The following is a 57671-nucleotide window of genomic DNA, read 5'->3' as shown; positions in this document are numbered from 1 at the left end:
GGTTAAACGGCGCAATCAAGAGAGATTTTAGCGCAATAGCTCCTTAAAAGTACCAAAACGCGCCATGCCAGCCATAAAATGCGCCACTTTTCTTGAAAATTGCGCCGCTTTTTTTAAAATCTTTTTGGTTTAGCAGGAATTTCAACAAAAAAGTGTAATGTCTGTTTATAGAAAGGAGTGAGCAAAATGAAAAAATCTTTATGGCATCGAAAGTTGGAAGTGCTGGAAAGCAGGCTGAACCCGGCAGCTCCTCAATACCCTTCAGTGAAAGAAGAGCTAAGAAAGTGTATGGCAGGCATGGAAGGGGAAAAGCGGTTGTATTATTTTTTATCTGAGCTAAATGAATCGTTTCGTCTTCTTCATGATATCCGCCTTCCATCCCCCAATGGCGTGACTCATTTTCAAATGGACACCGTTGTCGTTTCCCCATCCGTTATTTTTATTTTTGAAGTAAAACATCTAACAGGCCACTTGATTTTCAACCGATACACCAATCAGCTGATTCGGGGAAATCAAACCTTTAGTGACCCTATTACGCAGGTGCACCGGCAAAAAAGAGCGCTCGAACAATGGCTGGTTAAACCTGTCCCCATTTTGCCAGCGGTTGTGGTAAGCCATCCGAATGCAAGAGTAGACATCATTCCACCCGACTCAGCAGACCGGGAATTTATTGTGTATCCAATGGAAATAACCAGCCTGGTCGATGCGAAAATAAATGGCAGATCTCCGCTGCTGACCGCAAAAGAAGTCCACGAAATCAGTGGCGCTCTCCTAAAACATCACCGCCCTTATGACCCCGGTATTTTGAAAACATTCAACATCCATCCCGATCAAATCCAAACTGGCATTCGCTGCACCGCCTGTAAAACATTCACTGTTACAAAAATAAACAAAAAATGGACTTGTGCGTCCTGTGGTTCTTATTTTAAAACCGCCCACCTTGCTGCTTTGCAGGAATATGTGCTGCTTTTCGGACCAAAAATAACAAACAGTGACCTGAGGGCTTTTTTAAAAATAGAATCAAGATCCATTACAGAGAAGCTTCTCAAAAAGTGGAGAGTTGATTTTGAGGGCACGACAAGAAACTACGTACACATTTTGCCAGATGCGGACAAGCAGTAACGTTTAGAAATCATTTTGACTGTGGCCGGCGCAATAAGAAGGAGAACTGGCGCAATACATCCTTAAAAAGTTCAAAACACGCCAATTTAGTTGAAAGTTGCGCCGTTTTCCAGGTGAATTGCGCCAGGCTCCCTCTAAATCGACACACAAAAAAAGCCTCCCTTAAAGGGAAGCTTTATAAATTGACTCATATTTCTCGGCAGCAGCCGTATGCGAATATTCGTCCTCGATTTTTTTCCGGGCAGCCGCGGCGTACTGGGCACCTTTTTCCGGATGATCGAGCAATTCGATCATGGCTTCAGACAATTCTTCAACATTTTTCTCTTCAACTAAAAGTCCATCTACACCGTGATCCACGATTTCTTTTAAGCCGCCGACTGCGCAGGCAATAAGTGGTGAGCCGGAGCCCATCGCTTCAAGAGCGGAAATGGAAGTGGCTTCTTCAACACCGGCGGAGAATACGCTCGGTACAAGCACCACATCAGCCAGCGCGTAGTACTCTTTAATGACACTATGATCAACAGCACCTAATAAATGTACATTATTCCCAATGCCGCGCTCAGCGATCAAACGCTTCATTTCATCCATCGCTTCGCCTGTTCCGGCAAAAATAAGCTGGGCATTTGGATATTTCTCCAGTACCGGCGGGAACGAAAGAATCGGATAAATAACCCCGTTTTTCTTCGTTAAGCGGCGCGGTACAAAGAAAACAGGTGCCGTAGCATCCACACCGTGCTTGGAACGGTAAGCGGCTTTGTTTTCTGAATCCGGCTTGAAGTCGTCGACATTGATAAAGTTGCGGATCGCCGTTCCATCAATGCCGGCTTCTTTTTTCACGTAATTTTTAATGCGGGTATCGACGGTAATGACCGCGCGGGTTTTCCGGTAGCCTTCACGCTCGACTTCCATCAGCTTGTCCGCGTGCTTCGAGCTCTCTGCCACCGAGCCTTTTGAAATGCCTTCATACGTTAAATAGCCGTGAACCGTTGTCACGGTCGGGAAGCCTGCATTCAGGGAAGCGCGTGTTGCGAATACATCCTGCGCATTCACAATGTCATACTTCGGGCAATTCGGGCTTTTCAGCATTTCCTCTAAAAAAGCCTGGCGGCGCTGCAATGTCCATACGTAGCCAGCGCCAAGGGATGTTTTATTTAAAAGGAATGATGGGCCGCGTGCGATAAAGTCCCGTTTCCATTTCGGCACATCGCTGAAAGAAAGCGTATCGACTTCATGACCGCGTGCTTCCAGGCCAATTTTCAATGTCGCCATATGCGTCGACAATCCGCCAAGATGCGGGTAATCATACGAAGTAGCAAGTAAAATTTTCACGTTTATGATCTCCTTTTAGAGCCGAACTTTTCTTTTAATAAATCCAAATTCCGTAGCGCTTCGCGGCGAAGCTCGGCTACGTTTGGTTCGATCACTGCCTGTGCCTCTTTCTTATGGTCAAGCAGATACAGCGCGTTTTCAAGCATTTTTTCCTGATCAATTTCACCGAGGCGGAACGAATAGTCCCACATGCCGGAACGCTTCAGGAAGCTTTCCACTTTTTTATCATAGCTAAGGCCAAGGTGCGGCACGTTTGACAGGGCAGCGAAAATGAGCGCGTGCAAACGCAGGCCGAACGTTAAATCCGAACGGCGGATAAAGTTTAAAAATTCCTCCGGTGAAAAATCGGAGCCAAGCATCATCGTTTTGTCCGCATGCTTCATTTTAGACATGACATCCTCAGAAGCCGGCACATCGTATTTTCCTTCCATCGGCACAAATACCGGTGTCACGCCGCGGCGTTCAATCAATTCATCGAGCACATACGCCATTTTTTCAATGTAGTCCGGATGGTTAAACCAGGGACGCACGGTTACGGCTACAATTTTCTCATCGCCTTTTAATGGAAGCGTATTGTAGGCAATGTCTTCCTGCTTCGATTGAAACGCAAACACGATATCGGCTGTTACAACAGATTCCGGGCGATTAACACCTAATGAATGAAGGTAATCCTTTGAATACTGGTCGCGAACAGTGACAAAGTCGGCCATGTTGGCAAATACCTTCATTAAAATTTTGCCCCATGTTGAGGTAACCGGTCCAATCCCCTGGGAGAAAAACATCACTTTTGCCCCGCAAAGTTTAGCCAAAAAGACAATAAGTAAATAATAAGGAAGCGGGCCGAATAAAAACTTCGTCGGATACGAATCCTGAAGCAGACCGCCGCCGCCTGAAATCAGCAGGTCAGCTTTTCGGAGCGCTTTTACTTTTTCTTTATTGTCATGGCGCCAGCCGCGGTAAAACGACTTAACGTTATGTTCTTTCGACGTTTTGTCTGGTGATAGGGAAAACACCGTAATATCAGGATTGTCGAGCTCTGTGCGCAGGTTATCGACAATCGACTTTAAAATCGCTTCATCGCCGGTGTTGCCAAGGCCGTAGAAGCCGGAAATCACAATTTTCAAAGGTTCTTCCTCCTCGAGAATATATCTTGTAAAATTCTATCACTTGTGGCGGGCAGAGTAAAATGTTTCTTGGAGCGGCGCAGGATTAATCGGAAATCAACCGAAAAGTCCTATACCGCTGGCCCAAAAGAAAGCGATACCCTTTATCCGACAAAAAACCAGTCCATTCCACAGGATGCACCCTTTCCGAAAATCTGCTATACTAAGGAAATTGAAAGCATACGAATAGAGGCTGGTAAGAGAATGAAGGAAACGTACCTTGGCGTAGATGTCTCGCCTTTAACATATGACCAAATTATCACATCACTTCAGGAGCGGATGGCCGAAGAACAGCAATCTACCATCATCGCTGTGAACCCGGAAAAAGTTATTACTGCAAACCAGAACAATCAAGTAAAGCAGCTGATCAATTCGTCCACCTTCCAGATTGCAGACGGTGTCGGCATTCTTCTGGCGTCTAAAATAAAAGGAGGGCGCATCACGTCACGTGTCACAGGCGTGGACATGATGGCCCGTCTGCTCCGATTTGCCGCAGAGGAAGGGCATCCGGTTTACTTTTACGGGGCAAAAGAAGAAGTGGTCACAAAAGCGATTAGCAATATAAAAGAAACAAACCCGGGACTGATCGTCGCGGGGTATACGGACGGCTATGAAAAGGATGAGCAGGCTCTGGTGCGCCGCATTCACGAAAGCGGTGCGCGCCTGCTGTTTGTTGCGCTCGGTAGTCCAAAGCAGGAGCTGTGGATTCAGCGCAATATGCCGAATCTGCCGAATGTCCTTGTGTTTCAGGGCGTCGGCGGCAGCTTTGATGTATTTTCCGGCATGGTCAAGCGGGCACCTGCTGCATTCCGCAAAGCCGGGCTTGAATGGCTGTACCGTCTCGGATCAGATCCGAAACGAATCAAACGCCAAATGAATTTACCGCGCTTTTTAGTGCGCGTGTTATTAACTAAAGGGAGATAAGTCATGAAAAAATCAATCTGTGTTGTCGGCCTTGGCTACATCGGGCTTCCGACAGCGGTTATGTTTGCGAACCACGGCCATACCGTTTATGGCGTAGATGTGAATGAAAAAGCAGTCAATATGATCAACGAAAAGCAATTGCATATTGAAGAAAACGGCTTGCAGGAACGCCTGGAAAAAGCCATTGATGCAGGCCTGTTCTCGGCTTCCACAAAGCCGCAGAAAGCAGACGTCTTTATCATTGCCGTTCCATCTCCAATTATGCCGGACAAAACAGCGAACCTGGAGTACGTACGCCAGGCGACCGCTTCTGTTGTACCGTACCTTGAAAAAGGTAATTTGGTCATCTTGGAATCAACGGTTCCGCCGCGTACCGTACAGGATATCATGCTGCCGGAGCTTGTGAAGTCAGGCCTTGAGATTGGCACAGAATTGTTTGTTTCTCACTCTCCGGAGCGTGTTATTCCAGGCCGTGTATTTGAAGAGCTTGTATCGAATGACCGGATTATCGGCGGCTACACGCCGGAATCGGCTCATCAGACAAAAGAGCTGTACAAATCATTTGTAAAAGGGCAAATGCATGAAACCGATGCGACAACAGCGGAGCTTGTGAAAGTAATGGAAAACACATACCGCGATATTAACATCGCGTTTGCGAACGAGCTGGCAAAGCTGGCAGAGACGCTTGGCGTTAACATCTGGGAAGCCATTAAGCTTGCCAACTACCACCCGCGTGTAAATGTACATGAGCCGGGTCCTGGTGTTGGCGGCCACTGCATCGCGGTTGATCCGTGGTTTTTAGTCGAGCTTGCGCCGGAAACCGCTCAAATGATTCACCTTGCGCGCAAGACAAATGATGGTATGCCAGGCTACACGGCTCAAATGACAGCCAGCATTTTGGATGCAAAAGGCATTAAAGATCCGAAAGTCGCTGTGTTTGGCCTTGCGTTCAAAGGCAATATTGACGACATGCGTGAAAGTCCGTCTATGGACGTCATCGAAGCACTGCGTGAACGTGAGATTCACTTAAGCGCCTATGACCCGCATATTAAAGAAAACAATATTGACGAGCAGGTGCAGTCACAGGAAGAAGCGCTGGAGGATGCTTCGGCGATCCTCATCCTGACGAACCATAATAAATTCAAAGAGATTTACCCGACTACCCTTAAGAATATGAAAAACAAAATCGTCATCGATACGAAAAACTGCATTGACCGTGCAACGTGGGAAGCAGCTGGCTTTGACGTGTACGTGCTCGGCGATTCAAAAAACTAAGGGGGAGGGTGCATGATGAAAAAAGTACGTAAAGCCATTATTCCGGCAGCGGGTCTCGGCACCCGCTTTCTGCCGGCCACAAAAGCGATGCCAAAAGAAATGCTGCCGATCGTGGACAAGCCGACGATTCAGTATATCGTGGATGAAGCAGTCGCATCCGGCATCGAAGATATTATTATCGTAACGGGCAAAGACAAGCGTGCCATCGAGGATCATTTTGATTCTGCACCGCTTTTGGAACACACGCTTGAGGAAAAGCAAAAGTTTGAGCTGCTGCAGGAAGTGAAAAACTCCGGGAAAGTCGATATTCACTACATTCGCCAAAAAGCGCCGCTCGGTCTTGGCCATGCGGTCTGGACAGCGCGCAAATTTATCGGTGACGAGCCGTTTGCTGTGCTTCTGGGCGATGATATCGTGCAGGCGGACAAACCATGTCTCGGACAAATGATCGAGCAGTACGAAGAAACCGGCTCATCCGTGATCGGTGTGATGGAAGTACCATCGTCTGAAACACATCGCTACGGCATTATCGACCCGTCAGAGCAGGCCGGTCGCCGCTACAAAGTAAACAAATTTGTGGAAAAACCGAAGCAGGGCACAGCGCCATCGAATATGGCGATCATCGGCCGCTACGTGTTTACGCCGGAAATCTTCAATTACTTGAGCGAGCTTGAAATCGGTGCGGGCGGAGAGATCCAGCTGACGGACGCCATTGAAAAGCTGAATACGATTCAGTCTGTATACGGCTACGAAATTGACGGGAACCGCTATGATGTCGGTGAAAAGCAGGGCTTTGTGGAAACGACGATTGAATTTGCTCTTCAGCGTCCCGATCTTCGTGAAGGGCTGCTTGATTATATGGAAGAAAAACTGCGGGAGTACCGAAAATGAAGCGGATTTTACTGGCTGCCAACATGTATCCGAACGCTCAGTTTCCAAGCTACGGCGTATTTGTGCAAAACACCGAGCGTATCCTGAAAAACGGCGGCTTTGACGTCGACCGTGTCGTAATGGAAAAAAAGACCTCCAGGGCCGCAAAAGCGATTGGCTACGCTTCTTACTATGCGAATCTGGTGCGCAAGGGAATGTCCGGCCGCTACGATGCCATTTATGTTCACTACGCGTCTCATAATGCGATGCCGCTCCTTTTGTTAAAGCGGTTAAAGCCATCGGTCCGTATTGTGACGAACGTGCACGGAAGCGACGTTGTACCGGAAGTGCCGTCCCAGGAAAAGTACCAGCCGTATGTGAAGCAGCTGCTCGAGCAGTCCTCGCTCATTATTACGCCGTCGCATTATTACGAGTCACTCGTACAGGAAAAATATAACGTGCAGACACCCATCGCCGTTTTTCCGTCCGGTGGTGTCAACAAAGATGTCTTTCATCCGAAGGAGCGGGCACAGGCGCTGGCCGAGCTCGATTTAGATCCGTCTTACCGCTACATCGGCTACGTCGGCCGCCTGGACGTCGGCAAAGGCTGGGATCATTACCTGCACGCGATCAAACGGTACATAGATGAAAAGCCGGACCACGGCACGAAATTTATTGCCGTCGGCTCCGGTAAAGACGAAGCGGCTTTTAAAGAGCTGATCGCCGAGCTTGGTATTGGAGACGTCGTCATTCATTATCCATTAATGAAGCAATCCGGCCTGGCAAATGTGTACAATGTCGTAGAAGCCTTTGTTTTCCCAACAACGCGTAAAGGCGAAAGCCTCGGTTTAGTTGGTCTGGAAGCGATGGCCTGCCGTACGCCCATTATTGCAAGCGCCATTGGCGGTATTTTAGATTACGTGAAACCAGGTGAAAACAGCTGGCTGTTTGAGCCAGGCAATCCGGAAGAGCTGAAAGAAGCCCTTCTTGCGTTTGACGACCTGCAGCAGGCGGAGCGCGACCGCGTGGCCCAGGCTGCGTATGAAACGGCACTCCAATACGAAGAATCAGCTGTACAACCAAAGTTAATTTCTATATTTAACCAATTGTAAAAACCTTCATCCGGTGCGTCCGGATGAAGGTTTTTTTTATATTACAAAAATGGCAGAAAAATAACGTGTGAAAAAAATAACAAAATCAATAAAAATAGGAAAAAGGAAGCGTATTCATTATTCGTTCGATGGACCAAACAAAGTGTTTTATATATTGGATTTATGGAGATAAAAACCATAAACCTGGATAAATAAGGAATGTATAAATGTCGAAAAAACAGGTAGAAATGGATTATTTTGTATATAAGAGGTTATTTTTCTTGTAACAAAAGGAAATATATTGTTAGATAATTGTCATTTTTCTGTCGCAATTATGTGATTCCCTACTCAAAATCTTTTACAAAAATGGAGGAACAAGATGAAAAAAAACCAGCATTCTTACAAAAAAGCAGCAATTACAACAGTGGCGAGCGGCCTCGTAGTCAGCCTCGCTGCTCCTTATGCCCAGGCGGCACCCACCTTCACTGATGTTCCCTCACGCTACACGGACGCAGTTAACTATTTAATCAGAGAAAATATTACAATTGGAACGACTGAGGAAAAGTTTGGCACACAGCTTCCGATCAAACGGGTGGATGCTGCCATTATGCTGGCAAAAGCATTGAAGCTAGGGACAAATAACGTACCGGCATCGGGATTTAGTGATGTGCCGGGCCGCGCCGAGCCATTTGTAGCAGCGCTTAAAGAAGCGGGAATTGTGCAGGGGAAATCCAACAACCAGTTCGGCTCCCAGCAAAACATTACGCGCGGGGAAGCAGCCCTCATGCTGGCACAGGCTTACCGCATCGGTTCTTCTAACCAGGATAACGTGAAATTCACCGACGTACCGGATCGATACTGGGAAGCGGTCGATGCCCTGCTGGCTAACGGCATTACAACCGGAAAAACAGCCACCACATTCGGAACTTCCGACGACATTACACGGGGCGAGTTTGCTATTTTCCTTTATAGAATTTCAGAATTCCCGGTCAATGACGATGGAAGCGGCAGTGGCGGCGTAGATGATGGTGATGGAAGCGACTCCGGCGGCGGAACAGGCGGGGATAACGGCGGCGGAACAGGCGGGGATAACGGCGGTGGAACAGGCGGAGATAACGGCGGTGGAACAGGCGGAGATAACGGCGGTGGAACAGGCGGAGATAACGGCGGTGGAACAGGCGGAGATAACGGCGGCGAAAGCGGCGGAGATAACGGCGGCGGAAGCGGCGGAGATAACGGCGGCGGAAGTGGCGGAGATAACGGCGGCGGAACAGGCGGAGATAGCGGCGGCGGAAGTGGCGGAGACAACGGAGATGGAACAGGTGGAGGCCCAATCACCGTATCTGACCTGCAGGACTTGATCGATCGTGTAGGCAACTATGATGAAAGCTACTATACAGAGGAAACATGGCAGAACCTCGAAGAAGCACTCGAAGCAGCCGAAGGTGTGGCAGGTAACACGGAAGCTGTTCAGTCAGAGATTGACCAGGCGGCAGAAGACTTGACTACTGCGATCGACGATTTGGTTCTAGAGCCGATTTCGTACACAACCGGTCCGGATGAAACATCTAACGGCGTTGTGCTGACCTTTACAGATTCTGTCGGTGAAGACGGCGCAGTTGATCCGGTAGAAGGGACGATTGCAGATGCCGAGGTAACATTGGGCACCGACGGAACAACGTTAACACTTGAAACAGAAGAAGGAGCCGAGCCGGGTGAAACGGCTGAATTTGACTTGAATGTTGGCGGCACAGAAGTTGAAGTAGATCTTACATGGGACGGCACAGAGTGGGACGTTGAAACCATTCCAGCCGATGTATTTGAAGAAATAACGGCCGGGGAGAGCGAGATTGACGGCGTTGTTGACCTGGACTTGTTGAACGATGGCCTGTTAGACGGGTCGATTTCCCTTGACGACCTGCTTAGTAATTCAGATTTATTGCGCTTAAACCTTCTGCCTGGCAGCGCTGTTGCAGCTGGAGATGTTATTTCCATCCGCAACGGTGACTTTGATGTGCTGACAGTCGAGCTTACAGAAGACCACATTGAAGACGGTTTTGTTAATCTCGGCCTGAGTACAGACGTAATTCGTGCGCTTGCAGGCGAGGGTGGAGTAATTGACTTAACGGCTATCGTAGACCGCGGAGAAGGTGATACAGTAACGGGCACAATCGGCAGCATCCAGCTTCCGGACCTGCCAATTGTAGAACCTGTTATTGATCTGGCTGAAGGCGCAGTAGAAGATTTACTGTACATTCTGTCTGGCGAGCGTCCGCTGCGCATTAACATAGAAGGAAATGAGTTCCAGGATATTGAAGCAGGCAGCACGCTGGAACTAACGATCAATGGGGCAGAAGAGGACACAGTTACACACATTATTACCGAGGCAGAAATTGAACAGGGCTTCATTAACTATACATTTGACGATGAAGACTTACTTACACGCTTGTTAACAGGACTAACAGTAGGAACCGACATTACAATTACGCCAGAAATCACATCGGGTGAAGAAGTCTTTACAGGCGATACAGCGACGGTAGAAGTAACAGAAGGCCTGCTTGAACAGGTTGGCAACCTTCTGGACGACCTTCTTAGAGATGTAATTAATCTAGAATTGCTAAACGATGGCCTGCAGGATGGATCTGTTCCGGTTGATGAGCTCGTCGATAATCCGGACTTACTGCGCGTAACACTGTTAGAAGAGGGCGGCCTGGAAGCAGGAGATGTGATCTCAATCAGCGCGGGCGACCTCAATGTTTTGAGTGTTACACTAACAGAGTCAGACATAACGAATGGATTTGTAGACCTGGGCTTGAGCACAGATGTGATCAGTGCCCTTGCCGGTGATGGCCCGGTTGACTTAACTGCTGTTGTAGACCGTGGTGAAGATGGCACCCTGACAGGTACAATTGGCAGCATCCAGCTTCCGGAACTGCCGCTTGTAGAACCGGTTGTAGATTTAGTGGACAGCACCGTACAGGATGTTTTATACATTTTGTCCGGAGAGCAGCCGCTGCGCGTTAATTTAGATGCAAATGCACTTCAGGAAGATGCGGTGGCAGGCAGCACGCTGGAAGTAACAATTGATGGAGCAGAAGAGGAAACTCTTGTCCACACGATTACAGAAGCGGATATTGAACAGGGCTTTGTTGAATACACAATTGATGATGAAGGTCTTGTCGCACGGTTATTGAATGGTTTAACAGTGGGTAGTGACATCACGATCACACCAGAAATCACATCAGGTGATCAAGTGTCTACAGGCGATCCGGCGACAATTGAAGTAACAACAGGCTTGCTCGAAGGTCTTCTTGACGGCGGTTTGCTTGGGGAAGGGTCATTGGTTGACGGTGTACTTGACGGTATTATAGGCGATGGCGGTCTGATCAATATCAGACTGTAAAAATGCTTGAAAAAAGCTGTTTTGACAAGACATCTGTCTGGTGAAACAGCTTTTTTCTAGTTTATAAAAATATAACTAAATAATAATCAATAGGTGCCGATAATAAGGGAGAATCATATGCAGAAGTTTGTGAAAATTGCAATCTGCCTGTAACGGCAGAAGCTATATCCCCGCTGGTTTAGAAGGAACTCTGCAACAAAAATGACAAATATTATCGGGGAAAAAACTTTAATTTCACCTAGCATATGGTATATAATGAATAAGCTATAAAACAATCTGGGTTTATTCAACAATTTATTTTCATTGTTTTTACAAGTGTTTTTCAAATATTACTTTTTGAATAAATTCTGGAAATAATGAAAAACGGGTTGAAAAAACTTTCTTGTTTGATAGAATGTTACTTGAGTTACAAACCTGTTAAATTCTCCTTGCACTACATAACGTTTCATTAAAAGAGAAAAACAGCCAAAAACTCAACATTATGTTATACGGAACAATCAGCTTATCCGCTGTTTGATTTCATAAAAAAACCACAACCACACAAAACGGGAGGAAATTATTACATGGCTTACCAACCAAAGTCTTATCGTAAATTCGTTGCTACAGCAGCAACAGCTACTCTAGTAGCAACTGCAGTTACACCTGCATTCGCAGCAGAAACTGGTGCAGCAGCATCTTTCACAGATGTACCACCTCGTTATAAAGAAGCAGTTGACTACCTAGTAGATAACAAAATCACGCTTGGTATTTCTGAGGATAAATTCGGTACAACTCAATCAATCAAACGCGTTGATGCGGCAGTGATGATCGCGAAAGCACTTGAAATTGATATCGCTGACCGTCCAGATTCTGGCTTCACAGATGTTCCTACTCGTGCAGTAGCTTATATTGATGCACTTAAAGCAGAAGGCATTATCAATGGTAAAAGTGAAACTGCTTTTGGTTCAGAGCAAAGTATTACTCGTGGCGAGATCGCTTTGATTATTGCTAATGCATATGATTTAGATGGAACTTCTGACAAGCAGTTCTCTGACGTTTCTTCACGTTATGCAGATGCAGTACAGGCATTAGTAGCAGCTGGTATTACTGAGGGTAAAACAGAAACTACTTTTGGTACAACTGATGCAATCACACGTGGTGAGTTCGCAATTTTCTTACACCGTGCAGAATTACTTCCTATCGAAAAAGTTCCAACAGTAACGAGTGTAAGTGCTGTTGCTGGACAAGAAGCCGTAACAATCTCTGGTAAAGTTGCAAACGCATCAACAGCTTCTCTCGTTATCGTAGACAGCAATAATCAAGAAGTTTACGATCAAGATGTAACAGTATCTGCAGATGGTTCTTTCTCTCGTACTGTCAATCTTCCTGCGGGCAACTACGCATATGAAGTGCATGCTATTGAAGGCGAAAAAGTATCTGCAGTAAAAGCAGGTAACTTCTCTGTAGCAGCAGTGAATTCTGCAGTGGTAAGTGCAAGTGCGGCTAATGCTAAAGAAGTAAAAGTAGTCTATAGCACACAAGTTGATAAAACAACAGCCGAAAATGAAGCTAACTACACAGTAAATGTAAGTGGTACTGCTTTAACAACTGCAAACATTGAGGCAGATCTTCAAGCAGATGGAAAAACAGTTCTTATAAGTAATAAAAATGGTTCAGATATCTTCACAAATGGTAACTACTATACTGTTGAAGTGAAAGATGTTTTATCAAAAGATCTTTCTAAAGTAGCAAACTACAAAACTGGAACACTGAACTATTTTGATAATACAATCCCAACTGTATTGTCATCTGAACTTGACGGTAATAAGGTACGCGTCTACTTTAACGAGCCTGTGTCACCAGCTCCAGCAACTTCTGGTGCTACGCCAGCTGCGGGTGTTCAAGTGAAAATCGATGGTGGGGCAATCCAAACTGGAACTTCTGTTAACCAAGATGGAAAGTACTATGTTGAAGTACCAACAACATCAGATGATAGAAAAGCTGGAGTTCATAACGTTACTGTCTACAATGCACAAGATGGCGACGGAAATATCCTAGCAGTTTCAGCAACTCAGTACACAGTACTAGCTGATACAGTAGCTCCTTCAGTAGTAAGTGTAACACCTGAATCTTCAAATACATTTGATGTGAAAGTAAGCGAAAAGCTTGCTACTGGATCACCAACGTTTGAAGTTAAAAAAGGCGGAGTTATCTTCCCGATTAATCCAGCAACTGATGTTGTTGTAGACCCGGATGATCCAACAGGCTTAACTTACGAAGTAACTGTTCCAGCAACTGGTACAGGTGGCTATAATCTATATGGAACTAATGAAAATACAGCAACATTGTCTGTAAAAGTTACAAATATTAAAGACAATTCAAATCTAACAGGTGCTGAATTCAACGGCACTGTAACTTTAACTAAAGATGCAACAGGACCAAAAGTATTAAGTGCTAATACTAATACAGTAACTGTTACTGGCACCGGTGCATCTGCAACTGGAACAATTAACGTTAAGTTTGACGAAAACATCAGAGTGCTAGCTCCTTCTAAAGTTAAAGTTTACAACAAAGATGGGGTATTGTTGACAACAGTTGGAACAGCAACAGCTGCAACGGGTACTGATACATTATCTATCCCACTTACTGTAGTACCAACAGCTGGTACGACTTATACGGTACAATTAGAGGCAGGCGCTGTCGAAGATTTATCTGGTAATGACAATGTTGCTTTATCAACAACAGCAGCTTACAGTGTATCGTCAAATATTCTTGCAACAATTTCAAACTCTGGAGTTAACCAATTCCTAGTTGACTACAGTGCTTCAACAACAGACATGACTACAAGTGCAACAACAGTAGCTAACTATACATTGGATGGTAAGCCGCTACCAACTGGTGCGACTGTGGAATTTGTTGGAAATAAGAAAACAGTTCTTGTTACATTACCAAGTGAATCAGTAACTAAGACAACACAAGGCTCTTTACAAATTTCTAAAAATGTTGTAAATACCGCTGGTCAAAGCGTAGCGAATGCTAATGATACAGCCGTGACTAATCTAGTAGCGCTTACTGACAACGTTAAACCAGTATTAACTTCTGGTCAGTATGTCAATGCTGCTGGTAACGATGACTTGGCTGAATCTGCAGAATTGACATTCAGCGAGAATGTATCAGCAACAGACCTTAACGATTTCGAATTTACTGTTAATGGTGCGAAAATTACACCTAACAGCATTAGCGTTGTTGGTGGAAAAGCAGTAGTACAATTTGCTCCATCAAATTCAACAGCTGGTCAAGTAAACGTAGCTCAAGCATTGGTAGTTAAAGTACTTCCAACTAATGAGCAAACAGGCGGAACTGGTCAAGTAATGGATACTAAAGATGCTGCAGGTAATACACTTACTGCAGGTACTACAATTACTGTTAATACAGTAAAATAAGTTTAACCCGATAGAGTAGCGGTAAAGAATCCCGTTTATACTGAGGTGTTAAATTTCGAAAATAAGAAGCCCTTAAAGGGCTTCTTATTTTTTTATGAAAAGAGATAATGAGGTTTTTATATACTATTTAAAAGAAAACTACTAGTAAAGTTGATAAAGATAGATTTTTAAGCAGAGGTAACCTGTTGAATAAGCAATTAAATTATATTCGGGGAAGTCGATTTATAATACATGTGGATTATAGTTTCACTAAAAAAAGAGTACTAAGGTCATTGGTGACAGGAGAAATAAAATTTTAAAAAAGTATAATATTTTCGATACCTTAATCAATGTATTGATTATATCTTAGGTGGAATACAATTCATTAGTTATCGATGACGAAGTGTAACATTGAGTGCAACACCTAGAAGGAAAAATTGTTTAGAGAAATATTGATAAATGGGATTGATTTGAAGAATACAGTTGAATTAAACAGGCAGGGAAAAAGGCGACATGAAACTTCTCTAAAATACCGGCTCATTTTCCTGAGAAAAGTAAGAAAAAAAGAAGGGAATAGAAGGAAGATGCCGAATAGCACAATTTAGGATGTTTATCCTATACATATGCATTAAAAGGAGAGAAACAAGTGAAAAAGTTTTTATTGACGCTAACGATTTGTTTTTGTATCGTTGGCGGGTTCCAAGTAAACGTGAAAGCAGCGGCCTTCAATGATTTAAGTGAAAGCCAGCGTTTTTACAAAGAAATGATGTATTTAGAAGGCAAAGCAATTATTTCCGGCTACCCGGATGGAACGTTTCAACCTGATGGACAGGTGACAAGAGCAGCCGCGGCCATTATGATTGGACGGGCGTTAGGGCTTGACGGCACGCAAAAAGCGACGAAGTTTTCAGATGTAGGGGCTGATCAAAAAGCGAGCGGCTATATTGCTTCGGCGGCAGCCCGCGGAATTATTAGCGGTTATCCAGATGGGCGCTACCATCCGAATGAAGCGGTCACACGCGGACAGATGGCGATCTTTTTATCAAGAGCGTTCGGCCTTACAAAAGAAGCAGCGGCTCCTTTTACGGACGTTTCGTCTTCCATGGCCAGCTATCCGCATATTAAAAGAATCATTGCGGAAAACCTGACATCGGGCTATGAAGACAATACATTTCGTCCGAATGTGAAAGTGACACGTTCTCAATTTTCTGCTTTTCTGGCAAGAGCGTTAAATGATGACTTTAAAGTAGAGTTACCGCCAGCCCGGGTGAGCTATGTAAAGGATAAAAACAAAACCTACTATTATGATTCGGATGATATGGGCAGCTACTCGTATAAATTTTCAGGCAAAAAGTATTTTGAATGGAATCTGTGGAATGTATATGAAGGAACAAAAAACACATATTCCATTGTAGAAAAGGAAGACAGCAAAGGGTATTACTTCGGCTACCCTGAGTCAGAGTCATGGATGATGTTGAAATATCCGGTAAAAGTAGGCCAGAGGTGGAGTATCGGTTACCAGGGGTTTGTACATACGTATGAAATTACGTCTACGAAAAAAACAATCACAACAAAGGCTGGCACATTCCGTAACGTCATCGAAGTAACCGCAGATGATGGAGGCGTGGATTACTACGCGCCAAACGTCGGTCTCATTAAAGTTATCTTTGAAGGTATCACGAAGGTCGAACTGACGAAAATTCAATAATGCATAGTAATAAAAAAGCAGCTTTAGTGTGGCGAGTCCAGATGGCAACACTAAAATTTCCGTAAAATCAGGTCTTGCTTCATACGATGAATCTGTTCTGATTGGTGGAAATACCAAAGAATTTTCGGGAAACGCAAAATAATCAAGTGAACAAAAGCAGGGAGCGCTATGCGTTCTCTGCTTTTTATTTTCGTATTTATATGAAAGAACTATTCTCTTCCTACTAACGAAGAGAAAGGTTTTCCTATTTGTGAACACCTTCTTACAATTTGAAACTATTATCATAAAAACATATAAAATTCTCCAATTTTCCCTTCATTTATCGTATGATAGAAAAGGTTAAATGGAGGAAATAAGTTGAAAAATATACTAAATACAGGGGTGCAAACGAAGAAGTGAGAAAAAATAGTTTTAAAGTAATACTATCCATTTTGATGATGGCAGTCTTGTGCATTTCCATGCTTCCGCAGAAAAGCGAGGCAGCATCAGCACCGCTTCCCAAAAGAGAAATGCGGGCAGCATGGATTGCGACGGTTCAGAATAGCGATATGAAGGCAGGAATGACGGCGGCGCAATATACAGCATGGGCACGCCAGACACTTGATCAGTTAAAAGCAAGCCGTTTTAATACGGTCATTTTTCAGGTAAAGCCGACGAGCGATGCACTGTATTCATCAAGCCTCGCGCCATGGTCTGCTTATATAACGGGGAAAAAGCAGGGAACAAATCCCGGCTATGATCCGCTGAAGATTATGGTGGAGGAAGCCCACAAGCGCGGCATGGAGCTGCATGCCTGGATGAATCCGTACCGTGTGACGATGCCGAGTCAGGATCTAGCAAGCCTGTCACCGAATAATGTGGCACGGAAAAATCCGGGCTGGGTCGTGAAGTATGGAAAGCAATATTATTTAAACCCGGGTATTCCGGCTGTGCAGAACTACCTGGTGGACTCTGTGAAAGAACTGGTGTCAAAGTATGATATCGATGCAGTTCATATGGATGATTATTTTTATCCGTACAAAATCAAAGGTGAAGAGTTTCCGGATCAGGCTGCGTTTAAACAGTATGGCGGTTCATTCAAAAATGTCGCTGACTGGCGCCGGAATAATGTGAATCAGCTTGTGAAAAATTTGTATTCGGCGATTAAAACAACAAAGCCGCATGTACAGTTCGGTATTTCTCCATTTGGCGTCTGGCGCAATCAGTCTCTTGACCCGACCGGCAGTGCGACAACAGCCGGTGTAAATAACTATGATGATTTATATGCAGATACAAGAACCTGGATCAAAAACGGGACAATCGATTATATTACGCCTCAGGTTTACTGGTCGAAAAACATGGCGGCTGCCCGGTACAACACGCTGTTGAACTGGTGGAGCAAGGAAGTAAACACGTACGCGAAGACGCATCCGGTGAACCTTTACATTGGTATAGCGGATTACAAAGTCGGTGTAGACACGGCAGATGCGACATGGAAGGATAAAATGGAGCTTCCAAATCAGATTTCATCCAACCGCGCAAACGGCACAGCGGATGGACAGATGCACTTTTCACTAAAGAGCATCCAGAAGAATACACTTGGTTACGCAACAATTGTAAAGCAGAATCTTTATAACTATACGGCAGTAACACCGGCTGTACCATGGAAGGATGGGTCTGTGCCGGCAAAGCCGACAGCCGTTAGGGTGAAAAAAGAAGCGGCAGGCAGAACCATTTCGATCCAGGATCAAAATGCAAAGCAGCCGCGCAAATATGTGATTTACCGTTTTACTGGAAACACGGAAGGCTCTTATGAAGATCCACGTAATATTGTAGATGTTGTTTATAATACAAAAGGCAATACGGTATTTACGGATAAAACAGCTTCTGCCGGCAGCACCTATACGTATGGAGTGAAGGCAGTTTCGGCGACGGGTGTGGAAAGCAGCTCGGCGTTTGTCGTGAGAGAAGGCAGTAACGGCTCTTTTGCCGATGTGCCAGCTTCCCACCGAGCGTACAAAGAAGTGTCTCTTTTAGCCAAACGGGGCATTACACAGGGTGATGAAAACGGCTATTTTCAGCCAGGCCAGACAGTGACACGGGCAGAAGCAGCGGCGATGATTGGACGAGCGCTGAATCTCGATGGAACAAAGCGGGCAAGTATGTTCACAGATGTTGGTTCAGGCATGTTTGCGTCGGGATACATTCAGTCAGCCGTGGACCGGAAGATTTTTTCTGGCTATAAGGATGGCTCGTTTAAGCCGTACGGTCAGGTAACACGTGGAGAAATGGCGCTGATGATCAGCCGGGCGTTCGGGTATGAGTATGGAAATGCTGCTTCCCAGGCACAGCGGGCGCTTATAACAAGAGGCATTGCACAGGGGATGGAGAATGGCCAGTTTGGCTCACAGCTTAGTATCATTCGTGCTGACTTTGCGGTCTTTTTAGCGCGGGCACTTGATCCAACGCTGCGCATCGGATACGAAGCGGCTTCAGTTGAAGAAGAGTATTCAGAAAAATAATCAAACAAAGGGCTGTCGGGGGTTTCCTCGGCAGCCCTTTAGCTTGCTTCATTATGATCATGCTTTTTTATATGGGGAAGTCAGCGCGGTTTTGAAAACAAAGCAGCTTTGATAATAATGAAGCAGGATTTAATCCATTTTTTAACAAAATGGATTAAATTACCTCAACGGGTTTTGTAAAAGAAAACAAGAAAATAGCAGGGGATAAAGGAGAAATGACGAATTTATATTAAGGATATTTATCCCGCATACATAAGTTTAAGGAGAGAAAAAAGTGAAAAAGTTTTTATTGATGCTAACGATCTGTTTCTGTGTCGTTGGCGGGTTCCATGTAAGCGTGAAAGCGGCATCCTTCCATGATTTAAGTGAAAGCCAGCGTTTTTACAAAGAAATGATGTATTTAGAGAGCAAATCAATTATTTCTGGCTACCCGGATGGAACATTTCAGCCGGACGGACAGGTAACAAGAGCAGCAGCGGCCATTATGATTGGACGGGTATTGGGACTTGATGGCACGCAAAAAGCGACGAAGTTTCCGGATGTAGGAGCTGATCAAAAAGCGAGCGGCTATATTGCTTCGGCGGCAGCCCGCGGAATTATTAGTGGTTATCCGGATGGACGCTATCATCCGAATGAAGCGGTCACGCGCGGGCAAATGGCGATCTTTTTATCAAGAGCATTCGGTCTTACAAAAGAAGCAGCGGCTCCTTTTACGGACGTTTCGTCTTCCATGGCCAGCTATCCGCATATTAAAAGAATCATCGCGGAAAACCTGACGTCGGGTTACGAAGACAATACGTTCCGACCGAATGTGAAAGTGACACGGTCTCAATTTTCCGCTTTTCTAGCAAGAGCGTTAAATGACGACTTCAAAGTAGAATTACCGCCAGCCCGCGTGAGCTATGTAAAGGATAAAAACAAAACCTACTATTATGATTCCGATGATATGGGCAGCTACTCGTATAAATTTTCAGGCAAAAAATACTTTGAGTGGAACCTGTGGAATGTATATGAAGGAACAAAAAATGCGTATTCGATTGTAGAAAAAGAAGACAGTAAAGGATATTACTTCGGCTACCCCGAGTCAGAATCATGGATGATGTTAAAATATCCGGTAAAAGTAGGACAGAAGTGGAGCATCGGTTATCAAGGGTTTGTACACACGTATGAAATTACGTCCACAACAAAAACGATCACAACAAAGGCCGGAACATTCCGTAACGTTATTGAAGTGACTGCAGATGATGGCGGTGTGGATTACTATGCACCAAACGTTGGTTTGATAAAAGTCATCTTTGAAGGCATTACGAAGGTAGAGCTCGTTAAAATTCAGTAATCGACGGCTGTAAAAAAGCAGAAGGGACACCCCCCTTCTGCTTTTTGCTTTGTTTTATGCACAGGTGAAAAAAAGGCAGGTAAAGGGTTTTCCAGGAGAGGGTTCCCTGAAAAATTGTATCCAGATTGTGCTATAATGAAAGGATGGAAGAACAAGCTTTTATATGTAATGAAGCAGGTGAACCAATGATTCAAACAAGCTTGAAAACATACAGATGTCCATTGACGCTGACGAATAGAGCAAAGGATAAAATGCGGGAGCTCGGGCTGGAGGAGCGCTCGTTTTTTTCGTTGGAGGCGTCGTTTACGGTTTATATAGAAAAATATCCGCCGTCTGCGGACCGGCTTCTTTCTGTTGCCCTATTTTTTGATAATCAGGCAAACAAACGGCTGGCGGCAGCGAGCGGCAATGCGGTCATTGTGCTGCACTGCGTGGCGGAAAAAGACCGGTTTATTGCGACAAATGTGACCGCACGTGCAGCACACACACCGGTGCGAACAAACTGGCGACGTCCAGCTACGATCACGTTTCAGGAAACACGAAGAGAAATGCCGCTTGATCTGCTTCGAGCGATTCATGACATGCCGGTTGCGAAAGAAAGCTCGGACTATGTGAAAAAGCGGATTGCCAGCTGGGAAGGGTATTTGACGATCCAGGAGCGGGATGCGGATATTCCGGATATCACCGCAGCTTATGCGGGCATGACCTTTAACGGAGACTTTAGCCGGGTCACGCTGACAGGCTGCCGGCTGAAGGAACCGGAATGGAAGCTGCTCAAAGACCTGAGTGTAAAGTTCAGGGGAATGGATCAGGATGCAGGGAAGGTATTAAAAGCAAGCCGCGGTGCGGGAACGGTTGAAATTGAACTGAGCGGCCCGATGGCGGATCGCGCGCGAAAACAGCAGTTTCACACATCGCAAAAAGAAGTGATTTTCAGCAACTTTGCGACGCTGAGCCAGGTGAAGCGTCTGCGCCAGGGGTTTAAGCATTTAGAAGACGGGCTGGCGGCCAATCCGGATTTGGAGCGGATTTTATTTGAGAAAAAGCCGCCGCTTCGTCCGCCTAAAAAGCTCGGTGCCCTGCAGTTTCATAACCGGCTGAACGAATTTCAACAGCGCGCGGTGACAGGGGCGATGGAAGCAGAGGATCTCTATGTGATTCAGGGACCGCCGGGCACCGGGAAAACAACAGTTATTTCGGAAATCTGCCTGCAAAACGCACGGGCGGGACTGCGGACGCTCGTCGCCTCCCAGTCGAACCTGGCAGTCGATAATGCGCTCGGACGGCTGCTGGCCAATAAAGATATCCGTATTCTCCGGGTTGGCCGCACCGAAAGCATCGAGGAAGAAGGCAAAAAGTTTATTGAAGAAAATGTCGGACAGTACTGGAAGGACCATACGCTCCAGGAAGTGTCCACGCAATTTAAAGCGCGTAAAGCAAGAGAAGCAGCACTTGAAGCAGAATGGGCGGAAAATGAACGGGAGCAGGAACGGCTGAAACCGATTTTGGTCGAGACAGAAGCCGCGGTAGCAGCAAAAGCAGAAGCGGCTGGTAAATATGAGGAAGGCCAGGCCGCTCTCCAAACTCAGAAGCAGCAGCTCCGAAAAGTGGAGGAGGAGGAGCAATCGCTCCAAAAGCACGAGGAAGAAATCGATCGAGCTTTGCAGCCGTTAGCAGCAGCGATCGAACAGGACGAAGCTTTTCTCGAAAATGAGCCAGGCATTGAAGATATTGAACGGCAATGGCATGATCTTCAAAAAGAAAGGGAAGCACTCCAGCATTCTGTTGCCTGCGAGGAGCTTGAGGAAAATATCGGGCGAAAACAGCAGGCGATTCAGGAAGCGAAAGCAAAAGCAGAACAATTGTCACAAGTATTAGAGAGGGCAGAGGCTGTATACGAGAAAGCATCGGCGGTAAAACGCATTGACGCGCTGAAATGGATGATGCTGGAGCAAAATTTGGAAAGATCCGCCCGTGTGCTGCAGCTGTTAGAGGAGCTGGATGATCTTCGCGGGGAAATGGACCAGATCACAAAGCTAAAAGCTTACAATGACCAGTTAAACAAAGCGATTTCGTATATGGAAGGGCTGCTGGCGCGATACAATGTGCCATTTGCCGAACTGCAGCAGCGCGCCGGCCGTGCTTCTTCCTCGCACTCCGCGGATGAGATTGACCAATTTTTAAACGGATTAAGATCGGCACTAAAAAGTCAGCCAAACCTGGAGCCAGGGCGGGGAGCGAAGTTTTTAGAAGGGCTGTACGTACGGCGGCAGTCGATCTGGCGAAGAGCCAAACGCTTCCGGCCTTATGAAGAGTACAAGCAAAGGGCACAGGACGCGTTTTTATTTTTAAAAAGAAACGTGATCGAGCAGCTGCGCCAAAAGCATGCGGATGAGCGGACTGCTTATGAAACGATGCGAGGGACCATCGAGCAGCAGGCTGAACTTGATGCCCTTCAGCAAAAATATAATCAAATGGTATCGCTCGCTGCACCGGTTCCGAACGCAAAAGAAGCGCTCGATCAGCAGGAAACAAAGGCACTTCTTTTGGAAAAGAAAAAGCGTCAGCTCGAAGAAACACAGCAACGCCTGGAAGAAAGCCGGCTCGAGCAGGCGCAAAAAGCCGCGGAAATGGAAGAAACAGCCCAAAAGCGTGCACAGATCGAAGCGCAAATAAAAGAGCTGCAAAACACGATTCATGAAAAAGAAAAAGAGCTGGCGCCACTTGAGGAAATTCTCGATACAAATCCGGAAGCGGAGCATGAAGAAGTGCTCAAGCAAATGGCGAGCCTGTCTTTTACGCACGAATCACTCAAGCAGGAACGGCAGCGTCTGCCATTGTTTCAATCGATTCAAGGAGAATGGCTGTCGCTTTTGCAGGAAGCGAGCGAGCACGATTTAGATGAAATTCGCAAGCTGTATGTGAAGCATGCGAACGTGATTGGCACAACCTGTGTGGCATCCGCACGCAAGGATTTTATCGACAACTACCCGGTTTTTGATGTGGTGATTATCGATGAAGTTTCCAAAGCGACACCGCCGGAGCTTTTACTGCCTATGCTTAAAGGGAAAAAAGTCATTTTGGTCGGTGACCACCATCAGCTGCCACCACTACTCGGAAATGATACATTGGAAGAAACGCTTCAGGAGCTGGCAGAAGCGAACAAGGAGTTTGCCGGGAAAACGGAACTAAAGGGACTGCTTGAGGAATCGCTGTTTGAACGCTTGTTTAAAAGCGTGCCGGAAACCAACAAAACGATGCTTGCCATTCAGTATCGGATGCACGAAAGCATTATGGAAACGATCACGCCGTTTTATGAAAGAGAAAAGGACCGTCTTCAATGCGGCTTGCCAGATTCAGATGCAGCGCGGGATCATAGGCTGGAGTCACCGCTCGTCCGGCGAGAAAATCATTTGTTATGGATCGATATGCCAAATGAGCCAGCGTTCTTTGAGGAACGGATGAAGGGTGGTAAAAGCTTATACAATCCGGCCGAGCTGCGGGAAATCGGCTCTCTTTTAAAAGAACTCGATGAAGCAACGGCACAGGCGAAGGAAGCCGGCCGAATGAATGCGGATGAAAAGAAAAGCATCGGCGTCATCAGCTTTTATGGCGAACAGGTGAAAAAGCTGAACCGCTTAATTGAGCAGGAGCTCGGCCTTCACCACCTGACCATCCGCACAGGTACGGTTGACCGCTTTCAGGGCATGGAGATGGACGTAATTATTTTAAGTATGGTGCGCAACCATCAAAACAAGCATGACGATATCGGCTTTGCTCGTGATTACCGCCGGCTGAACGTGGCGCTCTCAAGAGCAAGAGAACTGCTTGTATTAGTCGGCAGCACAACCATGTTTACCGAGCGGACGAAGCAGGCCTCAACAAAAGGGATGTACAAGCACGTACTCGATACAGCCAAACGACAAAACGGCGTACGTATGCTTGAAGAAAGCAGGGGATAAGCAGAATGGAAAAAACAATCGAAAAGCTGCGTGCGAACCTGCTCGAAAACCCGGCAGTCGAATTGAAAGAGTCAGCCGTCTGGCAGCTTCCAGTCGTAACCTATACTGTTACATTCAAGCGGGTAAAGCGGCTGAAGATGGATATTTTAATGAAAATGCTGCTGCTCGCGTTTAATCAAACCGACATCCGCCGGGCCGCAAACCTGGCAGAAATGCTTCTCGTCGAAGAGCTGTTTATTGAAGACTTAATTCAAAAAATGCTGCGAACAGGATTAATCCAAATTGAGAAGGAAGGCTATAAGCTGACTGGAAAGGGCAAGTCGCAGCTCGCTGAAGGCATCGTGGAAGAAGAAATGGACGAGGAGGAAACGTCCCTCACGTATAGTCCGGTTCATGATGCATTTTGGCCGGAGATAGAAGAGCGGGAAGAAAGAGAGCCGCTTTACCGCTATCCGAGCGAGCGAAGGACTACAGGAGAACAAATTCTGCAGGCACTCACCGAAATGGATGCGGACCGCACGGATGAAGAATTCCAGACACCGGTATCAGAAGTAACCAATTTTGAAGAACAGTCGACTTCATATGTTCCGTGTCTGGAATTTCGGCTTTATAACAAGGAGCAGGATGTGTTTTACGCACGTGTCTGGAACACGCACCTTGAGCACTGGGACGAAGTGCTGGAAAAACAAATTGAAGAAAATGAACGGCTGGAGTGGCGTGAAAAGTGGCTGCCAGCCGATAAAAAAAGAGGGCGTCTCTAAGACAGCCCTCTTTTTTATTATGGCCGGAAACTAGCATGTAGGGCCGGATTCTCAACGTACATGGCCGGAAAATTTAAACTAGGGCCGGATTATGTTCCATCATGGCCGGAAAAATGAAAATCCGGCCATCCAGCGAGATATTCCGACCTGAATTCTTCTTTTCCGGCCCAAACAAAGAGGTGCCATCCTTACCTTGTAATAAATATCTACGTATAATATCTGAAAAGAGAGTGTCTCTATAAGAGACAGCTCTCCTTTTTTATGGCCGGAAAATAGCATACAACGGCCGGATTTCTATCATGGATGGCCGGAAAAAGCTGATCATGGCCGGATTATGATCTGTAATGGCCGGAAAAATGAGAATCCGGCCATCCCACAAGCTTTTCCGGCCCAACCAAAGAGGCTGCCATGCCTTACCTTGTCACAAACATCTGTGTATAGTATCGGTTATACACACCAACACCGATTTCTTTAAACTGTGGATTCAGGATATTGCGCCGGTGTCCGGGACTGTTCATCCAGCCTTCCATCACAGCTTCTGCATCCACATAACCTGAGGCAATGTTTTCACCAGCGGTTGAGTAGCGAAGTCCAAAGTCCGTCAGCATATCAAACGGGCTGCCGTAAGTCGGAGACGTGTGGTCAAAATAGCCGCGGTCGTGCATGTCCTTTGATTTTGTCCGCGCCACAAAGCTTACGTCATTGGCCAGTGTAACAGGAGCCAGACCCTGATTTGCCCGCTCTTCGTTCACAAGCTGTCCAATCTCTCTTTCAATGGCACTTGGAACAAAGGAAGGATCAATGGTATAGCCGGGGTTCTCATCTGTACCAAGAAAGTCATCAATATTCAGCATGAAAATAGCCATTTGTCCGCGGGTAACAATACCGTTTGGATCATATCGGTTGTTGCCAACGCCGTTTGTCAGGCCATTGGCTGCCAGTGCATTGATATAGGAAGCATAAGGATGAGAGGCAGGCACATCTGTAAACGGCACATCAGGCGTTCCGCTTAAACGAAGAGCTCTTACAACTGTGCGTGCCAGCTCAGCACGTGTCACGATCGTGTCCGGATAAAAACGATTACCAAGCTCAAATACGTTTTGGGAGGCATAGTAGGCGATATACGGAAAAGCAGCCTGGCCCGGGGCGACATCAGAATAAGGAAGCCGGGCATTTGGATAGCCGTCAATACCTTGAACACGTCCGAGAAAAATCGTATTCTGGGCGCGTGTTACCGGGTCGTTTTGGCGAAATGTTCCATCAGGAAAGCCAGCAATAAGTCCGCGGGAGGCCATTTCTTCTACAGCTTCATATGCTTTTTCATTAGGGTGCACATCCGGGAAGGCAGCAGCATCTGCCGATGGGTTCCAAAGGGTGGTGGTCAAAAGGAGTCCGGTCAACAAAGCGGCTAATCGTTTCACTTTATTCCCCCATTTCATTAATAGTTACCATTTTATAGGTCTATACCCATATTGATGAAAGATAAAAGCCGTCCAGTTTACAAAATGAAAAAATTCTCTTTTTGGATTTAATACCTCTTAAAGAACGAAAAAAGAGCTGTCCTCCACATTCAGGACAGCTCCGTTCTGTTTATTTTGTTGTTACCTTAATCAATTCAGAAATTGTTTTTCCATTGTACGTTTGCTTAATAATTCCGGTATTGGGTGCGTAGTAGGCGATAAAGCCTTCACTTGATTTAACGGTGACAACACCTCTGAATCTGCCGGCTGCCGTTGTAAGAATGCCGTCAGTGCCAGTGATTTTATAAGTAACCCCGCTGCCCTCGAAGCCATCACTCCACGTTTTTCCTACTTTAATTGGATAGGCGATTTCCGCGTAGTACTCAGACTCCCGCCAGCCAATGTAAAGCCCTTTGTTGTTCTCGTATAAAAGATAGGTGCTGCCGGGAGATGTTGACTGCCACTCGTCCCAGCCACTGTACTTGCCTACGTACATGCTTTTAAATGTCTCGCCGTTTGCTTTGTACGTATACACCTTCTTTTTGTCCATCAAGTAGCTGTACATGCGCAGGTACTTGGACGAAACGTAAGCTCGCTTGCCTTTAAAGCCAATCTGGCTCCAGCCTGACTTCGATTGTGAATACACAGAGACAGACACATTATTCTTCAAAGAGCCAATCACTTTATAGTTCGTTCCTGGACCGCTGCGAACATTCAGGACACCGCTGTCAATGCTGACATAGCCGACCTTTGCACTCGTGGCGGCTTCCGACTGGGCGGGATGAAACCCGAACAGGGCAGAAATGGCTAAAACAAAAGCAAAAGCGAAGTAAACTAATTTTTTCTTTTCCATCCTTTATTCTCCTTTACGATTGATAGGTACATTATACGTCAGAAGAAGCAAAAGGAGTTCAGGAAAATAAAAGAAATACAAGGCATTGGAAGCAGTGGAAAGCAATAAAATATCCAATAATATCTCTTTATGGGTAAAAAATCATGAATTCGAGAATTTGTATTTGCAGACTTTTTATCTACATATATAGTAAAAAATGAAAGATCATTATTTGGTAAAAAGTGGTCTTATTTTTAATTCTAGGAGCTGAGCCATGTTGAAGAAAAGTCACATCTTTTTAGCTTCTGCGGCCGCTGTTACCGTTACTGCCGCAGCGTTGCCCGCAGAAGCAGCAAGTGCACCGTTTTTTACGGATGTAAAAGAAGGGAATACTCTTTATCCGGAAATTAAAGACCTGCATTCACAGGGGAAAATTAATGGGTTTAAGGACGGGACATTTCGTCCGCAGGAATCGGTGACGCGTGGCCAGGCAGCGAAAATGATCGCGGACATCCTCGAGCTTGATACGGCTTCTCCAAAAGCGCCGGGCTTAAAAGATGTAAAAAAAGAAAAATGGTATTACGGTGCGGTCGCGGCGCTTGTGGAAGCAAAAATCATGGGTGGATTTAAAGATGGAACCTTCCGTCCTGACCAGACGCTAACGCGGGCTGAAGCTTCCCGGTTAATTGGTGAAGCATTCAACCTATCAAACGGCGGAAAAACGGTATCGTTTACCGATGTAAAAAAAGAAAAATGGTATTACACATACATCCAGGCTCTTGTACATAACAACGTAACAGCAGGAAAAACCGCTACAACCTTTGCACCAGATGCGAATGTCACACGTGGTGAACTTGTAGCATTCGCCAGCCGTGCGAAAAAAGCAATAGCTCCAGCCGAACAAGTAAAAACGATTGAATCGGTTCAAAATGGAAAAATCATGATAGATGGAAAAACCTATACAGCTTCCGAAAGTGTAAAAGGCTTGCTACAAAGTAACAACAGCAAAGCGCTAAAAGGAGCAGAAATCGAATTTGAACAAGCGAACGGCGTAATCAATACCGTTTCCAGCTTAGTTCTGAAAGAAGCAGGAACAGAATCTGCACCGCTGGTTTTAGATGGAAGCGGAGCGGAAATCAAAGGCAATGTCACAGTTGCCGGTGACAACGTTGAATTGAAAAACATGACGATCAATGGAAACCTAACTGTTACAGCTGCAGTGAAAACAAGCTTTTCAACGAACAAGCTTACAGTAAAAGGTACGACATCTATACAGGAAGAAGCCGTCACAAAAGCAGCTTCTGTAACAAAGGCAGCAGCTGAAGATCCAAAAACGCGCATTAAAATTACTTTTAAGGATTCTTCAGTTGCTGTCATTGAAATTGCCAAAAAAGACGTATACTTCTCAGCAAGTGGCAGCACAACAGTAACGGCCCTGTCTTTGTATGCCAATGCTGATATCTTTGCAGACGAAGATGTGATTATCCCAAAAGTAGACATTAAACAAGGTGTTACGCAGATCGAGCTGAATGCGACAATTCAGGACGTAGTCATTGACTCGAACGATGACATTCAAGTATCCGGTAAAGGCAACTTCTCCAATGTAGTCGTAAATACGGACAAAAAAGTCACATTGGCCACAACAGGCGCGATTAAAAACCTGGATATGAAAAATGAAAATGCCACGCTGAATGTCGGCAGCAATGCCAGGATTACAAATATCTCGGTGCCAGCCGGGCAGGATGTATCCAAAATTGTTGATAACTATAATGAAGTAAAAGACAAAATTGAAACGGTTGGCGGCGAAAAAAATCCAGATTATACACCGCCGGCACCAGTTAATCCGCCAGGCTCAGGCGGCGGCACGGAACCCGTGATTACACCTCCATCAGATGGTGGCAATACAGGAACGCCGGGTTCAGGGAACGAAACGGGAGATTACTTTGCAGCCGGTATACTGAAGGCCGGAAATGACTATGGATATGTAAAATTAAATCTCCATAACGAAGGAACGGGGAAAGTCTTCTACCAGCAGGTTTCAAATACAGACACTCAATTTGTCCTGCCAGAAGAGGGAGATACAGTCCCGTCAGACGCAATTGAATATAAAAAAGACGAAAAATTTATAAATTGGTTCAACCATAATCTTGTTGTATATCGAATTGATGCTTCTAATAAAATCACAGACGTCGTTGATGTGGCGGAGCAATGGTATTGGAGTCCGTATAATTTAATTTTCAATGACAACGAGACAGTTACGGTTCAAATGGCACTTAAAGCAGACGGTCGTTCTGTTGAGGAGTTTATGGATTATGTATATGTATATCAAGAAGATGCCCAGCAGAAGACAACAGAGTTTACCGGGCTATCCTGGGAAACAAAAGACGGTCTTCCAGCTATTACTTTAAGTTTGAAAGACCTAAAAGCAGATGCTCCGTCAATGCTTCTTATCGCGTCAAAGGGCATGCTTTCCTCAAGCTTTATGAACGATGGCTATGACAACGATGCGATAAAAATAAGAGCTCTTTACGACCTTATCCAGGATCAAAATACAAAACTTGACGGACATGAATTCTCACATATTCTTGGCTATATTGCCTATGAAAGAGTAACAGAAGAAATTCCGGGTGGGGGAACATCTACAAGCAATGAATCCTTACTAGAACAAGACTCGCTTAGCATGAAAACATACAAGGAGCGCTTGATTGCCGAAAAAGCGAATTTGCAGACAGCCGAGGCGATTAAAGCTATGGTTGTAGCTGTCAATGAAGAATTAAAAGCAAAAGTCGATACGTTTAAAACAGCAAATGAAAAAGTAAGCGCGTTGTACAAGGAAGATCGTTACTCGTATTCTTATGAGGAACAGCTTCGTGAAGGGGTAACCCTTGCACAAATGGAGGAAGCTTTAGCAGCTGTTGAAGCATTAAGTGATGAATTCCAGGAGAAAAGTCGCTTAAAAGAAGATGTTGTGCACGCTCAAGATATATTTTCAATCAAACAAGTAAACGACTACATCAGCGCGTTAAACATCACAGTACCCGCTAATCTTGAAGCTGGATCAGACTTAACAGCATACCTGTCAGCTGAAGGAAAACCAGCAGATCTGACATTATTTCCAATAAAAACGGGTCAAACGTTCACCGAAGATGATAATTTTCTCGACGTACAAGAGGATTCCAGTTATCTGAGAGCAGACAACAATGAGCTTACATTAATTCGACCAAACAAAACAGGTGAGACTATTACAGAATATGTATTGGTAAATGTAAAACTTGGCAGCGGCTATTTGGACAGCAAAGTCATTCCAGTTACGATTCAATCTTCTGACCGGGACGAAGCGGCATTAAGCAGCAACACAGGAATAGACATTTCCTCAGGTGAACGCAGAATTGACCACATTCACGATGACTATAAATTTGTCACGGTTTACCGCGGCACATCTGTTGAACAATTAAAGAAAAATGTAAGGTCAACCGATCTTTCTGCCCAAACGTATACCGTGAAGGATGCAGAAGGCCAGGTGAAGGCGTCAGGCCGGATCGAAGAAGGCGATACACTAACGGTTACCGCTGAAAATGGGAAGGATTTCGTTGACTATACAATTCACACAGCGCTTTACCTGGCTGGCATGCAAGAACAGGAGCTGGGCAGCCTTACATTTAATGCGGATGAAACAAGTGTGAAAGAATTACAGGAGACGCTCTATATTTCCTCAGAAGACGCCAGCGAAAGAAACAGCGTCACTGTGACGAAGCTGGAGGAAGAATCAAACAAATACAAAGTAACATTTGAAGGAGCAGAGCTGGATAAGCCGTATCGCTTATTGAGTGACCAACGTCTGGCGCTTGATACCGGCGACGGGGTTGTGTGGAGAAGTTATTCACTTGCTTATACGAGCGAATCACGTCCGAGACATTCGCTTCTTTTAAAAGAAGAATCGGATAAAGTAGACATCACGTCAAAAGATGAAATTGATATTACCTTCTCATTATTTGGGCAACTGCCAGCAGAGGAGATTACAGTGGATGGCGTAACAATCCGTCCGGTGCTCGCTGAACAAGCAGACGGATCATACAAAGTTGATTTTGTTTCCGAAGGGACAGACGAAGGTAAAGTAGGTTACCAGATATATTATATGACTGTGACAGTAGATGGAGTTGAAAATAGCCAAGTACGAGTCGGTGTGCAGGAAAATGGAGAATTTGACGTTCAAATCCAGCGATAATAAAAAAGAAGCTTGCCCATGCCGGGCAAGCTTCTTTTTGTATCGCCTTTATAGAATTTCAGCAATCAGGTCATCTCTCATTTGCTTTTTCGCTGCATCATACGCCGTTTTAAAAGACTGTGCTTCAGTGGCACTGAAGCCGGCTTTTGTTAATTCTGCTGTAAGTTTTGCGTAAAGCGCGTTAAAGTCGGCATCTGTTTCAGCTTCCATTTTTGAAGCAAGTGGGAAATATTTATTGTATACCGTCATCAAGTCTTCTCCGGCATTAAGTTCTGCTTTCGCCTGGCCGGCCAGAACATCCAGGTCAGCTTTTGCTTGAGCTTGCAGATCTGCAAAATCGTCCGCATATTCTGCTTTAATATCAGCTGCCGTTTGAGTACCAGGTGCCGGTGTTCCTGGACCAGGTGTTCCGCCACCGCCCGGAGCTGGTTCTACATCTTCGCCAGGTGCTTCAAACTTGCGGGCATTGTTTAAAAAGATCGCCATCTGTCCGCGTGTAACAGTACCAGTTGGATCATATTTGCCATCGCCTACACCCGTTGTAATGCCAGCGGCCGCCAGTGCACGAATGTACGAAGCAGCACCATGTGTAGGAGATACATCGGTAAACGGCATCGCAGATGAAGCAGGAAGCTCAAATGCGCGTGTTAAAATAATCGCCATCTCAGAACGGGAAAGCGGACGCTCTGGATAAAAGCGGCTGCTGTCACTGAAAATGCCTCGCTTCATTAACTCGGCAACGTATGGGTACGCACGTGAAGTAGAAGGAAGGTCCGTAAAGGTTTTCGTAGATGAGCTCACTTTAATACCAAGAGCGCGTCCAATTAAGATCGCACTTTCCGCCCGTGTGACAGATTGATACTGCTTAAATGTACCATCAGGAAAGCCGGTAATAACGCCTGCTTTTGACATGGCTTCAACCGCTTCATAAGCGCGGTGGCTCGTTTTTACATCGGGAAACTGTGCAGCAGAAACAGAGGAAACAAAAATAGACGCAGCAAGCACAGGTGTCAAAGCAACCGCAGCTGCTTTCTTTTTGAAAGTCATTGGTAAAAGCTCCTTTTATTTGTAGTAAAAGAATTATAGCATGCTCAAAGAATTCCGCCCATCCCTTTATGAATCTTTTATCACTTGTAAATAAAAAATAAAAAGACCCGCTGACCGCGAGTCTCGTTATTTCTTATCCACCTGTTACTTTACTCATTAACTCGTTGCGTAAACCTTCTTTTGTCGCTTCATACTGCGCTTTATACTCATCCGCAGCAGATGTGCTAAGACCATTTGCTTTTAATTCGCTCGTCATAGACTTGTAAAGGGAATTAAAAGCAGCATCGGTTTTGGCTTCAACACCGGATGCGGCACCGTTATACTTCTGGTAGAAGTAAGCAGGGTTGATTGTTTCACCGGCGGCTTTTTTCGCTGCATATTCGCTTTTAGCCTGTCCCACTAACGCACCCAACTGGCTCTGCGCCTGACCCTGCAGGCTGTCAAAGGAACCGGAATAACGTGATTTGATTGTGGCAGCAGTTGAACGGTCGCTTGATCCGCCGTTATCACCACCAGCGGATGTACCGGACCCAGAACCGCCAGATGCACCGGAACCAGATGTACCGGAGCCGCCAGAAGTTGAAGTGTCCCCAGATCCGGATGAATTTGAAGTCCCTGTACCAGCCGTTTCTGTAGAAGAAGTGGAACCTGAGCTATTGGTATTAGAAGCTGTATCGCCTGAACCAGACGCACTTCCGGTATTTCCAGCTGTAGGACTAGCTGTATTTGAAGTGATTACTTCTTTATATTCCGGTGAACTAAACCACTCATCCGTTGTCATAGTGGAGCCATCTTCCAATACAAAGGCACCGTCCTTATCAACTACAACAAGACCTTCTTCGTCCTTTTGCACACCCTCAGGAAGCGGTGTACCTTCAGGGAATGAAATCGAGTATGGATCTTCGACAATTTGGTCCACCTGCTCATCGGCTACATCGTACTTTTTAACCTTCGTAAAATAGTACAATGCGCCGCCTCCTGCCAGTGCGAGAAAAAGGATCGCAACCAGGGCGATCTTTATAAACTTACGCAAACAAAAACCCTCCTTTAATATAAAATTGCTATTTGTAGTATACCATGCAAAATTTAGAAATAAATAGAATATGAATAATCTGACAAAATAAGAATTTAGTCTGTAACATAGGACAGATTTGTAAAGTTCTCTTGCTTTTGGTAGCATTATTCTGTATGATTTTACCTGTGATTACATAAACATTCCGCAACTGTGGAATTATATAAAAATAGACTAGAAGAGGTGACTAATTTGGTGAAAAAGTATCCATTTAGTACAAAAGCAGCGAAAGCTATGATTGCTGCAACAATCGCATTCACACCAATAGCAACAACAGCAGGCTTGTTTGGAGCAGACAAAGCAGAAGCAGCAACAGTTTTAAAAACACAAGCAGATTGGCATTTTGACAGCACTAAGAATGTAGCCGATTACTCTAACGCTATTTATAATGGAATCAAGACAAATTCTGATGTAGCCAAAGTATCAGCCGCGCTTGATCAAATTACTCCTCAAGAGTGGTATACGATTGTTTCTCCAATCCTTGAGCCGGGTGTAAAAGCAGATCCGAATAAAACAGCGGAAGTACAAGCGGCAGCTATACTCCTTAAGTCATATATTGGCATTTACCTTCAAGGACTCGATGAATCAGAAATCAATGAATTTATTAATGATACAAGCCTGAACTTTTCCAACGCGGTGCCAGCAGACTACCTTTCTTATTTAGAAAATGCTGAAGAACAACTTTATGAAGAGTACAAAATTCAAACAACAGACAATGAAAATGATACAGCATTTGAACTGTATACAAGTGCTGTTCAGTCGTTGAAATCAGCTGTTGATGAGAGCGGCAAAATCAAAGGGAAAATTCAAGAAACGATTTACTTGGGTGATGGGCAGAAAGTCAATGACTCTGCATTAGCTTTCCTAACTGCTCTACACAGTAAAGACAGCACCATTAAAATTTCAACGTTAAGAAATGCTACTTTAACGGCAGCTGGCCAGTGGGACTCTCTCTATGATCAAACAAATCCTAATAACGGAAACCCTAATCCTGGCCCAGGTCCTGGTCCTGGTCCAATCCCAGGGAAAGATCCAATAATTATTGATGGTGGCCTTTTAGTCACACCAGGCGTAACTGAAGGTTCAACTGAAGTGCTAGTAACAATTCCGACAGATCTTCAAGGGAAAATTTCAACTACATTGCCAACTGACGCAGAAGCAGTAGTGATTGAAGTACCAAACCGTGAAGACGGCAAGCCGGTTGTGCTTGACCTTCCTGCTTCTCTTGCAGCAGCAATCAAGGCAAAAGCACCAGCAGCAGATATCGTGATTAACGCAGGAGATGTAAGATATGTGATTCCTCTTTCTCAAGTAGATCTAACTGCACTGGCAGCAGGTCTTGGCGGTAATCTTTCTGCTCTTACATTACGCATCAACATTGATCAGCTGACAGATGCAGAAACAACTAGCCTGGAAGACTTAATCCAAGCAAAAGCAGCAGGAGCATCAGCGGCTTCTTCTGAAACAAAAGCAGCAGCAATCGTAAGTGATATTGAAGTAAAAGCACCGGCTGTAAAAGTAAAAGTAGAATTGGCTCAAAATGGAACAGTACTGAGCGAGCTTAAATCGTTTGGTAACGTATATGTAAATCAAGAACTTACCATTGATGGAAGCGTAAATACAAACAATGCAACAGGTGTTGTGGTAGCAGCTGATGGATCACTAAAAGCTCTTCCAACAACATTTAAAACAGTAGATAACAAGCAGGTAGCTGTCGTTGGTACACTTGCAAATTCAAACGGCACGTACACAGTGATCGAATCTTCCGTTACATTCCCAGATGTAGATAACGGCGAGAACTGGGCTGAGAAGTACATCGAAACTCTGTCTTCTAAATTTATCATCGCGGGTACAACAGCTGGCACATATAAGCCGGATCAAGACATGACTCGTTCGCAGTTCGCTGTACTATTAAGCCGTGCGCTTGGTCTACCAGGCACAACTGCTTATGATGGTCGCTTTAAAGATGTAAAAGGCAACGAGTGGTTTAATGCAAATGGTGAATTCATGGCTGCTGTGAAGTACGGCATTATCGCTGGTAAGCCAAACGGCACATTCGCACCGGACGATAAAGTAACACGCGCAGAAGCGGCAGCGATGATCGGCCGCGCGCTTGAGCTTGATTTCATCGACTTTGATGAGTCTCAGTTAAACAAAAATAAAAAGCTGACTGACTTCAAAGATGTAAAAGAAATCGGCGCTTCTACTCGTGAAGAAGTATTGAAAGTGTATCAGGCAGGCATCATGGAAGGCGCCGGCAACAAAGAATTTAACCCGAATGACAACACGAAACGTGATCAAATGGCAAAAATTCTTGCCGAGTTCCTGATTAAAGCTGACTTAATGGATAACATTAAATAAGTATGTAATATAAAAGAGGCAGTCTCTCATGGAGACTGCCTCTTTTTGTTGCTTTCCTATTAAACTCGTACTTCTTTTTTTAATCCATAAAGCAAAAGGGTGACAATGTCGTTTGCCAGCTCAGCAGCTGTTTTCGCACCTGTCCACAGCTTTGTAGTCGTAAGCCGTTCAATCATGCCGACGAGCCCATTTGCGACAAGGGCTGTATCCACGTTTGAATGGAAATAGCCAGCTATCACTTCTTTATCAAGGTTAGACTCAATTTGCGCAGCCATTTGCGCTTTTACGTCTGCTGCATGAGGAGATACATAAAATCCAATTCGGACCAGGCTGCGATGATCGGTAAAAAACTGAAGGATCGCCGTTAGTCCTTCTGCGATCCGATTCGGCAATGTCTTATCATCAAGCCCCTCATCCAGCAGGCTATTTCTTGTGAGGCAGGCAAGCTTTGCGCGGAATAAGTCTTCAAGCTCCTCGAAAATGGCTTCCTTGCTTTTAAAATATAAATAAAACGTTGGCTGTGTGACGTTTGCTTTACGCACGATTGTACTAATTTTCGTTTCATGATAACCATGTTCAGCAAACTCATCGGCAGCGATTCGCAATAGAAGGGCACGGCTTACTTCTCCGTCAGAACCTTTTTTTCTTCCTCGTTGCGCCATCTTTTTCTCTCCTTAACCGCTTTCTTTTCTCACGTAGTATGTACGTGACTATCATACAATAGAGAATGACCTATTACAAATTGGGTTTAAAAGTAAGTGGTACTATAGGGGGAGAAATACTGTTAGCAGAAGAGATTGTTTCATATCTGCCACTATCTAGAGAAAATACTCGTCAGTCCAAAGTTCTTTTAAAACTAATTATTTCTTTATAAAAATGTAGACTGTTCTTCAAAAAATAATAAATTCGACAAAAAATGCGCTTGCAGACAGATCAACAGCGATTATAGTAATAAAGGAACTGGTTTGGAATTGAGTTTTATTTTTTCAGCGATGAATTCGTTTTGTTTGAGGGAGTAGACTTAGAGCGAACGTCTAAGGCCGCGCTATTGTACACTTATATGAAAACGTACTTGATGGGCAAGCAGAAGACGAGTGAGTTCAAACTTGCTTTACAAGTAGATGCGCAGCACCGTGTACAGGAAGCAGAATGCCCACAGATAAATAATTTAATAAAACATTATAAGACTTTCTCACCGGCGCCGTTTTACTAGAAAAGAAGCTTGTCTTCAGATGAATGATTACCTTCGTTGGACAAAACCTGTTTAATTTGGAATTATTGCCTCTAAATTTACAAAAATGATATTAAATTTGACAAATCGCTGTGCTATAATGTGCAAGACACTATTTATTAACAGGAGGAAACACATGGAAGAAACAATCAGCCTGAAAGAGTTAGCCCAGACATTGAAAAAGAGGCTGAAATTGATTGTGTTGATCACGGTCGCAGCTGCACTTATCAGTGGAATTATTAGTTACTTTGTTCTTACTCCTATCTATCAGTCATCGACGCAGGTGCTTGTGAACCAGGCAAAAACCGAACAACAATTGTATAACCCATCTGAAGTACAAACGAACCTTCAGTTGATTAGTACATATAACGTCATTATGAAGTCGCCGGCCATTTTAGAAAAAGTTGCCCAAAACTTAGATTTGGACTTAACAACAGAAGAACTCTCCTCTAAAATTACCGTTGCCAGTGAACAAGATTCACAGGTCGTCAATATTACTGTACAGGATGAAAATCCGGGTCTTGCAGCTGATATTGCAAATGAAACAGCCAGTGTTTTCCAGGAAGACATTGTAAAGATTATGAATGTCGATAACGTCAGTATTCTTGCAGCAGCTGAAATAGGTGAAAATCCATCACCAGTCAAACCACAGCCGCTTTTAAACATTGCCATTGCCATCGTTGCGGGCTTGATGGCAGGTGTTGGACTTGCCTTCCTTCTTGAGTACCTGGATAACACGATTAAATCCGAGCAGGACATTGAGAAAACACTTGGTATCCCTGTTCTTGGCGGTGTAACGACGATTTCCGCTGCAGCCGGACGTCCGGCAAAAAAAACATCGGCTCCAAAAGCCGTACGAGGTGAAAGCATTGGCTCTTAAGCGAAATAAAGAAAAAACAGCACCCGGCTCCGCCAAGCGGAAGCTCATTACCCATACAGATGCGAAGTCTCCGATTTCAGAGCAATACCGAACAATCCGGACCAATATTTTGTTTTCATCCGTTGATGAAACACTTCGCTCCATTCTTGTTACGTCAACAAGCCCGGGAGAAGGGAAGTCAACGACTATATCAAACCTGGCTGTTGTTTTTGCTAATCAAGGGAAAAAAGTACTACTTGTTGATGCCGACTTGCGCAAGCCAACGATGCATTATACATTTGGACTACAAAACAGCATGGGCTTGACGAACATACTGACAAAGCAGGCTTCACTTGGACAAGCCGTTGTTTCAACCGATATTGAAAACCTGTCGGCTCTTCCATCAGGGCCGATCCCGCCGAACCCGGCTGAATTGCTTGGTTCAATTTCGATGAAGGAATTTATTGCCCAAGCGGAGAATAGTTATGACTATGTGCTTTTTGACACGCCGCCCGTACTCGCTGTGACCGATGCGCAGGTACTTGCGAATCAGTGCGATGGTACTGTGCTCGTCATTAACAGCGGCAAAACGGAAATAGAAGCGGCGCAAAAAGCAAAAGAACTGCTTGAAGCTGCCAAAGCAAAATTGCTTGGTGCTGTATTGAATAACCAGAAGTTAGCGGAATCGTCATATTACTATTATTACGGATCAGAATAATATTGTTAAAAAAGTGTAAAAGCGGGAAAATTTCTCAAACAATTTATTTTTATTTATGCTATACTACGTTTAGAAAAAAATTGAAAGGGGGAGTAGCCCATGATTGATATTCATTGTCACATCCTTCCTGGGTTGGATGATGGTGCGAAAGATATGGTCCAAAGTATTCAAATGGCGAGAGCTGCCGAGCAAGAAGGCATTACTGCAATTGTGGCTACCCCGCATCACATGAATGGAACGTACAAAAATGAAAAAACAGCGATTGAGCAGAATGTTCGTCTTTTAAATGTACAGCTGGAGCAGGAAGGAATCAACGTTGATATTTATACAGGGCAGGAAGTTCGCCTGTATGGAGAACTGCTCGATGACTATCAAGAGGACAAGCTATTGACGGTCAATGACTCTTCCCATATGCTCGTTGAATTTCCATCCAGCTCAATCCCCGCATTTGCGGAGCAGCTGCTTTTTGACATGCAGTTAAAAGGCATCACCCCGATCATCGTGCATCCGGAGCGGAATGCTGCGATTGCTGAAAATCCGGATCGCCTGTTCAAGCTCATTCAAAATGGAGCGCTGTCGCAGGTGACCGCTGCTTCTGTGAACGGCTTATTCGGCAAAAAAGCAAAAGCCTTGTCTCTGCAATTGATTGAAGCAAACCTTACCCACTTTATTGCCACGGATGCCCATAACACAACGACACGCCGCTTTGGGCTGGCGGAAGCCTATCATTCAATCGACCCGGACTACGCTGCTTATTTTCAAGAAAATGCGCAGGCGGCCCTGTCCGGCCAGCATATAGAGAAGGAACCACCACATCATGTTACACGCAAAAAGAAATTCCTTGGACTTTTTTAATACTTACGAGTAATAGGAATGTATGTTTGTTCCGGTTGCTTTATCAGGTCATGTCTCCCACACCTTTATCAAATGGAGGCACTCGGCCGCGCGGTGGTGTTCCGGGAAACGGAACGCTTAGACGCCTGTCGTCAAGCGCGTGGTGTGAGGACGGGTTCAATGCCTGATTTTAATTGAAAATAAGGAAACAGAATGATAAATAGCGAATGAAAGCACATACATTTATTGTGTGTTTCCATTCGCTATTTAAAATTTAGAGGGGGAGGAATACATTTATGAAGAAAGTAAGAAAAGCTATTATACCAGCAGCGGGGCTCGGGACACGATTTCTCCCTGCAACAAAAGCATTGCCGAAAGAAATGCTGCCAATCGTGGATAAGCCAACGATCCAATACATAGTCGAAGAAGCGATCGCATCAGGCATCGAAGACATCATTATTGTAACCGGGAAAGGAAAGCGTGCCATCGAAGACCATTTCGACGGTTCACCGGAATTAGAGCGTAACTTGGCGGAAAAAGGAAAGGATGATCTACTCCAAAAAGTGCGTCATTCTTCTAACTTGGCAGACATCCATTATATCCGTCAAAAAGAACCAAAGGGGCTTGGGCATGCGGTCTGGTGCGCACGTAATTTTATCGGAGACGAACCATTTGCCGTTTTGCTTGGCGATGACATCGTCCAAAGCGATACACCATGCTTACGCCAGCTTATCAACCAGTACGAACAAACGCAATCATCTATCATTGGGGTTCAGCAAGTACCCGAACATGAAGCCTATCGCTATGGCATCGTAGATCCAGCGTCAAATCAGGAACGCCGTTATCAGGTAAATAATTTTGTTGAAAAACCAGCACCAGGTACACAACCGTCAAATCTTGCCATTATGGGACGCTATATTCTGCGTCCAGAAATTTTTATGTTCCTCGACAAGCAGCAAACCGGGGCCGGTGGGGAGATTCAGTTGACAGACGCGATCCAAGCATTAAATGAAATTCAGCGTGTATTCGCCTATGAGTTTGAAGGAAATCGTTACGATGTTGGAGAAAAGCTAGGTTTTGTAAAAACAACATTAGAGTTTGCTTTACAGGATAAAGAGATCAATGAAGAATTGATGCACTATTTGCTTAGGCTAGTAGAAAAAACAAAAGAGCCATCTAATATTTAATCAAACGGATTTAAGCGAAAGAACGTAAACTTCTTCTATGGTGTAACTCACTTTTATTTAGTCAAATGAATTAAAAAGAAGTAATGGTTGAAATAGAGCTGATAAACACAACGAAAAGAGGGGAATTAGTGTCTAAATCCAAATTAGAGAAAGATCCTGTATATGTAAGTGCTTCTGGAAGTGCGCCATTAAGCCTTGAGGATGCATCCAAGGCGTATGCCCTAGGGAAACGCTTCATAGATATCATAGGAGCGTTTGCTGGGTTATTATTAATGGCTCCTTTATTTTTAGTTATGAATATTTTTTATTTATATGGTGATTCTAAGGGGCCGGTGTTCTTTAATCAAAGCAGAATAGGCAAGAATGGTGAAGTATTCCAGATATATAAATTTCGTTCTATGGCCGTTAATGCAGAAGAAAAATTAAAGGCGGATCCGCAATTGTATCAAAAGTACATTGAAAACAATTATAAATTAGAGCCACATGAAGATCCGCGTATTACTAGATTAGGAAGATTTCTGCGTAAAACTAGTTTAGATGAGATTCCTCAGTTAATTAATGTAATTAAAGGAGAAATGAGTCTTGTAGGCCCAAGACCGGTAGTAACAGAAGAATTGCAAGAGTATGGAAGCAAAACAAATGAGTTTCTGTCCGTAAAGCCGGGACTTACTGGATATTGGCAAGTCAGCGGCAGAAGTGACGTTGGTTATCCAGAAAGAGTGGATCTGGAACTCTACTATGTATACAATCAATCACTACTTTTAGACATAAAAATTATTTTAAAGACAATCTGGATGGTTTTACTAAAAAAAGGTGCGTATTAATAGAAGGAGGAAAAAGGAATTGTACGATTATCTTGTAGTAGGAGCCGGTTTATTCGGTTCCGTTTTTGCTTATGAAGCAACAAAGAGAGGAAAGAAATGCTTAGTTATCGATAAAAGGGACCATATTGGCGGGAATGTTTATACTGAAGATGTAGAAGGAATAAATGTTCACAAATACGGGGCACATATTTTTCATACAAACAATAAAGACATTTGGGAGTATGTGAATAGCTTCACTGAATTTAATCGGTACACCAATACACCAGTGGCAAACTACAATGGTGAGATATATAACCTTCCATTCAATATGAACACTTTCAATAAGCTATGGGGAGTCATCACACCTGAAGAAGCAAAGCAAAAAATAGAAGAGCAAAAGAAAGAATCTGGTATAACAGAGCCTAAAAACCTTGAAGAGCAGGCCATCTCTTTAGTAGGAACGGATATTTATGAAAAATTAATTAAAGGATATACTGAAAAACAATGGGGCAGACCAGCCACAGAACTGCCGTCCTTTATTATTAAAAGGCTGCCTGTACGGTTTACATATGATAATAACTATTTTAATGATAAATATCAAGGAATCCCAACAGGCGGTTATACTACCATTATCGAGAAAATGCTCGAGAACTGTGATGTTAAGTTGGGCGTGGATTTCTTTGCTGACAGAGAACAGTTGGAAGGAATGGCTAAAAAGACTGTATTTACAGGAATGATTGATGAGTTTTATAATTATGAATTTGGTGTTTTAGAATACAGAAGCTTGATTTTTGAAAACGAAACATTAAATACAGAAAATTACCAGGGAAATGCAGTGGTAAATTATACGGATCGAGAAACGCCTTATACTCGGGTTATTGAGCATAAGCATTTTGAGTTTGGTACACAGGAAAAAACAGTCATCACAAAAGAATACCCGACCGAGTGGAAAAAAGGCGACGAACCTTACTATCCGATTAACAATGATAAGAATACCGTGCTCTATAAAAAGTATAAAGAATTAGCGGACAAAGAAGAGAATGTGATTTTTGGCGGAAGGTTAGCTACTTATAAATACTATGATATGCATCAAGTCATAGCAGCAGCCTTAACACAAGTAGAAAAGGAATTTGGGAAATGAAAGAAGATATAAAAATTCTTGTAGCTACACATAAAGAGTATCAAATGCCTGATGAAGATATGTATTTCCCTTTGCATGTGGGTAGAGAGGGAAAAAAAGATTTAGGATATCAAGGAGATAATACCAACGATAATATTTCTCTTAAAAACTCTACTTACTGCGAGCTTACAGGATTATATTGGGCATGGAAAAACATAAATAGTAAATATATTGGGCTAAGTCACTATAGAAGGTATTTTTCAAATGAAGGAGGTTTGACAGCGAATATTAATCATACAAAACAAGGAGAAAAGCTCGATAATATTTTGTCAGAGAAAAATGCTAGAGACTTATTAAAGCACTACAATATTATTCTTCCTAAGAAAAGAAACTATTATATAGAAACAGTTTGGTCACATTATAAAAATGCTCATCATATAAAAGATCTAGAGGAAACAAAAAGAATTATTTCAGAAAAGCATCCTTCTTATATAAATTCTTTTGAAAGAGTCATGAAGAGGAGAAAGCTTCATTTGTATAATATGTTTATCATGAAAAAAGAAGATTTCGATAAATATTGTGAATGGCTTTTTGATATCCTGTTTGAACTAGAAAAGAAAGTGGATATATCCGGATATGATGCCTATCAGAAGAGAATTTTTGGCTTTATTGGAGAAAGGTTATTTAATGTTTGGTTAGAAGAAAATCAATTGAAATACAAGGAACTAAATGTATTTAATGTTGAGAAAGTTAATCAAGTTAAAAAGGTAGTGAATTTTGTTTCTAGAAAAATAAGTGGAAAGAACAGGTGAATAGTAAAAGAAATGAATATATTTGTATGTTCTACCCTTTATCATGTATATGTAAGTTTATTAATATGCTGTGAAAAAGAAAGTGATAAGCAAAGTATATTTATTTTGACTTCCCACGATTCAGAGATGAAAAAGTCATTTCAGTCTATAAGTAAAAAGCTATCGTCATTAGAACAAGTGAAAAGCGTATATATTAGAGACCGGTCTCGTTTATTAGATAATTTAATGATTGAGCGAGTTAAAGATTTATTTATAAATAAAAAAATCTTTAAAGAAAATAAAGTAAATAAGAAGAATGGCAATTTCTATTTGTTTGGTTGGAATCAATACCATTTATATAGAACGAACGCTCCCTTTTTTCGCATAGCAAACAGTGTAATATTAGTAGAAGAGGGAGCAAGCGCTTATTTGGTTCCACCACCTAGTAAGAAGAGTTTATTACTAAAAAAACTATATGGTATGAATCCAAAGTTTTATAAAGACAGTAAAGTAAAACATATATTAGTTCAACTTCCTGAAAATTATTTGGCTGGTATTAAAAGAAAAGTTAACATGTTAGAGTTGAATGACATGGTTCAACAACTAAGTGAAATTGATAGAAAAATGGTTTTTAATATATTTCTAGAAGAAAAAGTTAGGAAACAGATTGAATACCAATTAATGTTGGAAAATAATAAGGGAGCTCAGAAGATTATTATATTAACTCAACCTCTTTCGGAAGACGGGTTTGAGAATGAAAATAACAAGATAAAGTATTACCAAGAAATCATTGATTCCTATTCAGGTGCGACTATATTTTTAAAGCCACATCCTCGAGAAAAAACTATATATAATTTTAAAAATGTAATAATTTTGGACAAATTCTTTCCAAGCGAACTACTTTCATTTTTTAGTTTTGAATTTGATAAAGCTATAGGAATATGTACTAGTGCTGTTTATCAGGTTAAAGCTAAAAAGCAATTAAATTTAAAAGAAGACTATTTCTCACGAAAATAAAAGTTAGTATTTTCTAAATTTGTATTTTTAAATCGAGTATGTAGGTGAAAATATTGAGTATTGAAGTTTTTGGCATTGTAACACTTGTGGTTATCTTGCTAACACCGTTTATAAAACTAAAAAATCACTTTTTTATTATGGTTTTTTTTAGTCTTTTTACTGCTACAGCAGCTTTTAATATAGAAAAAGGTGGACTTTCTTTATCTATTATTCCAGTGCATTTAATAGGTATGACGTTTGCTTTAAGAATGATGATAAATATTGTTAAGAAAAGGGCAATACATAAAAAAAGTATTTGGCTCACATTATTTGTGTTATGGAGTACAATAAGTGTTGTGTTATTACCGATTATAGATGACTATATACCTAATCATGTGACGGTGAGACACTACTTTTCAGGAGAAGGCTTTGATCCGATAGCTTTCTCGACAGGTAATGTTACCCAACTAGCGTATCTTCTATTTGGTTATATTATCTACTTTGTAACTGTCGAATACATTATGTCATCGAGAGATCCATTTAAATTAATAAATCAAACTATAACGGTTTTAGTAGCGGCCTCAATTGTAATCTGTTTTATTGGTATTTATGAAATGATAGCAAAGTTTTTGAACCTACCATACACAGAAATCTTTAGAAACTTTTCAGGGGTAGTGATATATACAAATTATAGAATATCATCAGTAGCCCACGAGCCTTCAATGTTTGCGTATTGTATAATAATATGTGCAGCTTTAATGTGTTTCCATAATTCTTCTAATACGCTTTTAAGAAAAAATAAAAATAAATTTTTCTTATTTATAATATTAGTTGGACTTTTTAGCACATCAACTACATTTTTGTTAGGTTTCTTAATTCTTTTATTTTATGCTTCTAATGATTACGTTAATACAAAAAAACTAAATATGTTTGCATCAGCTAAATTTTACTTTTCTATACTTGGGATAGCTTTTTCAGGTTATTGGTTGCTGAATATTCCTTTTATTAAAGAAAAGACTGTGGGAAGAGCAGTTGAAACATTAACTTTTAGTAACTTTTCTGGAGCTGACAGAATAGAAAAAGTAATACATCACCTTGATGCATTTACATATTCACCGATACTGGGGCTTGGATTCGGAACTACACGTTCATATGATGCATTTACTACTATTTTGTGTAATTTAGGGATCATTGGAATGCTAATTTTTATTTTATATGTTTTCACTTCGATTCGGAAAATTAATAAAGTAAAACGTGGAAGCAATAAAGATATAGCTAAAAGTTTGCAAGCTGCTTTTATTTGTTGGCTAATAATGTTCATGATCTCAGTTCCAGAAATGTATTTTATATACTTATGGATATTATTTGCGCTTATAGAAGTAACTATTGCTACTCAAAAGAAGCAGCCAGCTAATTCTTTTAATGAAAAGAAAATATAGATATGAATATACAGTTTAATTTTTTAAATAGCAGATTTATATTATATTTTTTCTTTTAATAAAAGTTTGATTGATAGCAAGGTGTAATTTTCACGAAAAACAATAGGAAAATAACAAATAAAATGAACTAAAGAAAGGATTTTATATATGAACAAACCATTTATTGAAATTGGCAAAAGAAAAGTAGGAGAAGAATACCCGCCATTGGTAATTGCAGAGATAGGGATTAATCATGAGGGGAGCTTAGAAGTCGCTAAGGAAATGGTAGATGCAGCGCACAGTGCTGGTGCAGAAATTATTAAGCACCAAACACATGTTGTAGAAGATGAGATGAGTAAGGAAGCTAAAAGCGTAATTCCTGGTAATACGGATGTATCAATATATGATGTGATGGAACGGTGCGCATTAAATGAGGCTGATGAAATTGCATTAAAGGAATATGTAGAATCAAAAGGTATGATTTATCTAAGTACTCCATTTTCAAGAGCAGCAGCAGAAAGACTTGAGAGAATGGGAGTTCTAGCTTACAAAATTGGTTCTGGCGAATGCAACAACTATCCATTGCTTGAACATATTGCCTCGTTTGGTAAACCTATGATTGTTTCAACGGGGATGAATGATATTGAAAGTATTCGGAAAACAGTCGATGTTCTAGAGAAATACAATGTACCTTACTCTTTGCTCCATTGCACAAATCTGTATCCAACACCAGCTTCATTAGTTAGACTCGGTGGAATGCAGGAACTTCAAAAAGAATTTCCTAATGCTGTCATTGGACTATCCGACCACACTGTTAATAACAACGCTTGTTTGGCAGCTGCGGCATTAGGGGCTTCAGTGCTTGAACGCCATTTTACTGATTCTAAAGATAGAAAAGGTCCAGACATTGTATGTTCTATGGATCCAAAAGAACTGAAGGAGTTAATTGAAGGAAGTGCTGAAATTGCCGAGATGAGAGGCGGTAAAAAAGAAGCAGCACAAGAAGAAAAAGTAACAATTGACTTTGCTTTCGCTACAGTAGTAACAACTCAGGATATTAAAGCCGGAGATATTTTAACAAAAGAAAATATTTGGGTGAAAAGACCAGGAACCGGAGAAATTAAAGCGGAACACTTTAATTCATTGCTGGGGAAAAAGGTAAATCGTGATATTTCAAACGATGAACACCTTGAGTGGAATCACATAGAAGATTAACTAGTGGAGAGAGTGCAGATGAAAAAGGTATTATTTTTGACTGGCACACGGGCAGACTATGGCAAGATTAAATCATTAATGAAACAAGTTGAGGTTAGTGAGCGATTTGAGCTTCATATATTCGTTACGGGCATGCATATGCTCTCTAAGTATGGATCTACCTGGAAGGAAATTGATAAAGATGGGTTTAAAAATATATACCACTTTATTAACCAGAAAAGTAATTCCTATATGGATACAGCTTTAAGTAACACAATTTTAGGATTAAGTAATTATGTGCATGAGTTGAAACCAGATATGATTATCATCCACGGCGACAGGCTTGAGGCATTAGCGGGAGCAATAGTGGGGGCATTTAATAATATCAAGGTTGCTCATATTGAAGGCGGCGAAGTATCGGGAACTATAGACGAATCAATTAGGCATGCCATTACCAAGTTCTCACATATACATTTAGTAAGCAATGAAGAAGCTAAAAAAAGAGTTGTGCAATTAGGTGAAAAAGAGGAGAGTATCTTTATCATAGGATCACCTGATATAGATATAATGGTATCAGATAATCTTCCAACAATAGAGCAAGTCAAGGAAAGATATGAAATTGACTTCGAAGATTACGCTATTTTAATGTACCATCCTGTCACAACGGAAGTTAGCAAATTACAAAATAACGTTAAGCACCTAGTAGATTCTGTCTTGCACTCTAATAAAAATTATGTGGTGATCTATCCTAATAATGATGAAGGCAGTTCAATCATTTTAAATGAATATAATCGTTTTCAGCATAATGTAAATTTTAAAATATTCCCGTCTATGCGGTTTGAATATTTCTTAACATTATTGAAAAACTGTGAGTTTATGATTGGAAATTCCAGTGCAGGCGTTAGAGAAACAGGCGTGTACAATATCCCTTCTATTGATATAGGAAATAGACAAGAAGGAAGATATGATATAAACAAATTGCGAAACATTATTCACGTTAATGAAGACAAGGATAAAATCTTGGGAGCCATCAGTAGAGTAGAAGATACAAAAAAAGTTAAAACGCTTGACCAAGCTTTTGGAAATGGTAAAAGTGATGAGAAGTTTATTGAAATGTTAAATCAAGAAAAGCTGTGGGACTTGAAGATACAAAAAAGGTTTATTGATGTCGAATATTAAGGTGAAATCGAATGTATAAAGAAAAAAAATTTTTGGCCATTATCCCAGCTAGAGGCGGGAGTAAAGGGATTCCTCAAAAAAACATAACACATATAGAGGGCACGCCCCTTATTGATTACACTATTAAAGCAGCCCAACGATCAAAGTATCTTGATAAAATAGTAGTATCCACCGATGATCTCAAAATAGCGGAAATATCTAAAAAATGCGGAGCTGAAGTTCCATTTTTAAGACCTAAAGATTTGGCTGGGGATCAGGCTAAGACAATAGATGCTATTATTCATGGCTTGGAAGAATTAAAAAAACAGGGAGAGCAGTATGATTACCTTGTGCTGTTACAGCCCACACAACCGTTAAGAGAAGAATGGCATATAGACGAGGCCATCCAAAAAATAGTAGATGAAGAAGAAGAAAGTTTAGTAAGTGTTTCTGAAGTTCGGGAGCACCCTATCCTGATGAGAACTATTAGTCAGGATGGAAAGCTAAATAATTTATTGCAACTCAACAGCACTGTAAGAAGGCAGGATTTTTCGAAAGTGTATAAGGTTAATGGCTCTTTGTATATTAATAAACTTAACGAAAATTTTAATAAAAATATCAGCTTTAATGATAATTCTTTAGCTTATGTTATGGATAAAGAATATGATCTGGATATTGACGAGCCAGCAGATTTGGAGCTTTTTAAGTTTTATCTTCAAAAAGGTACTAATCCTTTAAACTAGCTTAAAGGATTAGTACCTTTAAGCAGTTAGGAATTTTAAATTGATTTATAGAGAGGAATTTAAAACAGTTGATCGATAGAGCTGCGTTAAAAAGCCCTTTAAAAAATAAGTTTTTCCAAAAAATTATAGAATCCTTTTTTGGAAAAGCTTCCTTCGCGTTGTTTACGATGGTTTTCTCATTGGTAGCAACAAGACTATACGGCGCAGAAACTTTTGGGCAATATACATATGCTTTTTCCATTGTTACTTTATTAATGATTTTTGCGAAAGCTGGATTTGATAACAGCTTAATTTATTACATTCCAAAGCAAGGTACAAAATACATTAGTCTTAGCTTTTTAGTGAATGCGATTATAGCATTGCTATTAACAATAGGTGCTGGATTTTTTATTGAAGACTATTTTGTTAAAATGATGTTGCCGTTAATATGGCTTGTTTCCATGGAACAGGTCTTTTTTGGGATTTACCGATCAACAGACCGGGTTAAACAGTATTATTTGATTAATGGGTTCTTAGCAATATTGCTGCGCGTCATTTTAATAATTGTTTTTTATTTTTTATTTGGAAAAACTTTCACGAGTATCGCATTAGCCATATATGTTTCTTTTATTTTTGCTAATTTGATTTATTTTTATCAAAATAAACACATGTTTAAAAAGGTAGTATACGACCAAAAGTTTCTTAATTATTCCTACTCCCTTGTATTGGCAGCTGTAATGGGTGTTGCGATGGATAAAATAGATATTATTATGTTAGGCTCTATGAAAGATATGGAGAGTGTTGGTATCTATCAAATTGATGTGCAGATTGCTAATGTTATTCTTATGATATTAGTGATTTTTGATACAGTATTCGCTCCTCAAATTTCTAAATTTTACCACGAAGGTAAACATGAGGAGCTGCGTCGATTATATAAAAAATCAACCAGATTACTAGGCCTCTTAGCGCTAATAGCTCTCCTAATAGTTATTATCTTCGGAAAGTACATTTTATTAATGTTTGGAGAAGAGTTTGTAGAGGGATACCTGGCTCTTATTCTAAGATCGTTCGGACAATTTATAAATGTGGCTGTAGGAAGTGTATGGTTAATGCTTGCGATGACTGGAAGGCCGAAATGGCACATTTATTCAAACTTAATCGCTTTTTCTGTGAATATTTGTTTGAATTATTTATTAATACCAAAGTACGGGGTGAATGGTGCGGCATTTGCTACTATGATCTCCATGGTATTGGTTAATATACTAGGCTATATCTTGGTACGTAGAGTGTTTAAAGTTAAGGTCTACGGTATAATTTAAAATTAGAGCTTAGTTTTATTTATTGAAATAAAAATGAATTCAAGTTTAAAATATCTTCATTTTAGAGGGAGAAAAATTTATGATTTTAGTCGTTGGTGGAGCTGGTTATATCGGCAGCCATTTAGTAAAAGAATTAATCAAAACAAAAGAAGTAGTGGTTTTAGACAATTTATCTACAGGTCATCGCTGGGCGATTGATAAGAAAGCCATATTTGTTCAGGGAGATCTTGGATCAGAAAAAGATTTGGTAAAAGTGTTTGAAAAATATTCCATTGAAGCAGTCATGCATTTTGCAGCCTTCAGCTTAGTTGGTGAATCTATGCAGGCTCCACAAAAGTATTATGATAACAATGTCGGCGCCACATTAACGCTGCTTCGAGTTATGAGAAAATATAATGTAAACAAGTTTATTTTTTCGTCAACTGCCGCCACATACGGTATACCATCAGTTGATATGATTACTGAAGAGACTGCAACTAATCCTATTAATCCCTATGGCCGCTCAAAACTGATGATTGAACATATTTTGGCGGATTTCGCATTAAGTTATGGCTTGAAATATGTGACACTTCGTTACTTCAATGCAGCAGGTGCATATGAAACAGCAGAAATTGGAGAAGATCATGATCCGGAAACACATTTAATTCCAATTGTACTAGAGCATTTACTGGGACAGCGGGAACAAATATCAGTATTTGGCACGGATTATGAGACACAAGATGGCACATGTATTCGCGATTATATTCATGTGACGGATCTTGCGAAAGCCCATATTGTAGCAATGCAAGGATTGTTAAGCGGACAATTAAAAGCAGCTACTTACAATTTGGGCAATGGAAAAGGATATTCCGTAAAAGAAGTGATTGAAACTTGTGAACGTGTCACTGGACGAAGAGCGAAAGTAGAATTAGCAGAACGACGTTTAGGAGATCCAGCGCGTCTTGTTGCGTTGTCTGAGAAAATCGAGCGTGAACTTGGGTGGAAGGCAGAAATCGGACTTGAAGCGATTATTGAGAGTGCTTGGAGGTGGCATCAAAGAAAATCTGATACCTTAGCTTCTCAGTAAACGGGTATGAGTAAGGAGAGGTTTTCATCAAAAAAGTATTATTTTTCGGATCGATTTTCCTAATCCTGTACTTTACAATGCATAGTCATTTACTTTTAAAGATTGGTACTTGGCCAGGTGGTATAAATACCAAACTATTTTATTCTATTTATTCAGAGCTATCAAACGGTTCTTATTTAAATATAGTCGGAAACATCGTTTTGTTTTTACCTTATGGTCTGGCACTTGGCTTGATCTTTACCAGAGGGCGGTTAATCAAAGTGGGTGCATCTGGCGCTATTTTTTCTGTGGTAATTGAATTGATTCAGTTGTTTGTGCCAAACCGATGGACGGATATTGATGACGTACTGCTGAATACTTTTGGTTCCTTGCTCGGAGGTGCATTTGCTTTCTTTTTTGTGGATAGAAGTCCAAGAAAATTACAATAATCATGATACTTCTTTTCATGGGTAAAGGATGGTCCTATGAGTATTAATAAGATTCATCATACAGCGATTATTTGTTCAAATTATGAACGCTCAAAGAAGTTTTATACAGAGATTTTGGGTCTGGAGATTTTGGCGGAAACGTACCGGACAGAAAGGGACTCCTACAAGCTAGATTTGCGCGTAGGGGCCGCTGATCAAATTGAATTGTTTTCTTTTCCGGGTGCACCAAAACGCCCAAGCTATCCGGAAGCACAAGGGTTGCGCCATTTAGCGTTTGAGGTGGATGATATTGAGGAATTAGTTTGTGAATTGGAAGAGCAGGGAGTCACGGTAGAGCCGGTTCGAATAGACGAAGGAACTGGACTGCGCTTTACTTTTTTCAGTGATCCAGATGGTCTTCCACTGGAGTTATATGAAAAGAGCTGATCTTCATTTAAATTTCATTTTTTCTGGGTATACTAGTGAAAGCATATCCAGAGAGGTGAGGAAAATGAAGCATCAATGGAAAGAAGGATCAGTTTTGAAAGGGCTGCGATGGGGTGTTTTACTGAGTATCCCTTTATGGCTTTCTTTCTTCGGATGGCTGCAGCTTTTTCGCAAGTTTATTTAAAAAAAATTAAAATGTATATTACGCATTAAATAGGGTATAATAAAGAAAACGCTTTCATTTTGAAAGGGGTTGTATCCTATGAATCGCTATTACAATGAACCTGACTTATTTAACGGCTTGCGATGGGGTATTGGGCTCAGCATTCCACTTTGGATTTCCTTTTTCGGATGGTTAAAACTTTTTGGTGTTTTTTTATAAAAAGGACACTTTCCTAATAGGATATTAATGGTAAAATAGAATAAAAGTAAGACAGAGCTTCCGCAAAGAGGCTCTGTTTTTATTTTAAAAAAAGGAAGTTTGGTTTGTTTATAAGAGTTCTGTAAAGCCATTGGCCAGGAAATGGCCGTTTAACGGGACAAGCCCGATGAATGATCGAAAGAAAGGCAGTATCTCATGAGAAAGATAATCAAGTATGTTGTGTACACAGTGATAGGGTTTCTGCTTGTTCTTCCGCTGGCACGAATGTTTCTTGTCGTTGATGAAAAACCACTAGAAGCGGAGGTCATTATCACACTTAGTGGTGATACGGGACGACTAGGCAAAGCGGCAGATTTATATCATAAAGGCTATAGCAACAAGGTGATTCTGTCTAATGCGGCCGAACCAGGAACGACACCAGAGGAAGCCGTGGCGCTTGGAGTGCCAGAGGAGGATATTCTCCTGGAAAAAGAGGCTACCAGTACATATACAAATGCTCTTTATACAAAAGAAATCATGACTGAGCAAGAATTTGATTCAGCCATCGTCGTTTCATCTGATTATCATATGAGGAGGGTAAAGTTTACCTTCGATCATGTTTATAAGGACAGCGGGATCAAGCTGACTTATGTATCGTCATTGAGGAATGATCAGGCGTGGTATCAGGACAAGGAAAATATTCTTTTTACCGTGAAGGAATGGACCAAGCTGCCAGCTTATGGGCTTCGTCTATATAAATGGATTGATCTTTAAGGAGGATAAAAATGAAAAAGTGGATCAGTGTAATCGCATTTGTTGCAGTCTTGGTAGCTATAGCAGCTATTTGGTCGCCGGGCAAAGAAAAACAGGAGCAAACCGAGCAGGCTGTTGAAGAAAAAAAGCCAGTCACTGAACAAATTGACTCTGTGAAAGAGCATGTGGCCGATAAAGAAGCTGAGAGTAAAGAAACAACGTCTGATGAAACATCTGGTGAAACGTCTGAAGTATCAGCCGAAAAACCAGTGGAGGAGAAAGCTCCTCAGGTTACAGAAATCCCGGCTGAAGCCAACGAGCTGTTGAAGGAAGCGGAAAAAGCGGGGGCAGCTTTGGAAGAAACATCAGCACCAGAAGCGGAAGCAGATTCAGCGGGTGGTGATGCTGGAACTGGCAATCTCCATTTTGCATCTCGAGAAGAAGCGATGCAATTTGTTTTTAGCCGCTTCTCGCAACAGGAAATCGCATTGTATAACAAGGCTTCTGCAAATGGATTAACGGCAGAGCAGCAGCAAATGGCCCTGCAAATTGCGTATTCGCGTTTTAGCGCGGAAGAAATTGCGGCGATTGAAGCAGTGCTAAAATAGGTGTGTGAGGGAAATGAGGAGGAGAGCAGCAACAACTATTTTCAGTTTTATGCTTTATATGAATAGAGCACGTCTATATCAAAAGATACAGAAATTTGGAGGGAACGGCATTGTTGTAAGCAATAAGCTAAGCTAAAAGCAGCCAATCAAGATGAAGTTTACAATTAAAGAAAAAGAGGAGACGGCTGAAGAAAAGCTTTTATTGTAAGAGCGGCCGGCCAGGCAGATGTATCAAAAGGAATTATGGTTGAAACAGCAGATAATAAAGATACGAATGTTATTCAGCGAGCCGATGAAAACTAATGGAACAGGCTCGGTTCTGGAGAAACGAATTATGTTTTAAATGGCCGGGAACTTCCAGATGCTGAGGTATCCATCCATTTAGGGCTGGGAGGGTTAGCGGGATTTGAAAATTCTCAAAGCGCTGTCACGATCGAGCTGCCAAATGGATATCTTGATGGCCAGGGTAATAACCATATTCTGTCGCTTTTCGTTCAAGGTCAGGACGATAGCGTTTCAATTTCACAGGAGATCCAGTTGGCTTATGCCAGACAGTACACGGTCGTCGAAACCTCGGCAATCCCCATCGCAGAAGAACAAATCTATAAGGATGCGAACGGCAGCCTTATTACAATTACAGACGCAATGACAGGCACGGCAGACTTTTTACAAGGGATCTTTTAAATGATGAATCTAATTCCGGGCCAAAGGAAACAGCACCTTTTGAAGAGAGGAAAGAACGTCGGGATATAATAGAATTTCCTAAAGTATAACACTAACGTTTGATACGACATCTATCCTGACACAGGGGTAACAGAAACTGAAAAAGATGTATTGTGTATTTTTACATATGAAAGTCAGACAAGTTTTGTTAAGGGGAGGTGTTTTTGATGATGAGTCATGATCATTACACCACATTGAATGGAATTTTAGCCAAGAAAGTGAATAAGGCAAAAGGCGTTAATTTTATTCGTTTTATGACAGTAGCCCCTGAAAAAAAGTGCTCTGTCATTTGCCATTATGCTATAGAAGAAGAATATGCGCAGCCATTTCAGGACGAGCACTATACTATTGGAGAAGGGGCTTTGTACTATGGGCTCCATCCTTCTTTTGATGCCGAAAAGATCATTGCAGCGATTAAACAGGGACATTTCTGCAATGAGGAAAAACTGAACGCTTTTCTTTATGAGCAGCGTGCTTTGTTTTCGTTGCATCGAACCTATAAGCCGTACTTGGAGAGCGTATTTGCCATGACTTTGCTGCGAATGGCATCCCGGTTTGGTTTTGTTTTTCAGGCAACGGAAAAAGCGCTGATTCTGTTTCAGCAGCTTAAGGCGGAGTGTTCAGAGCTTTTGGTTCAGGGAGTCACGTATAAGCTGGATCAAGATAAGCGAACGGTTTCGTTTTTAGGAGGCTTTACAGATCGGCTTCTCCAACTGTTAGACAGAAAGGGATTCTCGTGGATATGGGATGATGAACAGAAGTCTCTTCAGTTATTGTTGAAGCATGAAGCAGCTGTTGTCCATTCATTTCGTGATTTTAATCCGTCCACGCATGATGTTCAACTGTGTTACGGCAGTGTTTATTATTCTGGTGTAATGCCGCGAGTGTATCGAATTTCAGTGAGGGAGAGTTTCTCTAATCAAGATGTAGAAACGATGGTTCTCCATGCGGAACGGACAATTTATGCAACGCTGGATGCCTTTGATCACGGGACGGTATGCGCGCACCCGCTTTTACATTCGCACTATCATTTATTAATGGATTTCTTTCGGATTGAAGATGATGCACAAAAGGTGTTATTTGATGGAGACCCGTCTCAGATAAAGCCGCTGGAGATGGTCGAGCTTGTGAATGCTTATTTGCGTCAGTCACCTAATACGCACACAGTGGCTGTGTCAGGAAATATTGTGGATGAAGGCGGAGGCTTGCTTCTTGCTATGCGCCATGCACAGTCCATTGACTCTGGTACGTATTATTGTTCTGTGAATGGCTAGAGTGAGTTTGCGGATGATCATGTATCTTTTTATAAAGAATCGGTTTTTGAGGATTATCCGACACTTCAAGCTGACTCAAACAAACGAAATGATTTCAGCAAAGAACTGGATCGCGAGACCGATGCAGAACTTAATATTGACCGTTTAGCACGCAACTGGGAATATTACGGCATCTCGATTTTAGGAATACGGAATTCAACTTCTATTCCTGAACAAGTGCGCCGTATGCATTTTAATATTTTGGCCAGCAACAAAACAAATGAGACGTTCCATGAAATTGTGACAAAGGCGCAGTCCGCTACTGAAAAGTTTGAGAACCAGCAAATTGAGCAGCTGTCTATCTGGTTTTATCAAGACTGGAAAAGCCGACTCATCCATTACGTGAAGACAGGAGTGTCATGGGTGACTGAGTATAACACGATTCTGACCTCTTTCTTTGCTTTTCTCTATCTGGTGCTGGTCGGAGATGTTTCTTCTCTTGTGAATGGCAAGTCGAAAGATATTTTTCTAAATATGGTTACGTATTCGCTGGCTCTTATCGCGCTGTTTAACACGATTTTCAGAGTGAAGCAGAAAAATGATATCCACAAGCAAATCAAGCCCTATCAGATTCGTCTAGGTTATGCATATGGCAAAGAAGAGCCGATTCGCCGGTTATCAACATGGATTGAAAAGCAATCTGTACTTCAAAAAGCGCACCCAATTGCTGTCTTGATGGTTTCATTGTATATACTCAAACAGGCCGGGCATGAGGAAGGTTAAAGGAGCGTCACAGAGATAAAGTACTGAAAATGGCTTTTGTTTAATCAGCAATGGAAGCAATCGGATTTAAATCACAGACATCAATCGAATACAGACTACAGCAGTTTGAAGACTTGGTTGTGTCGTATGATGAAAAAGTGAATGGAAGGTTGCCTGGCTGTTTCATGACAGTCAAGTGACTTTCAACAGGCCTCTTTTCTTTACTACGGTGAATCGTTGGAATGTTATAGAGTGATAGGATGGAGCAAGTGGTGAAGGAGCTTTTATTTAGCGGGCAATCGGATGCGTATTTGGGGATTAGCCGTGAGCGTATTGTGCCGGTTAAGAGTTTGCCAGAAGGCTTACTTCTTTTAGCGGCAGGGTTTTGATACATGTGCAGAAAATCAGTTGAATAAGCAATCGGACTTATATTTTACGAAGTTTCACTTTAGAGCGGTAATTGGGCAAGCTCTTCCTATAAGAATGGAACCGTCTGAAACATATGGGCAGTCAGGTGTTCTTGGGCAAAATGAAAAAGTAAAAATAGCTTACAACCTTGGAAGCTGGGCGCTTGTTCAAACAGAGTCAAACATCATTGGCTTCGTTCCCCGTGCTTCTTTAAAAGAATAAATAGTTAAGAGCTGTATCAAAAGGTCGTTATACATGAGCCTCTTTTGATACAGCTTTTTTATACAAATAAAAAATACTGGCATTGTTGCACAAATGGAGAGAAAACGGTACAAACAAGTATTGGGCTGCACGAATAACCAAAGCGGCAGCCGCAAATTTATGTGCTTGGTGATTTAAAGAAAGCCAGTTTAAACGGAAATTGTCGAACGAATTTGCTTACGATCCCGGCAGGCAGGTTTTATAATGGTAGTGACATCCATTACTAGTAAAGGAGAAAGCTATGCCGAAACATATTTTGTTTACGCTGGTGATTGTGCTGGCCATTTCCGTTTTAGCCATGGGCCACTGGCACTATAATCAAAAAGTAAAGGTGCAGGGGCAGACGGCTTATGCGGCTTATAAGCAAAAAGAGGAGCAACAAGCGCTGCTTGATTCGTTGAACCCGGCAGTGTAACTGTCAAGTGAAAC

The 57671-nt window shown here is 42.4% G+C and carries 44 protein-coding genes; 37 read left to right on the top strand and 7 right to left on the bottom strand.

Going from position 1 to position 57671, the window contains the following annotated elements:
* The first annotated feature begins 186 nt into the window (after nt 1-186).
* Entirely contained in the window at nt 187-1122 is a 936-nt protein-coding gene (locus VP97_RS17315) for a nuclease-related domain-containing protein (RefSeq protein WP_050183333.1), read from the top strand.
* A 162-nt stretch (nt 1123-1284) separates the two neighbouring features.
* Here the strand turns inward: VP97_RS17315 and VP97_RS17310 are convergent, their stop codons facing one another.
* Nucleotides 1285-2451, bottom strand: coding sequence for a glycosyltransferase family 4 protein (locus VP97_RS17310; protein ID WP_050183332.1), 1167 nt, complete (start codon nt 2449-2451; stop codon nt 1285-1287).
* Nucleotides 2452-2453: 2 nt separating this feature from the next.
* Nucleotides 2454-3575 carry a polysaccharide pyruvyl transferase CsaB gene (gene csaB / locus VP97_RS17305; RefSeq protein WP_050183331.1) on the bottom strand — a complete coding sequence of 374 codons (1122 nt, stop codon included), beginning with the start codon at nt 3573-3575 and terminating at the stop codon, nt 2454-2456.
* Nucleotides 3576-3818: 243 nt separating this feature from the next.
* Here csaB and VP97_RS17300 point away from each other — a divergent pair, with 243 nt between their 5' ends.
* The 11 genes from VP97_RS17300 to VP97_RS17250 all read left to right on the top strand — a co-directional run bounded on the left by VP97_RS17300 (nt 3819) and on the right by VP97_RS17250 (nt 24846).
* The gene (locus VP97_RS17300) at nt 3819-4538 is read left to right on the top strand and encodes a WecB/TagA/CpsF family glycosyltransferase (protein ID WP_050183383.1); all 720 of its coding nucleotides are present in this window, start codon (nt 3819-3821) and stop codon (nt 4536-4538) included.
* Nucleotides 4539-4541: 3 nt separating this feature from the next.
* Entirely contained in the window at nt 4542-5813 is a 1272-nt protein-coding gene (locus VP97_RS17295; protein WP_050183330.1) for a nucleotide sugar dehydrogenase, read from the top strand.
* A gap of 15 nt (nt 5814-5828) precedes the next feature.
* Nucleotides 5829-6704 (top strand): UTP--glucose-1-phosphate uridylyltransferase GalU, encoded by an 876-nt coding sequence (gene galU / locus VP97_RS17290; protein ID WP_050183382.1) that lies wholly within the window; start codon nt 5829-5831, stop codon nt 6702-6704.
* On the top strand, nt 6701-7795 hold the full coding sequence (locus VP97_RS17285) for a glycosyltransferase (protein WP_050183329.1): 1095 nt from the start codon (nt 6701-6703) through the stop codon (nt 7793-7795). Before galU (VP97_RS17290) ends, VP97_RS17285 begins: the two co-directional genes overlap by 4 nt.
* Nucleotides 7796-8153: 358 nt before the next feature.
* On the top strand, nt 8154-11177 hold the full coding sequence (locus VP97_RS23405) for an S-layer homology domain-containing protein (RefSeq protein ID WP_082220413.1): 3024 nt from the start codon (nt 8154-8156) through the stop codon (nt 11175-11177).
* A gap of 563 nt (nt 11178-11740) precedes the next feature.
* Nucleotides 11741-14599 carry an S-layer homology domain-containing protein gene (locus tag VP97_RS17275; protein WP_050183328.1) on the top strand — a complete coding sequence of 953 codons (2859 nt, stop codon included), beginning with the start codon at nt 11741-11743 and terminating at the stop codon, nt 14597-14599.
* A gap of 625 nt (nt 14600-15224) precedes the next feature.
* Nucleotides 15225-16286: an S-layer homology domain-containing protein gene (locus tag VP97_RS17270; protein WP_050183327.1), complete on the top strand. Its 1062-nt coding sequence runs from the start codon at nt 15225-15227 to the stop codon at nt 16284-16286.
* A gap of 395 nt (nt 16287-16681) precedes the next feature.
* Nucleotides 16682-18787, top strand: coding sequence for a family 10 glycosylhydrolase (locus VP97_RS17265; protein WP_245629924.1), 2106 nt, complete (start codon nt 16682-16684; stop codon nt 18785-18787).
* Nucleotides 18788-19061: 274 nt separating this feature from the next.
* A complete protein-coding gene (locus VP97_RS17260; protein ID WP_050183326.1) occupies nt 19062-20123 on the top strand; it encodes an S-layer homology domain-containing protein in 1062 nt (353 codons plus the stop codon).
* A 185-nt stretch (nt 20124-20308) separates the two neighbouring features.
* Nucleotides 20309-24085, top strand: a complete 3777-nt coding sequence (locus tag VP97_RS17255; protein WP_050183325.1) for a DEAD/DEAH box helicase — start codon at nt 20309-20311, stop codon at nt 24083-24085.
* Nucleotides 24086-24090: 5 nt separating this feature from the next.
* Complete coding sequence (locus VP97_RS17250) at nt 24091-24846, top strand: hypothetical protein (protein ID WP_050183324.1); 756 nt, start codon at nt 24091-24093, stop codon at nt 24844-24846.
* 413 nt (nt 24847-25259) lie between these two features.
* Here the strand turns inward: VP97_RS17250 and VP97_RS17245 are convergent, their stop codons facing one another.
* On the bottom strand, nt 25260-26267 hold the full coding sequence (locus VP97_RS17245; RefSeq protein ID WP_050183323.1) for an S-layer homology domain-containing protein: 1008 nt from the start codon (nt 26265-26267) through the stop codon (nt 25260-25262).
* A gap of 169 nt (nt 26268-26436) precedes the next feature.
* Nucleotides 26437-27159, bottom strand: a complete 723-nt coding sequence (locus tag VP97_RS17240; protein ID WP_050183322.1) for an SH3 domain-containing protein — start codon at nt 27157-27159, stop codon at nt 26437-26439.
* A gap of 253 nt (nt 27160-27412) precedes the next feature.
* Between VP97_RS17240 and VP97_RS17235 the strand changes: the two genes are divergently transcribed.
* On the top strand, nt 27413-31363 hold the full coding sequence (locus VP97_RS17235) for an S-layer homology domain-containing protein (RefSeq protein WP_050183321.1): 3951 nt from the start codon (nt 27413-27415) through the stop codon (nt 31361-31363).
* 48 nt (nt 31364-31411) lie between these two features.
* Here the strand turns inward: VP97_RS17235 and VP97_RS17230 are convergent, their stop codons facing one another.
* Both VP97_RS17230 and VP97_RS17225 read right to left on the bottom strand, forming a co-directional pair.
* Complete coding sequence (locus tag VP97_RS17230) at nt 31412-32410, bottom strand: S-layer homology domain-containing protein (RefSeq protein ID WP_050183320.1); 999 nt, start codon at nt 32408-32410, stop codon at nt 31412-31414.
* Nucleotides 32411-32543: 133 nt separating this feature from the next.
* Nucleotides 32544-33443 carry a hypothetical protein gene (locus tag VP97_RS17225; protein ID WP_050183319.1) on the bottom strand — a complete coding sequence of 300 codons (900 nt, stop codon included), beginning with the start codon at nt 33441-33443 and terminating at the stop codon, nt 32544-32546.
* 234 nt (nt 33444-33677) lie between these two features.
* On the opposite strand from VP97_RS17225, the gene VP97_RS17220 reads away from it, so the two are divergent.
* Nucleotides 33678-35843 (top strand): S-layer homology domain-containing protein, encoded by a 2166-nt coding sequence (locus tag VP97_RS17220; RefSeq protein ID WP_156153542.1) that lies wholly within the window; start codon nt 33678-33680, stop codon nt 35841-35843.
* A gap of 59 nt (nt 35844-35902) precedes the next feature.
* On the opposite strand, the gene VP97_RS17215 is transcribed toward VP97_RS17220, so the two are convergent.
* Entirely contained in the window at nt 35903-36505 is a 603-nt protein-coding gene (locus tag VP97_RS17215; RefSeq protein ID WP_050183317.1) for a TetR/AcrR family transcriptional regulator, read from the bottom strand.
* Between the two features lie 705 nt (nt 36506-37210).
* On the opposite strand from VP97_RS17215, the gene VP97_RS17210 reads away from it, so the two are divergent.
* From VP97_RS17210 to VP97_RS23980, 23 genes are all read left to right on the top strand, one after another.
* Nucleotides 37211-37954 carry a YveK family protein gene (locus VP97_RS17210; protein WP_050183316.1) on the top strand — a complete coding sequence of 248 codons (744 nt, stop codon included), beginning with the start codon at nt 37211-37213 and terminating at the stop codon, nt 37952-37954.
* A complete protein-coding gene (locus VP97_RS17205) occupies nt 37944-38651 on the top strand; it encodes a CpsD/CapB family tyrosine-protein kinase (RefSeq protein WP_050183315.1) in 708 nt (235 codons plus the stop codon). The genes VP97_RS17210 and VP97_RS17205 overlap by 11 nt, the downstream gene beginning before the upstream one ends.
* Nucleotides 38652-38750: 99 nt before the next feature.
* A complete protein-coding gene (locus VP97_RS17200) occupies nt 38751-39506 on the top strand; it encodes a tyrosine-protein phosphatase (protein WP_050183314.1) in 756 nt (251 codons plus the stop codon).
* A 275-nt stretch (nt 39507-39781) separates the two neighbouring features.
* Nucleotides 39782-40672: a UTP--glucose-1-phosphate uridylyltransferase GalU gene (gene galU, locus VP97_RS17195; protein WP_050183313.1), complete on the top strand. Its 891-nt coding sequence runs from the start codon at nt 39782-39784 to the stop codon at nt 40670-40672.
* 128 nt (nt 40673-40800) lie between these two features.
* The gene (locus VP97_RS17190; RefSeq protein WP_050183312.1) at nt 40801-41496 is read left to right on the top strand and encodes a sugar transferase; all 696 of its coding nucleotides are present in this window, start codon (nt 40801-40803) and stop codon (nt 41494-41496) included.
* 19 nt (nt 41497-41515) lie between these two features.
* A complete protein-coding gene (gene glf, locus VP97_RS17185) occupies nt 41516-42616 on the top strand; it encodes a UDP-galactopyranose mutase (protein ID WP_050183311.1) in 1101 nt (366 codons plus the stop codon).
* The gene (locus VP97_RS17180) at nt 42613-43407 is read left to right on the top strand and encodes a DUF4422 domain-containing protein (RefSeq protein WP_050183310.1); all 795 of its coding nucleotides are present in this window, start codon (nt 42613-42615) and stop codon (nt 43405-43407) included. Before glf ends, VP97_RS17180 begins: the two co-directional genes overlap by 4 nt.
* Nucleotides 43408-43419: 12 nt before the next feature.
* A complete protein-coding gene (locus VP97_RS17175) occupies nt 43420-44403 on the top strand; it encodes a polysialyltransferase family glycosyltransferase (RefSeq protein WP_050183309.1) in 984 nt (327 codons plus the stop codon).
* A gap of 53 nt (nt 44404-44456) precedes the next feature.
* Nucleotides 44457-45821, top strand: coding sequence for a hypothetical protein (locus VP97_RS17170; RefSeq protein WP_050183308.1), 1365 nt, complete (start codon nt 44457-44459; stop codon nt 45819-45821).
* Between the two features lie 147 nt (nt 45822-45968).
* Nucleotides 45969-47015: an N-acetylneuraminate synthase gene (gene neuB / locus VP97_RS17165; protein WP_050183307.1), complete on the top strand. Its 1047-nt coding sequence runs from the start codon at nt 45969-45971 to the stop codon at nt 47013-47015.
* Between the two features lie 18 nt (nt 47016-47033).
* A complete protein-coding gene (gene neuC / locus VP97_RS17160) occupies nt 47034-48173 on the top strand; it encodes a UDP-N-acetylglucosamine 2-epimerase (RefSeq protein WP_050183306.1) in 1140 nt (379 codons plus the stop codon).
* A gap of 11 nt (nt 48174-48184) precedes the next feature.
* Nucleotides 48185-48895 (top strand): acylneuraminate cytidylyltransferase family protein, encoded by a 711-nt coding sequence (locus VP97_RS17155; RefSeq protein ID WP_050183305.1) that lies wholly within the window; start codon nt 48185-48187, stop codon nt 48893-48895.
* 68 nt (nt 48896-48963) lie between these two features.
* The gene (locus VP97_RS17150; RefSeq protein WP_050183304.1) at nt 48964-50193 is read left to right on the top strand and encodes a flippase; all 1230 of its coding nucleotides are present in this window, start codon (nt 48964-48966) and stop codon (nt 50191-50193) included.
* Nucleotides 50194-50272: 79 nt separating this feature from the next.
* Nucleotides 50273-51259, top strand: coding sequence for a UDP-glucose 4-epimerase GalE (gene galE, locus VP97_RS17145; protein ID WP_050183303.1), 987 nt, complete (start codon nt 50273-50275; stop codon nt 51257-51259).
* 77 nt (nt 51260-51336) lie between these two features.
* Nucleotides 51337-51687 (top strand): VanZ family protein, encoded by a 351-nt coding sequence (locus VP97_RS23400; RefSeq protein ID WP_082220411.1) that lies wholly within the window; start codon nt 51337-51339, stop codon nt 51685-51687.
* A 36-nt stretch (nt 51688-51723) separates the two neighbouring features.
* A complete protein-coding gene (gene gloA2 / locus VP97_RS17140) occupies nt 51724-52113 on the top strand; it encodes an SMU1112c/YaeR family gloxylase I-like metalloprotein (protein WP_050183302.1) in 390 nt (129 codons plus the stop codon).
* 577 nt (nt 52114-52690) lie between these two features.
* Nucleotides 52691-53248, top strand: coding sequence for a YdcF family protein (locus VP97_RS17135; protein WP_050183301.1), 558 nt, complete (start codon nt 52691-52693; stop codon nt 53246-53248).
* Between the two features lie 11 nt (nt 53249-53259).
* Nucleotides 53260-53835 (top strand): hypothetical protein, encoded by a 576-nt coding sequence (locus tag VP97_RS17130; RefSeq protein WP_050183300.1) that lies wholly within the window; start codon nt 53260-53262, stop codon nt 53833-53835.
* A gap of 537 nt (nt 53836-54372) precedes the next feature.
* Nucleotides 54373-54519, top strand: a complete 147-nt coding sequence (locus VP97_RS23985) for a hypothetical protein (RefSeq protein WP_156153540.1) — start codon at nt 54373-54375, stop codon at nt 54517-54519.
* 206 nt (nt 54520-54725) lie between these two features.
* Complete coding sequence (locus tag VP97_RS17125; RefSeq protein ID WP_050183299.1) at nt 54726-55832, top strand: hypothetical protein; 1107 nt, start codon at nt 54726-54728, stop codon at nt 55830-55832.
* 225 nt (nt 55833-56057) lie between these two features.
* Nucleotides 56058-56594, top strand: coding sequence for a hypothetical protein (locus VP97_RS17120; RefSeq protein WP_050183298.1), 537 nt, complete (start codon nt 56058-56060; stop codon nt 56592-56594).
* Between the two features lie 387 nt (nt 56595-56981).
* The gene (locus VP97_RS17115) at nt 56982-57203 is read left to right on the top strand and encodes an SH3 domain-containing protein (RefSeq protein WP_050183297.1); all 222 of its coding nucleotides are present in this window, start codon (nt 56982-56984) and stop codon (nt 57201-57203) included.
* 280 nt (nt 57204-57483) lie between these two features.
* The gene (locus VP97_RS23980) at nt 57484-57657 is read left to right on the top strand and encodes a hypothetical protein (protein WP_156153539.1); all 174 of its coding nucleotides are present in this window, start codon (nt 57484-57486) and stop codon (nt 57655-57657) included.
* Nucleotides 57658-57671 lie beyond the last annotated feature (14 nt).

It is taken from the genome of Domibacillus robiginosus (genome assembly GCF_000966195.1).
In the GTDB taxonomy this organism is placed as follows: Bacteria; Bacillota; Bacilli; order Bacillales; family Domibacillaceae; genus Domibacillus; species Domibacillus robiginosus.
The sequence above is the reverse complement of the archived record's forward strand: the minus strand, read 5'-3'. Positions and strand labels throughout refer to the sequence as shown.

Coding starts and splice junctions, on each gene's coding strand:
- VP97_RS17315 (WP_050183333.1), top strand. CDS start 187: ATGAAAAAATCTTTATGGCATCGAAAGTTGGAAGTGCTGGAAAGCAGG.
- VP97_RS17300 (WP_050183383.1), top strand. CDS start 3,819: ATGAAGGAAACGTACCTTGGCGTAGATGTCTCGCCTTTAACATATGAC.
- VP97_RS17295 (WP_050183330.1), top strand. CDS start 4,542: ATGAAAAAATCAATCTGTGTTGTCGGCCTTGGCTACATCGGGCTTCCG.
- galU (WP_050183382.1), top strand. CDS start 5,829: ATGAAAAAAGTACGTAAAGCCATTATTCCGGCAGCGGGTCTCGGCACC.
- VP97_RS17285 (WP_050183329.1), top strand. CDS start 6,701: ATGAAGCGGATTTTACTGGCTGCCAACATGTATCCGAACGCTCAGTTT.
- VP97_RS23405 (WP_082220413.1), top strand. CDS start 8,154: ATGAAAAAAAACCAGCATTCTTACAAAAAAGCAGCAATTACAACAGTG.
- VP97_RS17275 (WP_050183328.1), top strand. CDS start 11,741: ATGGCTTACCAACCAAAGTCTTATCGTAAATTCGTTGCTACAGCAGCA.
- VP97_RS17255 (WP_050183325.1), top strand. CDS start 20,309: ATGATTCAAACAAGCTTGAAAACATACAGATGTCCATTGACGCTGACG.
- VP97_RS17250 (WP_050183324.1), top strand. CDS start 24,091: ATGGAAAAAACAATCGAAAAGCTGCGTGCGAACCTGCTCGAAAACCCG.
- VP97_RS17240 (WP_050183322.1), bottom strand. CDS start 27,159: ATGGAAAAGAAAAAATTAGTTTACTTCGCTTTTGCTTTTGTTTTAGCC.
- VP97_RS17235 (WP_050183321.1), top strand. CDS start 27,413: ATGTTGAAGAAAAGTCACATCTTTTTAGCTTCTGCGGCCGCTGTTACC.
- VP97_RS17230 (WP_050183320.1), bottom strand. CDS start 32,410: ATGACTTTCAAAAAGAAAGCAGCTGCGGTTGCTTTGACACCTGTGCTT.
- VP97_RS17215 (WP_050183317.1), bottom strand. CDS start 36,505: ATGGCGCAACGAGGAAGAAAAAAAGGTTCTGACGGAGAAGTAAGCCGT.
- VP97_RS17210 (WP_050183316.1), top strand. CDS start 37,211: ATGGAAGAAACAATCAGCCTGAAAGAGTTAGCCCAGACATTGAAAAAG.
- VP97_RS17200 (WP_050183314.1), top strand. CDS start 38,751: ATGATTGATATTCATTGTCACATCCTTCCTGGGTTGGATGATGGTGCG.
- galU (WP_050183313.1), top strand. CDS start 39,782: ATGAAGAAAGTAAGAAAAGCTATTATACCAGCAGCGGGGCTCGGGACA.
- VP97_RS17180 (WP_050183310.1), top strand. CDS start 42,613: ATGAAAGAAGATATAAAAATTCTTGTAGCTACACATAAAGAGTATCAA.
- VP97_RS17175 (WP_050183309.1), top strand. CDS start 43,420: ATGAATATATTTGTATGTTCTACCCTTTATCATGTATATGTAAGTTTA.
- neuB (WP_050183307.1), top strand. CDS start 45,969: ATGAACAAACCATTTATTGAAATTGGCAAAAGAAAAGTAGGAGAAGAA.
- neuC (WP_050183306.1), top strand. CDS start 47,034: ATGAAAAAGGTATTATTTTTGACTGGCACACGGGCAGACTATGGCAAG.
- VP97_RS17155 (WP_050183305.1), top strand. CDS start 48,185: ATGTATAAAGAAAAAAAATTTTTGGCCATTATCCCAGCTAGAGGCGGG.
- galE (WP_050183303.1), top strand. CDS start 50,273: ATGATTTTAGTCGTTGGTGGAGCTGGTTATATCGGCAGCCATTTAGTA.
- VP97_RS23400 (WP_082220411.1), top strand. CDS start 51,337: ATGCATAGTCATTTACTTTTAAAGATTGGTACTTGGCCAGGTGGTATA.
- gloA2 (WP_050183302.1), top strand. CDS start 51,724: ATGAGTATTAATAAGATTCATCATACAGCGATTATTTGTTCAAATTAT.
- VP97_RS17135 (WP_050183301.1), top strand. CDS start 52,691: ATGAGAAAGATAATCAAGTATGTTGTGTACACAGTGATAGGGTTTCTG.
- VP97_RS17130 (WP_050183300.1), top strand. CDS start 53,260: ATGAAAAAGTGGATCAGTGTAATCGCATTTGTTGCAGTCTTGGTAGCT.
- VP97_RS17125 (WP_050183299.1), top strand. CDS start 54,726: ATGATGAGTCATGATCATTACACCACATTGAATGGAATTTTAGCCAAG.
- VP97_RS17120 (WP_050183298.1), top strand. CDS start 56,058: ATGCATTTTAATATTTTGGCCAGCAACAAAACAAATGAGACGTTCCAT.
- VP97_RS23980 (WP_156153539.1), top strand. CDS start 57,484: ATGCCGAAACATATTTTGTTTACGCTGGTGATTGTGCTGGCCATTTCC.